58 protein-coding genes and 1 riboswitch (2 of these 59 running past the window's edge) are annotated in these 56,049 nt (G+C 59.5%); of the genes, 30 read left to right on the forward strand and 28 right to left on the reverse strand.

Annotation, left to right across the window (positions count from 1 at the left end):
- From clpA to G0Q00_RS15870, 3 genes are all read left to right on the forward strand, one after another.
- Positions 1-1,765: the 3' portion of an ATP-dependent Clp protease ATP-binding subunit ClpA gene (gene clpA / locus G0Q00_RS07195; protein WP_163037711.1), read on the forward strand. It extends 563 nt beyond the left edge of the window; only the last 1,765 of its 2,328 coding nucleotides appear in the window; its start codon lies off the left edge, out of view; its stop codon occupies positions 1,763-1,765.
- Between the two features lie 103 nt (positions 1,766-1,868).
- Positions 1,869-2,111, forward strand: coding sequence for a hypothetical protein (locus G0Q00_RS07200; RefSeq protein ID WP_163037713.1), 243 nt, complete (start codon positions 1,869-1,871; stop codon positions 2,109-2,111).
- Entirely contained in the window at positions 2,105-2,215 is a 111-nt protein-coding gene (locus G0Q00_RS15870; protein ID WP_163037715.1) for a M23 family metallopeptidase, read from the forward strand. Before G0Q00_RS07200 ends, G0Q00_RS15870 begins: the two co-directional genes overlap by 7 nt.
- A gap of 88 nt (positions 2,216-2,303) precedes the next feature.
- Here G0Q00_RS15870 and G0Q00_RS07210 read toward each other — a convergent pair whose 3' ends face one another.
- From G0Q00_RS07210 to G0Q00_RS07220, 3 genes are all read right to left on the reverse strand, one after another.
- The gene (locus tag G0Q00_RS07210; protein WP_163037717.1) at positions 2,304-4,040 is read right to left on the reverse strand and encodes a peptidoglycan -binding protein; all 1,737 of its coding nucleotides are present in this window, start codon (positions 4,038-4,040) and stop codon (positions 2,304-2,306) included.
- 3 nt (positions 4,041-4,043) lie between these two features.
- Positions 4,044-5,240 carry a biopolymer transporter ExbB gene (locus tag G0Q00_RS07215; protein WP_163037719.1) on the reverse strand — a complete coding sequence of 399 codons (1,197 nt, stop codon included), beginning with the start codon at positions 5,238-5,240 and terminating at the stop codon, positions 4,044-4,046.
- 83 nt (positions 5,241-5,323) lie between these two features.
- On the reverse strand, positions 5,324-5,863 hold the full coding sequence (locus G0Q00_RS07220; RefSeq protein ID WP_203564909.1) for a gamma-glutamylcyclotransferase: 540 nt from the start codon (positions 5,861-5,863) through the stop codon (positions 5,324-5,326).
- Between the two features lie 72 nt (positions 5,864-5,935).
- Between G0Q00_RS07220 and G0Q00_RS07225 the strand changes: the two genes are divergently transcribed.
- The gene (locus G0Q00_RS07225; RefSeq protein ID WP_163037721.1) at positions 5,936-6,937 is read left to right on the forward strand and encodes a DUF2125 domain-containing protein; all 1,002 of its coding nucleotides are present in this window, start codon (positions 5,936-5,938) and stop codon (positions 6,935-6,937) included.
- Between the two features lie 3 nt (positions 6,938-6,940).
- Here the strand turns inward: G0Q00_RS07225 and G0Q00_RS07230 are convergent, their stop codons facing one another.
- The 5 genes from G0Q00_RS07230 to G0Q00_RS07250 all read right to left on the reverse strand — a co-directional run bounded on the left by G0Q00_RS07230 (position 6,941) and on the right by G0Q00_RS07250 (position 11,761).
- Complete coding sequence (locus G0Q00_RS07230; protein WP_163037723.1) at positions 6,941-7,780, reverse strand: extensin family protein; 840 nt, start codon at positions 7,778-7,780, stop codon at positions 6,941-6,943.
- Positions 7,781-7,796: 16 nt separating this feature from the next.
- Positions 7,797-8,714, reverse strand: coding sequence for a prephenate/arogenate dehydrogenase family protein (locus G0Q00_RS07235; RefSeq protein ID WP_163037725.1), 918 nt, complete (start codon positions 8,712-8,714; stop codon positions 7,797-7,799).
- Positions 8,711-9,832: a histidinol-phosphate transaminase gene (gene hisC / locus G0Q00_RS07240; RefSeq protein ID WP_163037727.1), complete on the reverse strand. Its 1,122-nt coding sequence runs from the start codon at positions 9,830-9,832 to the stop codon at positions 8,711-8,713. Before hisC ends, G0Q00_RS07235 begins: the two co-directional genes overlap by 4 nt.
- A 177-nt stretch (positions 9,833-10,009) precedes the next feature.
- Positions 10,010-10,630: a 30S ribosomal protein S4 gene (gene rpsD, locus G0Q00_RS07245; protein WP_163037730.1), complete on the reverse strand. Its 621-nt coding sequence runs from the start codon at positions 10,628-10,630 to the stop codon at positions 10,010-10,012.
- 153 nt (positions 10,631-10,783) lie between these two features.
- A complete protein-coding gene (locus G0Q00_RS07250; RefSeq protein WP_163037732.1) occupies positions 10,784-11,761 on the reverse strand; it encodes a Hint domain-containing protein in 978 nt (325 codons plus the stop codon).
- Between the two features lie 278 nt (positions 11,762-12,039).
- On the opposite strand from G0Q00_RS07250, the gene G0Q00_RS07255 reads away from it, so the two are divergent.
- Positions 12,040-13,206: an alpha-hydroxy acid oxidase gene (locus tag G0Q00_RS07255; protein WP_163037734.1), complete on the forward strand. Its 1,167-nt coding sequence runs from the start codon at positions 12,040-12,042 to the stop codon at positions 13,204-13,206.
- 47 nt (positions 13,207-13,253) lie between these two features.
- On the opposite strand, the gene fliP is transcribed toward G0Q00_RS07255, so the two are convergent.
- Genes fliP through fliF form a run of 4 tightly spaced genes read right to left on the reverse strand, consistent with a single transcriptional unit; the run spans position 13,254 to position 16,549 of the window.
- On the reverse strand, positions 13,254-13,985 hold the full coding sequence (gene fliP, locus G0Q00_RS07260; protein WP_370458550.1) for a flagellar type III secretion system pore protein FliP: 732 nt from the start codon (positions 13,983-13,985) through the stop codon (positions 13,254-13,256).
- 17 nt (positions 13,986-14,002) lie between these two features.
- Entirely contained in the window at positions 14,003-14,293 is a 291-nt protein-coding gene (locus tag G0Q00_RS07265) for a FliM/FliN family flagellar motor C-terminal domain-containing protein (protein WP_163037738.1), read from the reverse strand.
- Complete coding sequence (locus G0Q00_RS07270; protein ID WP_163037740.1) at positions 14,286-14,912, reverse strand: flagellar biosynthesis protein; 627 nt, start codon at positions 14,910-14,912, stop codon at positions 14,286-14,288. Before G0Q00_RS07270 ends, G0Q00_RS07265 begins: the two co-directional genes overlap by 8 nt.
- On the reverse strand, positions 14,909-16,549 hold the full coding sequence (gene fliF / locus G0Q00_RS07275; RefSeq protein WP_163037742.1) for a flagellar basal-body MS-ring/collar protein FliF: 1,641 nt from the start codon (positions 16,547-16,549) through the stop codon (positions 14,909-14,911). The genes G0Q00_RS07270 and fliF overlap by 4 nt, the downstream gene beginning before the upstream one ends.
- A gap of 127 nt (positions 16,550-16,676) precedes the next feature.
- Between fliF and fliL the strand changes: the two genes are divergently transcribed.
- The 13 genes from fliL to G0Q00_RS07340 all read left to right on the forward strand — a co-directional run bounded on the left by fliL (position 16,677) and on the right by G0Q00_RS07340 (position 29,856).
- Positions 16,677-17,174 carry a flagellar basal body-associated protein FliL gene (gene fliL, locus G0Q00_RS07280; RefSeq protein ID WP_163037744.1) on the forward strand — a complete coding sequence of 166 codons (498 nt, stop codon included), beginning with the start codon at positions 16,677-16,679 and terminating at the stop codon, positions 17,172-17,174.
- Between the two features lie 11 nt (positions 17,175-17,185).
- The gene (locus G0Q00_RS07285; protein WP_203564910.1) at positions 17,186-17,611 is read left to right on the forward strand and encodes a hypothetical protein; all 426 of its coding nucleotides are present in this window, start codon (positions 17,186-17,188) and stop codon (positions 17,609-17,611) included.
- Positions 17,608-18,216, forward strand: a complete 609-nt coding sequence (locus G0Q00_RS07290) for a MotE family protein (RefSeq protein WP_163037746.1) — start codon at positions 17,608-17,610, stop codon at positions 18,214-18,216. Before G0Q00_RS07285 ends, G0Q00_RS07290 begins: the two co-directional genes overlap by 4 nt.
- Before the next feature lie 68 nt (positions 18,217-18,284).
- Positions 18,285-19,154 carry a flagellar motor stator protein MotA gene (gene motA / locus G0Q00_RS07295; RefSeq protein WP_163037748.1) on the forward strand — a complete coding sequence of 290 codons (870 nt, stop codon included), beginning with the start codon at positions 18,285-18,287 and terminating at the stop codon, positions 19,152-19,154.
- On the forward strand, positions 19,151-21,340 hold the full coding sequence (locus tag G0Q00_RS07300; protein WP_163037750.1) for a hypothetical protein: 2,190 nt from the start codon (positions 19,151-19,153) through the stop codon (positions 21,338-21,340). The genes motA and G0Q00_RS07300 overlap by 4 nt, the downstream gene beginning before the upstream one ends.
- 199 nt (positions 21,341-21,539) lie before the next feature.
- Positions 21,540-23,618: a flagellar biosynthesis protein FlhA gene (gene flhA, locus G0Q00_RS07305; RefSeq protein WP_163037752.1), complete on the forward strand. Its 2,079-nt coding sequence runs from the start codon at positions 21,540-21,542 to the stop codon at positions 23,616-23,618.
- Positions 23,615-24,388 carry a flagellar biosynthetic protein FliR gene (locus G0Q00_RS07310; protein WP_163037754.1) on the forward strand — a complete coding sequence of 258 codons (774 nt, stop codon included), beginning with the start codon at positions 23,615-23,617 and terminating at the stop codon, positions 24,386-24,388. Before flhA ends, G0Q00_RS07310 begins: the two co-directional genes overlap by 4 nt.
- Complete coding sequence (locus tag G0Q00_RS07315; protein ID WP_163037756.1) at positions 24,388-25,476, forward strand: flagellar biosynthesis protein FlhB; 1,089 nt, start codon at positions 24,388-24,390, stop codon at positions 25,474-25,476. Before G0Q00_RS07310 ends, G0Q00_RS07315 begins: the two co-directional genes overlap by 1 nt.
- A gap of 1 nt (position 25,477) precedes the next feature.
- Positions 25,478-25,867 (forward strand): hypothetical protein, encoded by a 390-nt coding sequence (locus G0Q00_RS07320; RefSeq protein WP_163037758.1) that lies wholly within the window; start codon positions 25,478-25,480, stop codon positions 25,865-25,867.
- A gap of 121 nt (positions 25,868-25,988) precedes the next feature.
- On the forward strand, positions 25,989-26,627 hold the full coding sequence (locus tag G0Q00_RS07325; RefSeq protein ID WP_163037760.1) for a 50S ribosomal protein L25/general stress protein Ctc: 639 nt from the start codon (positions 25,989-25,991) through the stop codon (positions 26,625-26,627).
- A gap of 310 nt (positions 26,628-26,937) precedes the next feature.
- Positions 26,938-27,651: an aminoacyl-tRNA hydrolase gene (gene pth / locus G0Q00_RS07330; RefSeq protein ID WP_163037762.1), complete on the forward strand. Its 714-nt coding sequence runs from the start codon at positions 26,938-26,940 to the stop codon at positions 27,649-27,651.
- On the forward strand, positions 27,648-28,670 hold the full coding sequence (locus tag G0Q00_RS07335) for a DUF2332 domain-containing protein (RefSeq protein ID WP_163037764.1): 1,023 nt from the start codon (positions 27,648-27,650) through the stop codon (positions 28,668-28,670). Before pth ends, G0Q00_RS07335 begins: the two co-directional genes overlap by 4 nt.
- Positions 28,671-28,692: 22 nt before the next feature.
- Positions 28,693-29,856 (forward strand): serine hydrolase, encoded by a 1,164-nt coding sequence (locus G0Q00_RS07340; protein WP_163037766.1) that lies wholly within the window; start codon positions 28,693-28,695, stop codon positions 29,854-29,856.
- Between the two features lie 61 nt (positions 29,857-29,917).
- Here the strand turns inward: G0Q00_RS07340 and trpB are convergent, their stop codons facing one another.
- The 5 genes from trpB to rpsA form a co-directional block, all read right to left on the reverse strand.
- Entirely contained in the window at positions 29,918-31,165 is a 1,248-nt protein-coding gene (trpB, locus tag G0Q00_RS07345) for a tryptophan synthase subunit beta (protein WP_163037768.1), read from the reverse strand.
- A 102-nt stretch (positions 31,166-31,267) separates the two neighbouring features.
- Positions 31,268-31,915 carry a phosphoribosylanthranilate isomerase gene (locus G0Q00_RS07350; RefSeq protein WP_163037770.1) on the reverse strand — a complete coding sequence of 216 codons (648 nt, stop codon included), beginning with the start codon at positions 31,913-31,915 and terminating at the stop codon, positions 31,268-31,270.
- Positions 31,916-31,920: 5 nt separating this feature from the next.
- A complete protein-coding gene (locus G0Q00_RS07355) occupies positions 31,921-32,271 on the reverse strand; it encodes a lipopolysaccharide assembly LapA domain-containing protein (protein WP_163037772.1) in 351 nt (116 codons plus the stop codon).
- A 9-nt stretch (positions 32,272-32,280) separates the two neighbouring features.
- Complete coding sequence (gene ihfB, locus G0Q00_RS07360; protein WP_142851987.1) at positions 32,281-32,562, reverse strand: integration host factor subunit beta; 282 nt, start codon at positions 32,560-32,562, stop codon at positions 32,281-32,283.
- Between the two features lie 275 nt (positions 32,563-32,837).
- Positions 32,838-34,523: a 30S ribosomal protein S1 gene (gene rpsA / locus G0Q00_RS07365; protein ID WP_255464735.1), complete on the reverse strand. Its 1,686-nt coding sequence runs from the start codon at positions 34,521-34,523 to the stop codon at positions 32,838-32,840.
- Between the two features lie 283 nt (positions 34,524-34,806).
- On the opposite strand from rpsA, the gene G0Q00_RS07370 reads away from it, so the two are divergent.
- Positions 34,807-35,280, forward strand: a complete 474-nt coding sequence (locus G0Q00_RS07370) for an isoprenylcysteine carboxylmethyltransferase family protein (RefSeq protein ID WP_163037776.1) — start codon at positions 34,807-34,809, stop codon at positions 35,278-35,280.
- Positions 35,281-35,305: 25 nt separating this feature from the next.
- Here G0Q00_RS07370 and cmk read toward each other — a convergent pair whose 3' ends face one another.
- From cmk to miaB, 10 genes are all read right to left on the reverse strand, one after another.
- Positions 35,306-35,917 (reverse strand): (d)CMP kinase, encoded by a 612-nt coding sequence (gene cmk, locus G0Q00_RS07375; RefSeq protein ID WP_163037778.1) that lies wholly within the window; start codon positions 35,915-35,917, stop codon positions 35,306-35,308.
- Positions 35,914-36,435, reverse strand: coding sequence for a hypothetical protein (locus tag G0Q00_RS07380; protein ID WP_163037780.1), 522 nt, complete (start codon positions 36,433-36,435; stop codon positions 35,914-35,916). Before G0Q00_RS07380 ends, cmk begins: the two co-directional genes overlap by 4 nt.
- Positions 36,432-37,784, reverse strand: a complete 1,353-nt coding sequence (aroA, locus tag G0Q00_RS07385; RefSeq protein WP_163037782.1) for a 3-phosphoshikimate 1-carboxyvinyltransferase — start codon at positions 37,782-37,784, stop codon at positions 36,432-36,434. The genes G0Q00_RS07380 and aroA overlap by 4 nt, the downstream gene beginning before the upstream one ends.
- A 127-nt stretch (positions 37,785-37,911) precedes the next feature.
- On the reverse strand, positions 37,912-38,640 hold the full coding sequence (locus tag G0Q00_RS07390; protein WP_163037784.1) for a tRNA (guanosine(46)-N(7))-methyltransferase TrmB: 729 nt from the start codon (positions 38,638-38,640) through the stop codon (positions 37,912-37,914).
- A gap of 72 nt (positions 38,641-38,712) precedes the next feature.
- Entirely contained in the window at positions 38,713-39,879 is a 1,167-nt protein-coding gene (gene metK, locus G0Q00_RS07395) for a methionine adenosyltransferase (protein WP_163037786.1), read from the reverse strand.
- A gap of 6 nt (positions 39,880-39,885) precedes the next feature.
- Positions 39,886-39,934: riboswitch (SAM-SAH riboswitch) on the reverse strand.
- Positions 39,935-39,967: 33 nt separating this feature from the next.
- Entirely contained in the window at positions 39,968-41,491 is a 1,524-nt protein-coding gene (gene lnt / locus G0Q00_RS07400; RefSeq protein ID WP_163037788.1) for an apolipoprotein N-acyltransferase, read from the reverse strand.
- Positions 41,484-42,440 (reverse strand): hemolysin family protein, encoded by a 957-nt coding sequence (locus G0Q00_RS07405; protein WP_163037790.1) that lies wholly within the window; start codon positions 42,438-42,440, stop codon positions 41,484-41,486. Before G0Q00_RS07405 ends, lnt begins: the two co-directional genes overlap by 8 nt.
- 34 nt (positions 42,441-42,474) lie before the next feature.
- Complete coding sequence (gene ybeY / locus G0Q00_RS07410) at positions 42,475-42,969, reverse strand: rRNA maturation RNase YbeY (protein ID WP_163037792.1); 495 nt, start codon at positions 42,967-42,969, stop codon at positions 42,475-42,477.
- Between the two features lies 1 nt (position 42,970).
- A complete protein-coding gene (locus G0Q00_RS07415; RefSeq protein ID WP_163037794.1) occupies positions 42,971-44,020 on the reverse strand; it encodes a PhoH family protein in 1,050 nt (349 codons plus the stop codon).
- A 110-nt stretch (positions 44,021-44,130) separates the two neighbouring features.
- Positions 44,131-45,456: a tRNA (N6-isopentenyl adenosine(37)-C2)-methylthiotransferase MiaB gene (miaB, locus tag G0Q00_RS07420; RefSeq protein ID WP_163037796.1), complete on the reverse strand. Its 1,326-nt coding sequence runs from the start codon at positions 45,454-45,456 to the stop codon at positions 44,131-44,133.
- 161 nt (positions 45,457-45,617) lie between these two features.
- On the opposite strand from miaB, the gene G0Q00_RS07425 reads away from it, so the two are divergent.
- Together G0Q00_RS07425 and G0Q00_RS07430 are read left to right on the forward strand one after the other, a co-directional pair.
- The gene (locus G0Q00_RS07425) at positions 45,618-46,478 is read left to right on the forward strand and encodes a hypothetical protein (RefSeq protein ID WP_163037798.1); all 861 of its coding nucleotides are present in this window, start codon (positions 45,618-45,620) and stop codon (positions 46,476-46,478) included.
- A gap of 113 nt (positions 46,479-46,591) precedes the next feature.
- Positions 46,592-47,020 carry a peptidylprolyl isomerase gene (locus G0Q00_RS07430; RefSeq protein WP_163037800.1) on the forward strand — a complete coding sequence of 143 codons (429 nt, stop codon included), beginning with the start codon at positions 46,592-46,594 and terminating at the stop codon, positions 47,018-47,020.
- Between the two features lie 115 nt (positions 47,021-47,135).
- Here G0Q00_RS07430 and irrA read toward each other — a convergent pair whose 3' ends face one another.
- On the reverse strand, positions 47,136-47,552 hold the full coding sequence (irrA, locus tag G0Q00_RS07435; protein WP_163037802.1) for an iron response transcriptional regulator IrrA: 417 nt from the start codon (positions 47,550-47,552) through the stop codon (positions 47,136-47,138).
- Positions 47,553-47,738: 186 nt separating this feature from the next.
- Between irrA and fabA the strand changes: the two genes are divergently transcribed.
- The 9 genes from fabA to G0Q00_RS07480 all read left to right on the forward strand — a co-directional run.
- Complete coding sequence (gene fabA / locus G0Q00_RS07440; protein ID WP_142851970.1) at positions 47,739-48,248, forward strand: bifunctional 3-hydroxydecanoyl-ACP dehydratase/trans-2-decenoyl-ACP isomerase; 510 nt, start codon at positions 47,739-47,741, stop codon at positions 48,246-48,248.
- 216 nt (positions 48,249-48,464) lie between these two features.
- Positions 48,465-49,694, forward strand: coding sequence for a beta-ketoacyl-ACP synthase I (gene fabB, locus G0Q00_RS07445; protein ID WP_163037804.1), 1,230 nt, complete (start codon positions 48,465-48,467; stop codon positions 49,692-49,694).
- Positions 49,695-49,703: 9 nt separating this feature from the next.
- Positions 49,704-50,492: an enoyl-ACP reductase gene (locus tag G0Q00_RS07450; protein ID WP_163037806.1), complete on the forward strand. Its 789-nt coding sequence runs from the start codon at positions 49,704-49,706 to the stop codon at positions 50,490-50,492.
- Positions 50,493-50,614: 122 nt separating this feature from the next.
- Positions 50,615-51,442: an alpha/beta fold hydrolase gene (locus G0Q00_RS07455; RefSeq protein WP_163037808.1), complete on the forward strand. Its 828-nt coding sequence runs from the start codon at positions 50,615-50,617 to the stop codon at positions 51,440-51,442.
- The gene (locus G0Q00_RS07460; protein WP_163037810.1) at positions 51,421-52,410 is read left to right on the forward strand and encodes a threonine/serine dehydratase; all 990 of its coding nucleotides are present in this window, start codon (positions 51,421-51,423) and stop codon (positions 52,408-52,410) included. The genes G0Q00_RS07455 and G0Q00_RS07460 overlap by 22 nt, the downstream gene beginning before the upstream one ends.
- A 12-nt stretch (positions 52,411-52,422) precedes the next feature.
- Positions 52,423-53,628 carry an endonuclease/exonuclease/phosphatase family protein gene (locus tag G0Q00_RS07465; RefSeq protein ID WP_163037812.1) on the forward strand — a complete coding sequence of 402 codons (1,206 nt, stop codon included), beginning with the start codon at positions 52,423-52,425 and terminating at the stop codon, positions 53,626-53,628.
- Positions 53,625-54,422 (forward strand): 3-oxoadipate enol-lactonase, encoded by a 798-nt coding sequence (pcaD, locus tag G0Q00_RS07470; RefSeq protein WP_163037814.1) that lies wholly within the window; start codon positions 53,625-53,627, stop codon positions 54,420-54,422. The genes G0Q00_RS07465 and pcaD overlap by 4 nt, the downstream gene beginning before the upstream one ends.
- 101 nt (positions 54,423-54,523) lie before the next feature.
- Positions 54,524-55,615, forward strand: a complete 1,092-nt coding sequence (locus G0Q00_RS07475; RefSeq protein ID WP_163037816.1) for a zinc-binding dehydrogenase — start codon at positions 54,524-54,526, stop codon at positions 55,613-55,615.
- Positions 55,616-55,619: 4 nt separating this feature from the next.
- Positions 55,620-56,049, forward strand: partial view of a mandelate racemase/muconate lactonizing enzyme family protein gene (locus G0Q00_RS07480; RefSeq protein ID WP_163037818.1) — the 5' end (the start) only. 815 nt of this gene lie beyond the right edge of the window; the window shows 430 of its 1,245 coding nt (coding positions 1-430); its start codon is at positions 55,620-55,622; its stop codon lies beyond the right edge, outside the window.

The following is a 56,049-nucleotide window of genomic DNA, read 5'->3' on the forward strand; positions in this document are numbered from 1 at the left end:
CGCCAAAGCCCGTGATGGCGACATCGATCCGCTGATCGGTCGCGCCCACGAGGTCGAGCGCTGCATTCAGGTGCTCTGCCGCCGCCGCAAGAACAACCCGCTTCTGGTGGGCGATCCCGGCGTGGGCAAGACCGCCATCGCAGAAGGTCTGGCCACCAAGATCATTGCTGGCGAAACGCCCGAGATCCTGTCGGAAACCACCATCTATTCGCTCGACATGGGCGCGTTGTTGGCCGGCACCCGTTATCGCGGTGATTTCGAAGAACGCCTGAAAGCCGTTATGAAAGAGCTTGAGGACCATCCAGATGCCGTTCTGTTCATCGACGAGATCCACACGGTGATCGGCGCGGGCGCCACCTCGGGCGGGGCAATGGATGCCTCGAACCTGCTGAAGCCTGCGCTTCAGGGCGGCAAGCTGCGCTGCATGGGCTCGACCACTTACAAGGAATTCCGCCAGCATTTCGAAAAAGACCGTGCACTGTCGCGTCGCTTCCAAAAGATCGACGTGAACGAGCCGACTGTCGATGATGCGGTGAAGATCCTTCAAGGGTTGAAGCCATATTTCGAGGAACATCACGGCGTGAAATACACCGCCGATGCGATCAAATCGGCCGTCGAACTGTCCGACCGCTATGTCAACGATCGCAAGCTGCCGGACAAGGCCATTGATGTGATCGACGAGGCCGGTGCCGCTCAGCATCTGCTGATCGCCTCGAAGCGTAAGAAAACCATCGGCACCAAGGAAATTGAGGCCGTGGTGGCCAAGATCGCCCGGATCCCGCCGAAGAGTGTTTCGAAAGATGACGCAGAAACCCTGCGCGATCTTGAGAAGTCTCTGAAGCGCGTCGTGTTCGGCCAAGATACTGCAATCGAGGCACTGTCCTCGGCCATCAAACTGGCGCGCGCCGGTCTGCGTGAGCCTGAAAAGCCCATCGGCAACTATCTGTTCGCCGGACCAACGGGTGTGGGCAAGACTGAGGTTGCCAAGCAACTTGCCGACAATCTGGGCGTCGAGCTTCTGCGCTTTGACATGTCCGAATATATGGAGAAACACGCCGTCAGCCGTCTGATCGGTGCACCTCCGGGCTATGTCGGGTTTGATCAGGGCGGTCTCTTGACTGACGGTGTCGACCAGCACCCGCATTGCGTGCTGCTGCTGGACGAGATCGAGAAAGCGCACCCGGATGTCTATAACATCCTGCTGCAGGTGATGGATAATGGCGAGCTGACCGACCATAACGGCCGCACCGTCAGCTTCCGCAACGTGGTCCTGATCATGACCTCGAACGCCGGTGCGTCCGAGCAAGCCAAGGCTGCCATCGGATTTGGCCGTGATCGTCGCGAGGGCGAAGATACCGCCGCCATCGAACGCACTTTCACGCCAGAATTCCGCAACCGTCTGGACGCCGTGATCAGCTTCGCACCGCTTGGTAAAGAGGTGATCCTGCAAGTGGTCGAGAAATTCGTGCTGCAGCTTGAGGCCCAGCTGATGGACCGTGGCGTGCATATCGAACTGACCCGTGCAGCTGCCGAATGGATTGCCGACAAGGGCTATGACGACCGCATGGGCGCCCGTCCCTTGGGGCGCGTGATCCAGGAACACATCAAGAAGCCGCTGGCCGAAGAACTGCTATTCGGCAAACTGGCGAAAGGTGGCTTGGTTCAGGTGGGCATCAAAGGCGGCAAATTGGAGCTTCGCTACGAAGAGCCCAAAGCCCCGCGCATCGGCCGCCGCAAGAAGCCCCCGCTTCTGCCCGCTGATTGATGCGCGCCCTCTGGGCTGCAACACTGATAACATGCGCTGCGGCCCCGGTTGCGGCGCGTGACCCCGTCCTCAGCTTCCCCGTTGCACGCACGCTGGGACAAGATTGTTCATCCAAAATTATGTAGATGCCGACCCCAGCGAGGGCGCGGCGGATTTCACCTGTGGGGCGCTGTCGTATGACGGGCACCAAGGAACGGATATCACGTTAACCTCGGGCTTGGCTGCGCTTGAAGGCGTAGTTGTCACTCCGGTTGCGCCCGGTGTGATGCGTCGGCTGCGCGACGGGGTCGAGGATCAGTTTTTCTCGACCACTCAAATGAGCAGGATTGCGGCAATGGAGTGCTGATTGACCACGGCGGTGGTTGGGAAAGCCAGTATTGCCACATGCGCGCGGGTAGCATCGCGGTCGAGGTCGGGCAGCGGGGCGACGGCTGCACGCAGAGAACATAATCCCAGGCACCTATCACGGCACAGCGACGTTGACGCAGGACGTGGATGTGATCGACCGCACCTCGACTGCAGCGACGCTGATGGCCCCTTAGCGTTCGGTCAGTTTCAGCTCAATCCGGCGATTTTCGGCGCGCGCCTCGGGTGTATCCGCAGGATTGACCGGGCGGTATTCCCCGAACCCCGTGGCAGCCAAACGGTCAGGCGGGAAGCCCAGCGCGTCGATCATATACTCGACCACAGACAGAGCCCGCGCCTGGCTAAGTTCCCAGTTATTGCGGAACGCCCCGCGCCCAGAGAGCGGCACGTTATCCGTATGACCGTCAACGCGGATCACCCAATCGACCTCGTCCGGGATTTCGCCCGCGACTTCGGACAGAAGCGAGGCCACGCGCGCAACTTGGGCGCGCCCTTCTGGCTGAAGCTCGGCGCGGGCGCTTTCAAACAGCACTTCAGACGAGAACACAAATCGGTCGCCCACGATCTGCACACCCTCACGGTTGCCCAGAACCTCGCGCAGCTTACCGAAGAATTCGGACCGATAAGCGGACAGCTCTTTGGCTTCGGCTTCAAGACGCTTGCGCTCGGCCTCTTCCAATTCTGCCCTGCGACGTTCTTCGGAGGCGACACGGGCTAGGGCCGCATTCAACTCGGACCCAAGTTTCTGGATCTGAACCTGTGCGGCCTGATCGCGGGCTGACCCATCGTCCAGAATGGCTTGCAAGCCGCCCAGTTGCGCCCGAAGGGCGGCGACCTGTTCGTTCAATAGCGCGATCTTGCGCTGGCTTTCCGCGCTTTCGGCTTCTTCCTCGGCCAGCGCCAAATTGGCGGCTGCCAACAGGCGCGCACGTTCTTCGGATTGGGTGAGCGTTTCGGTTGCAGCACGTTCGGCATTCAGACGCGCCGCCAGTTCCGCTTCAAGCCGATCGCGCAGTTCCGCAGAATCCGCCCCAGCAGTGGCCTGCTCTTCCAGCTGCAGCAAAGCCGACGCCAAGCGCTTGTCCAGATCCACGCCCGCCGCCTTGGCCGCGGCCAACAGGGTCAGCGTTTCCTCGGCCCGTTTGCGTTCTTCTTCAAGGGCCAAGGTCATCGCGGTCAACTCGGTATCCGCATTTTGCAGCCGTTCACGCAAGGCTTCGGCGGCAGCGGCCTCGGCCAATCGCCCAGCCTCTTCCTCGTCCAAGGCCGTCTGTCCCGCGGTCACCTTCACTTCCAGATCGGCGACCAAAGCTTCCAACGCCTCACGTTTGGCCGCGGCCAGACGCGCAGTTTCAGCACCAGCATCCACTTCGTCACGCGCTTTGGCCAAGGCCAGCTGCAATGCCTCTTGTTCGCTCAGTAATTGGGTGCGCACGGCCTCAAGATCTTCGACGGTCGCGCTTAGCGCTTCGCCCTCGGCCAACGCGCGGTCTCGTTCTGAGAGAAGCGTAGCCACCTGAGCTTCGAAACTGGTGATCGTCGCCGCCTGTGCCGCAAGCTCAGCGGCTTGATTCTCTGTCTGCGTGGTCAGTTGGGCAATCAATGCCGCCTGCGCATCGGATATCGAGCGCGCCTCGGTCAGGGTTGCGTTCAGCGTGCCGATCTCGCCCTGAAGGGACTCGGTCCGGTTGCGTTCCAGCCCCAGCGCATCCGCCAGCTCAGAAACTTGGGCTGACAATTCGTCAAGCTCGCTCGCCTGCCCCGATATCGTCTCGCGCAGGATGAATTGCACGATCATGAAGATCGTCAGGACGAACATCAGCACTAGCAAAAGTGCAGTCATGGCGTCCACGAAGCCGGGCCAGATGGACCCGCTGACGCGTTGGGTGGATCGGCGGGTCAGCGCCATGGCTTATTCCTGCTCCTGACCCGAGGCGACGCGGATCACATGGGTCAGAGTTGCCAGATCGCCGCGCAAGTCAGCCAGGCTTTCCTGCCGCCCCGCCTGCATTTCTTCCAAGATGCGCAGCATCTGCACATCGATCGAACGCAGACGCATGCGGCTTTCGGCGTCCACTTGCTCTTCTTCGGCCGTGGTATTGGCTTCGAGGATCTGACGCACGGCATCTTGGCTTTCGGCGATTTGCATCAACGCCTGTGTCTGCCCGTCGTCCTGTGCAAGCTGGTTGGTCAATGCTTCGACATTGTTCGCCAGCGCCCGCAGCCGTTCATCCATCATCGTGCGTTGTGCATCTGTTTGGACGAACATGGTCTGCATGGTTTCGATCTGTTCGGCCAGAATGCCCAGATAGGCCCCGGCCTCGGACGCGTCTTCACTGTCGCCCGACGCGTAGCTGAGCTTGGTAATGGTCGACAGCCACTCTTCGAGTTGGCGATAGAAACGGTTCTGACCGTGACCTGCAAACAGCTCCATCAAACCGACAACCAGCGACCCGGCAAGCCCCAATAGCGAGGATGAGAACGCCGTGCCCATGCCGCCCAGCTGCTCTTCCAGCCCGGTCATCAGGCGGTTGAACACCTCGACCCCGCCTTCACCCTCCCCCGGCGCAAGCGAGCGGATGGTTTCGACCACTGCAGGCACGGTCGTTGCAAGGCCAAAGAACGTGCCCAGAAGGCCAAGGAAAATCAGCAGGTTGACGATATAGCGCGTGATGTCGCGCGCTTCGTCGATACGGGTAGCGATACTGTCGAGGATCGAGCGCGAGGACGACGCCCCGATCTGCAATTGCGTCCCCCGGTTCGAGCGCATCAGGGCTGCCAGCGACGCCAGCAGGCGCGGAGCGCGATCCGGATCGTGACTGTCGCGATGTTCAACGAAACCTTCGATCCAACTGACCGACGCAAAGACTTGCCAGACCTGCCAAAAACAGGCCAGCAAACCGATGATGAAGACAAACAGGATGAACCCGTTCAGATACAGGTTCGCCATGAACACAGGCATAACATGCGGCAACGCCACGAACGTGCCGAAGCCGACAAGGCCCAAGGCCACCAGCATCAGAAAGATCTGACGCACGGGTTGAGTGAAAGACGGCTCGATGCCTTTTCTTCTGGGCGCAGTCAGCGTCCCGCGATCCGGGTGATCCATGCGGGGTAAGTCCTTGTCGCCATTATTAATGGCGTCAGGATAGGCAGGTTTTCATTTCCTGCCAAGCTTTCTATCCGCGGAATTCAACCACCCGTCAACGCGCGGACTTGGCGCGACAACCACGACAGATCATCGTCTTCGATCCCAAGCTCGGTCAGGTGGCTTGCGGTGTTATAAAGGTACTCGGTATTCGGCCCCCTGCCCCCAACCGCGGTCGAGATGATCTGGGCCTGCTCGTCCAGTTCAATTTGGCAATATTGCACGTGATCCGGGTCAATCACATAAGTCACAGCCTCGACCCGGCGCCCATCGCGCAGGTCGATCATCAGCCGTTTTTCCAGATATGCCGAGGAGACTAGCTCGCGCTCGCGCAGGTCAGCCATGGTCTGGTCATAGGTGCCGGGACGGGCGCGGAAGGCTAGACCTTGGCAATGCGCACCGGCCAGTTCATCAAGCGCCAGCACCAGACCTGGATGGTCTTCCGTCCCGCGGTGATGGATCGAACGCATGCAGAAGCTTCGGTGATAATCTGGCAATGTGGCCACCAACGCTTCGTCATGGTCGAAGCCGGGGTTCCACATCAAAGAACCATAGCCAAATACCCACAAATCGCCGTTACTCATTTCACTCGCCCTTCCGTCCTTCGCGCAGTACACACGCCTATAAGCATGTATGGTGCAAAAAGGGAATTAAAGATGCGTAAGCTGGTTGTGATTGCAGTGGTTCTGGCGGGGCTTTGGTCCGGATATTGGTTTATCGGCGCAAAGGGTGCCGAAAGCGCGTTTACCACCTGGATCGAGGATCGCCGCGCCGATGGCTGGGTATCGCAGGCGCAGGATATCTCGACCCGCGGATTTCCCAACCGGTTCGACACGGTCTTCACCGGGCTGGAACTGGCCGATCCGGACACAGGACTGGCATGGCGCGCGGACGAGTTTCAGATCCTTGCCCTGTCGTATCAACCCAATCACGTAATCGCGGTCTGGCCGGGGCAACAGGTCGTGTCCTCACCGCTGCAAAACATCACCTTTCAGGCCGATAGTTTCAAAGGATCTCTAGTCTTCGATCCCAGCCCCGACCTTCCGCTGGATCGCAGCTCGATCGTGATCGAGAACCTGACCATGCAATCCAACGCGGGCTGGACTGCCGGGCTTGAGGCCGGGCAGATCGCAACGCGCAAATCCTCGGCCGCGCCGAACCGGCACGACATCCATTTCGAGGCAACCGGCCTGATGCCCGCCTCGTCCTTCGTTCAGGGATTTGGCAATGGCGATCTGCTGCCTTCCTTATTTGAACGCGCGCTTCTGAAGGCCAGCGTCAATTTTACCGGACCTTGGGACCGGCATGCTGTCGAAACCGCACGTCCGCAGATCACCCGGATCGAAATCAGCGATTTGGACGCAACATGGGGCGAGTTGGGGCTGAAAGCTGTTGGCGCGGTGGACGTGGACGAGCGTGGCATTCCCACGGGCGAGGTTGCAATCAAGGCCAAGAACTGGCGCAAAATGATCGAGATCGCAGAAGCCTCGGGCACCATCGCGCCTGAACTGGTTAGCACGGTCACTGGCGCACTCCAGTTCGTGGCGGGGCTGTCGGGCAATTCGGAAACCTTGGATGTGACCCTGAGACTGTCTGGCGGGGCAGTGTTCCTTGGCCCGATCCCCATCGGCACGGCCCCGATCATCAAGATCAGGTAAGGCCTAGCGGCAGTACGCGCCGCTGCGATAGCGGGCGGTATCAAAATGGAAATGGTCCTGATGGTACTTGTCCGCATTAGGGCCAAGCACCGTCCCGAACGGACCGCAGGCAGCTTTGTGCATCTTCTTCAGTACTTTGCCATGAACAGGGTCACGCCAGCCCCGCAGCACTGACAGCTCAGCCCCGTTTTTCAAACGGATACCGGCAATGTCCACCGCGCGGCCCTTGCCGTGTTCGCTGATCCTCGCGCCACGTTTGTTGTTGCGGGTGCGGCAGGCGTAATGCGCGACGACGCGCAGTGATGACGGACCGCCACCCAGACGACCGACGGCCGGGAAAACGCCATTGCGCACCCAGCTGTTCAAGGCTTTGGCTGTGGTACAGTCCATCACTGCCGCTTGGCTCAGTTTTACACCTGACACCTCGGTCACGCGCACGGGGGATGAAATACCGCAGCCGTTGATCTTGCCCGGAATGGCCGAAATCGCCTGCCCCTTGATCTCGTTCACACCGCAGATCCGCCCGCGACGGTTTGAGGTTGCAGGCTTTGGTGTCGAGGATGCAATTCTACGCACAAAGCCCTTTGGGCGGCTGATGGGGCGGAGTGACGTTGTTACGGCAAGCATCGTCGCCTCGGTGCGGCGCACGGGAACAACAATTGGCGTCAACATCGGGCGCGCCATCGGGCGAATTGACGTCGACAGCAGCTGCAGTTCAGTCACAATCGGTCGCGGTTTTGGACGAAGCGTTTCGGCCTGTGCTGTTACAGCTCCGACGAAGGCCGCAAGAGCAAGCATCCCGACCTGCCCGATCACCTTTCCGCGAATGAAACGCGTTGCCATAGCTTCGTGTACCAGCCTACTCGTGTTTGACCGAACGTCCGAAATCAGGTGCGTCCGTATCCTGTCCTGCTTCGATAATGCCACGGCGGATGGCACGGGTGCGAGTGAAATAGTCAAACAGGTGGTCGCCATCGCCCGTGCGGATGGCACGCTGCAGGGCAAACAGTTCTTCGGTGAAGCGACCAAGGATTTCTAAGGTCGCGTCTTTGTTGGACAAAAACACGTCGCGCCACATGGTCGGATCGGACGCGGCAATGCGCGTAAAGTCGCGGAAACCTGCCGCCGAGTAGTTGATCACCTCGGTATCGGTCACGCGGCTTAGGTCATCGGCCACGCCCACCATCGTGTAGGCGATCAGGTGCGGCGCGTGGCTGGTGACGGCCAGAACCAGATCGTGGTGATCGGCATCCATCATATCGACATTCGCGCCCATGCCTTCCCAGAGGTCGCAAAGACGCTGGGTCGCAGCCTCATCCGCGCCGTTCGGCACAAGGATGCACCAGCGGTTGTCGTAAAGCTCGGCAAAGCCCGAGCGCGGGCCGCTGTGTTCGGTCCCTGCAAGCGGGTGACCGGGGATGAAGTGGACGCTGTCCGGCAGATGCGGCGACACGGCTTCGATGACCGCACCCTTGACCGAGCCCACATCCGTGACAGTTGCGCCGGCTTTCAGAATTGGTCCGATCTCTTGCGCCACGGGGCCCATCGCGCCCACGGGCACGGCCAGAACCACAAGATCCGCACCTTCCGCAGCCTCGGCAGCGGTGTCCACGACACGATCACAAAACCCGACTGCGCGCGCGACATCACGTGTTTCGGCGGAACGGGCGGTGCCAACGATTTCGCCGGCCAAACCACCGCGCCGCATCGCATGTGCCATCGACGACGCGATCAGGCCAAGGCCGATCAGGGCCACGCGTTGGTAAATCACACTCATGATTTTTTCCCCTCGGACTTGCTGTCATCCGACGCAGGTACGACACCTTTGAACCGCCCGACCATATGTGCGACACGGCGACAGGATGCCTCGTCCCCGATGGTGATACGCAGATAGTTTGGCAGGCCGTAGCCTGCGACGCGGCGCACGATAATGCCTTCGCTTTGCAGGAAGTCGTCACAGGCGTTCGCCTCGTTCGCATCTGCAAAACGCGCAAGGATAAAGTTGGCGCAAGAGGTGTCGGACGGCACGCCCAACTCGGCAAGTGCTTCGGCCAGCCATGCACGCAGACGTGTATTTTCACGCAGGCAGCGTTCCACATGCTCGCTATCGCCCAGCGCGGCTTCGGCGGCATCCAGCTGCGGCATCGACAGGTTGAATGGCCCACGTACGCGGTTCAACACGCCGATTACCTCGGCCGAGGCATAGCCCCATCCGATGCGCAGCCCGCCCAGACCATACATCTTCGAGAACGTGCGCGTCATAACCACATTCGGGAACTTCTCGACCAACGAGGCACCGCCATCGAAACCTTCGACATATTCGGCATAGGCGCCATCAATGACCATCAACACATCGTCAGGAAGCTCGCGTGCCAGACGCGACAGATCGGCCCGGCTGACCATTGTGCCCGTCGGGTTACCCGGATTGGTCACGAACACCAGTGATGTTTTGGGCGTTACCGCCTTCAGGATCTCGTCTACGTCCACCATGCGCTCGCGTTCCGGCACCATCACCGGCGTCGCGCCCGCCGCAAGGGCCGAAATCTTGTACATCGAGAACCCGTGCTCGGTATAAATCACTTCGGTCTCGGGGCCGCTATAGCATTGGCACAGAAAGGTAATGACCTCGTCCGAGCCGACACCGCAGATGATCCGCTCGGGATCCAGACCGTGCAGTTTGCCAATCGCCGCCCGCAGGCTGGCGTGGTCGGTGTTTGGATAGCGATGCAGCGCATGACCTGCCTTTTGAAACGCTTCAACAGCAAGCGGGCTTGGCCCAAACGGGTTTTCGTTCGAGCTGAGCTTGATCACATTCGACATTCCGTCGATGCCCGAGGCACCGCCGACATAGGGCTTGATCTGCATGATCCCCGGCTGGGGCACAGGTTTCGTCATGACTTGGCCTTTCGTTCGTACGCGGGTTTTAGACTTTGTCCAAATTCAAGACCAGCGATGTTTGGGGCGGGTCGTATTTTTCAAATAGGATGGCAAATTGGCCGCATATTGTGACCGCAAACAAAAAAAGGGCCGCGACTGGCGCGGCCCTTTGGAATTCTTCTGGTACGGCGAAGATTAGTTCTTCGCGTAGAATTCGACCACGAGGTTCGGTTCCATCACCACCGGATAAGGCACGTCCGACAGGCCGGGGGTGCGGGTGAAGGTGGCGGTCATTTTCGAATGGTCAGCTTCCAGGTAGTCGGGAACGTCGCGTTCAGCCAGACCAACAGCTTCCAGAACCAGAGCCATCTGCTTGGACTTGTCACGAACTTCGATGACGTCGCCTTCTTTAACGCGGTACGAAGGAATGTTTACCTTCTTGCCGTTCACGGTCACGTGGCCGTGGTTCACGAACTGACGTGCAGCGAAAACGGTCGGAACGAACTTGGCGCGGTACACAACAGCGTCCAGGCGGCGCTCCAGCAGACCGATCAGGTTTTCACCGGTATCGCCTTTTACACGCTCGGCTTCACCATAGATACGACGGAACTGTTTCTCGGTCAGGTCGCCGTAGTAGCCTTTCAGCTTCTGCTTGGCGCGCAGCTGCAGACCGAAGTCCGACATTTTGCCCTTGCGGCGCTGGCCGTGCTGGCCGGGGCCGTATTCACGACGGTTTACCGGCGACTTCGGACGTCCCCAGATGTTTTCGCCCATACGGCGGTCAATTTTGTACTTGGCAGCAGTTCTTTTGGTCATCTGCTGATCTCCTTCATTAAGTTTCGAAGGGCGTTGTCCTCTGGCTTGCGCCTGACAGGGATCCCCTTGCGGGGGCCACCAACACCAATGAAAACCGGCCCCTCGCGGGACCGGATTGGGGGCTTATAGCGCTGTGGGCGGTGGAGTCAATGACTAGGCCACGCCAAATTCGACTGAATCTTCGTGGATTACGTGCCGCGCCGAAGCGGCATAATCAGCCATTTCGTCCAGCTGCGGGAACAGGGCCTTCAGCCGCAGGCGATGCTCGGTCATCGTTGCGTCCAGATCCGCAAATGCGGGGTGCAGACTTTCTAATGGGACACCATTGGCCCAGATCACCTCGTGGCGCCCAAGAAGCACCTGATAGAATGAAACCTCGGACGCATTACGGTCAGACGAGATCAGGCTTCCATCCACAAGATCCTCGGCACTTGCAAAGACTTCATCCTGTCCAAGCAACTGCTTCGCCCGCATGCCGGATACAAGGATCTGCTGATGCGGCGCCACCAGAAGGTCCGCATCCGGTTGACCGGGACGGATCGCACCGGCCCGAAGGCGGATCGGTTTCGCTTCCGGCTCAACCATCATACGCGCCTCAGAGAGCTGGCGCCGTCCCACCCAAAGAACAGGCTGACCGCCATGTTCACGGGTCAAAACCACGCTGCCTTCACGCAATTCCTCGACGGCACATTCGCCGGACGGGGTTCGCACGCGGGTGCCTTGCGAAAGAATGGCAACACCCGAGGGCAGTTCGGTCAGCTGGTCGCCCTGCGTCGCGACCATATTGGCGCGCACAACACGCAATGTCGTTTCCGGGCGCGGCATGGATCCCGCGAAAACCAAAAGCGGACTGCCCCCGTTTGGCGACACCACAACAGACACACGATAGCTGTCATACCCGTCCGTGAGTTCAAATCCCACATTCAGCCTTGGATCATCCTCTGCCAACATTTCCAGTCCGGCGGCACCGACGGTGGCCGCTCCGACAAGCTGGTGTGCAAAGATGGCGGCGCGGCGCCGTTTGTCGACCTGATCCCCGACGTTCTGCAGCAGCGCAAGCTCGCGTGTTCTGTCAAGGCGTACTGCCTCGCCGCCCCATTCCCAGTCTGATCCTGTGGTGAGTGATTGCAAAGGCGCATTGGGGGTCAAGTTGACCCTTGTTTGCGCCCATGAAATTACGAAAGTGCCTTCGTAGCCCGTATTCATGGTTATACCTGCCATTATATTTGTTTTTTGGAAGGGTATCACGGGCGAATCACCCTGATAAGTCTTTTGTCATCGCCCTGCTGCTGCTGTCGCAGTTGAGTCACAAAACCCACAGTTTGGTCACGTGCGGGCCAGCCGAAACGCCCCCCTTGCGCCACACATCCACGATTGGTAACAATTTTTTACCAGCGCAGGAGCACACCATGCCCATCATCACGGAAATCGAAGATCTGCGACGTATCTACAAACGGCGCGTGCCTAAAATGTTCTATGACTACGCCGAAAGTGGCAGTTGGACCGAGCAAACCTTCCGCGAAAACACCTCGGATTTTGACAAGATCTATTTCCGCCAGCGTGTCGCGGTGGATATGGACAACCGCTCGACACGCTCCACCATGCTGGGGCAAAATGTGTCGATGCCTGTGGCCTTGGCACCCGTCGGCCTGACAGGCATGCAATGCGCCGATGGTGAAATCAAAGCCGCCAAAGCTGCCGAAGATTTCGGAGTGCCGTTCACCTTGTCCACCATGTCAATCTGCTCGATCGAGGATGTAGCCGAGAACACCAGCGCGCCCTTCTGGTTTCAGGTCTATACGCTGAAAGACGACGATTTCATGCGTCGCCTATTCGATCGCGCGCGCGCCGCGAACTGCCCCGCCATCGTGGTGACGGTCGATTTGCAGGTGCTGGGTCAGCGTCACAAGGATCTGAAGAATGGCCTGTCTGCCCCGCCCAAGCTGACGGTGAAATCTGTGGCCGACATGATGACCAAGGTGCAGTGGGGGCTGGGGATGCTCGGCACCAAGCGACGCTTCTTCGGCAACATTGTCGGACATGCGGAGGGGGTCGAGGACCCGTCATCCCTGCACACTTGGACCGCGCAGGCCTTTGACCCGTCATTGGACTGGGACCGCATCAAGCAGTTCAAAAAGATGTGGGACGGTCCGATGATCGTCAAAGGCATCATGGAGCCGGAAGATGCCATCGCCGCAGTGAACGCCGGGGCAGATGCCATCATCGTTTCGAACCACGGCGGGCGCCAGCTGGATGGCACGCTCAGCTCGATCCGTGCACTGCCTGCCATTCTGGACGCGGTGGGTGACAAGGTCGAAGTGCATCTGGACAGTGGCATTCGTTCCGGTCAGGACGTGTTGAAGGCCATCGCGATGGGTGCCAAGGGCACCTATATCGGGCGGGCTTTTACCTATGGCCTGGGTGCCATGGGGCAAGAAGGTGTAACGCGCGCGCTCGAGGTGCTGCACAAGGAAATGGATATCTCGATGGCCTTCTGTGGCCACACGGACATCAACACGGTTGACCGGAATATCCTGCGCATTCCCAAGGGTTTCTCGGGCGATTGGGAAGACTGAACCACCCTCCTTACAAGTTCAGGCTGGCTGACTTTGCGTTGGCCAGCCTAGAAATAACTACGCACCAACGCTCCAGAAATCAGCGTCCACCCATCGGCCACCACGAAGAAGGCCAGTTTAAAGGGCAGTGATACGATGGCGGGCGGCACCATCATCATCCCCATCGACATCAGAATGGCCGCCACGACGAGGTCAATAATCAGGAACGGCAGGAACACCAGAAAACCAATCTGAAAGGCACGTTCGACCTCGGACAGCAGGAAGGACGGCACCAGCAGCGATAGGGGCGACGTGCCCGTCAAATCCACATTCGCGGTTTCTTCGCGCAAGGTCGCGAGGTGAGTAAAGGTTTCGGGATCAATGCGATTGGCCATGAAAATACGGAACGGCTCGAGGGCCGCGGTGAAGGCGGGTTCAAGCTCCATCCGCCCTTCGGAAAAGGGTTGCGCGCCCTTGACCCACGCCTCCATGAACACGGGTTCCATGATGAAATAGGTCAAGAACAGCGCAAGGCTGATGATCAGCATATTCGGCGGCGACTGCTGCAAGCCGATCGCCTGTCTGAGGATCGACAGCACCGTGACCAAAAACGGGAAGCAAGTGATCATGATCGCCAGCCCCGGCACGATGCTGAGTAACGTGACCAGAACGAAAATCTGGATCGTGCGCGTAGCCAGCGATCCGTCGTCGCCCAGCGAGATCGAGATATCCTGCGCCAGCCCCGCATCCCCGGACGCGATCCACATCACACCGGCCAGCAGCCAGCACAGCCCTGTCATCCACCCGCGCATCTGCGTTAGAGCCCCGTTTTCAGATCGACCAGCTTCGTCAAACGCACCGCAATCTGCCCGTTGGCATCGCCTTCGACCTCTTGCAATTCGCCTTGCGCGATCAGTCTGTCGCCCACGTAAAGGTCCACCGGATCCTCTATACGTTTGTCCAACGCAAGCACGTCGTCCTGCTTCAGCTGCAACAGTTCTTTCACTGTCGGGCGCGCCACCCCGACCGAAATCGTGACCTCGATCGGGACGCGCGCAAAGGGGCTTGCTTCGGTTTCAAGTTCAGGTTGGGGGGTGGGGTCAGCCATGGTCAAATGCCTTCTCGTTTACGTGATACAACGCGCCAACAGCATCCGAGATGCGCGCCACGACGCCCGTCAGGTCCACGCTGCATTCGCTTTCGCCAGAGCGCAGATAGATCTGCCCATCCGGAAGCGTATCTTTCTCGATAATCTCAAAGGGGACCGCACCCGCCTCCTTCAGAAACGCCTCGAGCGTCGGGCGGCTTCCCGACGACACCAGCACATCAATCGGCGTGTCGGCCATGTCCGCTGCCATCGGCATCATGACCTCGGCTACGATGGGACCGATTGCCTGCTCAAGCGCCTTCGGAAGCACCACTTCAAGCATCTGGGTCAAGAGCGGCTCGAGCGTCGTCAGGACATGGCTGCGCGCTTCTTGATAGGTAAAACCCAGATCTTCGAGGTTGCGGGCAAATTCGGACTGAAGACGCTCGTTTTTCTCGGTCATGGATTTTGTCGCGTCGTCCCAACCGGATTGATAGCCCGTCTCGTACCCTTCAAGCCTGCGCGCTTCCAGCTGGATCTCAAGATCCGCGCGGGTCAGGGTGATCTGCGCGCTAGCATCCTGATGCGTAGGCGCATTCAGCACGTCCCCGAAATCTTCTAGCGCATATCGCATGCTCATCCGGTTGCCTCCTCATCTTCTTCCATCCATCCGCGCAGAATCTCGACAGTTTCCGATTGGCGTTCGGAGATGAGATCGCGCAATCGCTGGACCGGATCGATGTCGGGCTCTGCACTTGTAGCTACTACGGGCAACCCGTTCTGAGGCGCGCTATCTGCCGCGAGTGCCGGAGACAAAGCCGGTGCGCTGGGGGCCTCGGCGACACTTCCCGCAGCATCAGTCAGCGCAAAGCTTTCCTCCGAGGTGCCTAGAGACGGCAAGCTGCCAGCGGGCGACACCGCCGGCAGCGCGGCCTGTGCGCTTAGCATCGGGCGCAAAACAAACAGGCCGAGACCCAGCGTGACGATTGCAAGAATGGCAAGTTTGATCACCGACATGACGTCAATACTCGCGGTATTAAACAAGCCCGATGCCGGGTCACTTCCCGCGGCGGGAACGGGCTCAAATTCCATGGTTTTCAGCGTGATGACATCCCCACGCGCCTCATTGAACCCGACCGCACCGGCAACCAGTTCACGCAGACTTTGCAGCTCTTCCTCGGGCCGCGGTGCCCATTCGACGGTCCCGTCCGCGGCGGTTGTGCGGATCCCGTCGACCAGCACGGCAACGGTCAAACGCTTCACCGCCCCCGGTGCCTTCAAAATCTCGCGCGTCGTCTCGGACACTTCATAGTTCACAAGCTCGCGCGTTTCAGACGTGTTCGAAGACGACGAACCGCCGCCACTCGCGCCATCGCCATCAGGCAGGTTCGACGCAACACTGACCCCGCCCGCCTCGCTATCGTTGGCGGCGTTCGAGCTTTCCGAGGTGTCCGTCGACACCGCCACGCGACCATCCGGATCAAATCTGCGCTCGCGAATTTGCTCTTGCTCGGTCGCTGTTTCCAAGTTCAGCTCAACCACCGCATTGCCAAACCCGACCCGGGCCTCGAGCAGGCGCTCGACATTCTGTTTCAAACGTTCGGCTTGGTCGAGCGCGGCAGCCGTTCCGCCGGTCGCGAGGTCCTGCTCGCCCATCAACCCAGCGCGGCTGTCGATCACCGATACGCTCTCAGGTGACAGGCCTGGTACGGCCGAAGCCACCAAAAACTTGAACGCCTTGATTTGTTGTGTGGGCAGTGTTCCACTGGCCGTTGTCAGCGTCACCGACGCCGTGGGCTCGGTGCGCTGACGAAACTGCCGTGATGACGCATTTGCAATATGAACGCGCGCGTTGCGCACCATTGGGCTGGCCACGATCGTGCGCGCCAGCTCGCCCTCTTTTGCCCGCCAGTAAGCAGCATCAAACATCTGCGATGTGGTACCAAACCCGCTGAGCCCATCCAGCAGCTCATAGCCTTTGCCCGAGTTCGCAGGCAGCCCTTCGCTGGCCAAGGTCATCCGCAATGCATCGCGATGTGCGGCATCAACAAAGATCGAATCGCCACGAACTTCGTAAGCCACACTGCGCCCTTCCAGGGCCTGCACGATCTCGCCCGCAGCGCCGCTTTCCAGCCCCGCATAAAGCAGGGTCAATTGCGTGCGCGTTGCCATACGTGACAGGCCCACAATCGCTAAGAACATGGCCAAGGTCGCGGCGATCACAATGGCCCTTTTCCTTAGGTCCATCGCCCCCCAAACCGAGATCAACTGCTGCAAGACGTAACTCCTTATCCGAGCGGGCTTCTACCCCCGTCATGTCAATCCGTTTTCCCTGATCGGCCTTAATAATTGGTTAGTGCCCGTCGGTTTAAATCGCCGTAGTGAAATTGGATTCGAGGATCATATGGCAAACGCCGACATCACTGCGAACGTCGAAGAAGAGGCCCCGGCCAAGAAATCCAAGAAGGGTTTGCTGATCGGACTTGTGGGCGCGCTTTTGTTGGGCGGCGGCGGTTTCTATGCAACTTATGCCGGACTGATCGGCGGAAATCCTGCACCCGAAGCAGAAGAAGACCCCATTGTAGATGTTCAGGATTTACCCGCGGTTAGCTTTGTCGAGCTGGACCCACTTGTCATCTCGCTTGGCTCGAACGCGCGCAATCGCCACCTGCGCTTCCGCGCGTCGCTCGAGGTCGAACCGGCCTATGAAGACGACGTGATCAAGCTGAAACCCCGCGTGATTGACGTGCTGAATGCCTATCTACGTGCGGTGGACACAGCGATGCTGGAAGACCCACATTCTCTGGTCAAACTACGCGCCCAAATGCTGCGACGCATTCAACTGGTCACAGGCGAGGGGCGTGTGCGCAACCTTCTGATCCTCGAATTCGTATTAAATTAGGGAACAACGACATGGACCTGATCGCAGACATCATCCTTGGGCTTGGAGCTTTCGGCGCCGCTGTGTATTGCCTGATCCTGGCACGCAGGCTGAAACGTTTTAACAACCTTCGGGATGGCATGGGTGGGGCGGTGGCCGTGCTGAGCGCACAGGTCGATGACATGACAAAAACGCTTGATCATGCGCAGTCTGCTGCGGGTCAAAGCGCAGCTGTTCTGACCGAATTGACAGAACGGGCCGAGGCCTCGGCCCGCAAGTTGGAACTGATGATGGCCAGTCTTCATGATTTGCCAGAGCCAGGCGCCCAACCTTCTGTCGAACCACCTTCCAATCCGCCAGAACAGGGTAGTTTCGCATCGAAACGGCCCTCAGATCTAGGAACCAACCCTGACATCCCGGTCTTCCTACGCCATGGCTTTATGGAGGCCGCAGAATGAGCGCGGCATCATCCAAGAAGCCCAAACCGCGCGCGCGACTGCGCACGCGGGGCATTCTCGTCCTATTTGCCGTCGCGCTGGCAACGTCCGGCATATTGCGCCTTGCTCCGGCAACGGCGGCTTTCGCCGAGGACCTTTCCGACCTGCTATCTGGCACGTCAGCAGATCGCAGGTCGGAAACTGTGGCTCCGAAGCCGCAAGATATTGCCATCGTGCTTGCAGCCCTTCAGGAGCGTGAAGCCATGTTGGAGGAGCGTGAGAACAAGCTGACCCAACGACTTGCCGCGCTCAGCCTGGCTGAGGATCGGGTAACCGCGAAATTACAGGAGCTGACCCAAGCCGAGGAAACACTTGCCGCAACCATGGCCATCGCCAAAACCGCAGCAGCGGATGATCTGTCGCACTTGACGACGCTCTATGAGAACATGAAACCAAAGCAAGCGATCCCACTGTTTGAGGCAATGGATCCCGAATTCGCTGCAGGCTTTATCGCCCAAATGAAACCGGCGTCCGCAGCGCAGATCATGGCGGGCTTAGACCCCCAGATCTCTTACGCCATCAGCGTAGTATTGGCCGGACGGAACGCCTCTGCGCCAACCCAATGAGCAAATAATCAGAAATTAACCTGCCCGTGCGATGACAGGGGTGTCCGGCTTTAAAGCAAAGGTGTGTCATGATTGGTTTTGTTGGTATCGCCCTGATTTTCGTCATGGTTTTCGGTGGCTATCTTGCCGCGGGTGGCAAGATGGGGATCATTCTGAAATCGCTTCCGTTCGAATTTACCATGATCGGCGGTGCCGCCGCAGGCGCGTTTGTCATCTCGAATGATATGGCGTCCATCAAACACACGATCAAAGATGTAAAGAAGGTCTTCAAGGGTCCGAAATGGAAACCGGAAGATTACCGCGATTTGCTGTGTTTGTTGTTCGAACTGATCCGTCAGGCGCGCCAGAATGCGGTCGCCTTGGAAGAACATATCGAAGCCCCAGACGACAGCCCGATCTTCCAGCGCTATCCCAATATCCTTGCCGATAGGGAAGCGATCGAACTGATCTGTGACACGTTGCGATCGGCCTCCATGAACTATGACGACCCCCATCAGGTGGAAGAGGTTCTGGAAAAGCGGATGGAGGCCAATCTGCATCACGCCCTGCACTCCAGCCACGCCCTACAGTCCATGGCCGACGGTCTACCCGCGCTAGGTATTGTTGCCGCTGTTCTCGGCGTGATCAAAACCATGGGCTCTATCGACCAACCGCCTGAAATCTTGGGGAAAATGATCGGCGGAGCGTTGGTCGGAACGTTTCTGGGAGTATTTCTGGCCTACGGGCTCGTCGGGCCCTTCTCGGCCAAGGTGAAATCCGTGACCGAGGAAGAGGCACATTTCTATCAGCTGATTCGCGAAGTTCTGGTCGCCAACCTTTACAACCATTCGGTTAATATCTGCATCGAAGTCGGGCGCCAGAACACGCCCGGTACACATCGCCCTAGCTTCACAGATCTTGAGGAGGCCCTGAAAGAAATCAAGAAGGCAGCAGCATGACGAGCTGGACCTCACTTATGGTGGCGATGTGTTTCACAGCCCTACCTGCCCAGGCCCGCGACATCGCCGTCCGCTCCGGAGAGCATGACGGATTCACGCGTCTGGTGTTCTATACGCAGTCCAATGACACGGTCGACATCTCCCACGCGAACGATGGGTATCTGCTGACCCTGACCTCCGGCGGCATTGATTTCGACATCTTGCGTGCATTTGATCTGATCGACCGCTCGCGCGTGGGCGATCTTGTTTTTGCCGGCGATGGCAAGCTTGTCATAAGGCAGGCGTGCGACTGCCATCTAAAGAATGTTCGATTGCCATCCGGTGAACTTGTGATCGATATCATCGATGGTCCCGACCCAACCAGACACTCTGACGCATCCCCCAAACCGCCCCCCACACAGCCAATCGTTGATGTCGCTCAACGTCGGGCAAGCTTGCCTCTGTTCAACCCACCGGCAGAACCAACCGAGTCGGTCGAAGAGCAAGAAGAAGTCGTGGACAAATCGGCCGTCGAAACAGCTGATTTGATCGACGAAACGCCAAAGGTGGACCGGCAGGCGCTCCTTGCGCAGCTTTCGCGTGCCGCGTCTCAGGGCCTAATTGACGCAAACATAGATCCACCAGACATTTCGCCGAAAGTGGTACCAGCGGAAGCGGAAGCAAAGACACCTGAACCTCCACCGATCACACACGTACCCGAAGAACATGTTCGGATGCAAACCGCCGTCGAGCAAGCGCGCACAGATGGGGCACGCTCAGACGGCCGCACAAGTGCAAGCCATGCCTGCCTGCCAGACGAGCAGTTCGATATCGCACGCTGGGGGGACTACGCGTCAGGAAATAATGCTCCGGTAGTTGAAACGTCCAGCTATCTGGGCGAGTTTGATCGCCCGGACAAAGACCGCCTAGTGGCGCATATTCGACAGAATATCTATATGACATTCGGGCTCGAGGCATTGCAGCTACTTGACAGCTACGACGCTAATCTTGGGGATGGTGCCGTCCTTCGCATGATGGCCGAAGTTGTTGAATACGGAGAGGCCAAGTCTCATGCGGTCTGGGCGCCACAATTGGTCTGCAACACGCGCGGCGCACTGTGGGCAACGCTGGCACAACCAGCATTGCAAGGGCGCGTTGACACGAATGCCGTTCTTCGAAGCTTCTCTGAGCTCCCGCCACATCTCCGTACGCACCTTGGCCCCGCTCTTGCCAGGAAGTTTCTGAACTCTGGGCGCATCGAAACAGCCATTGAGATCCGCAACATCGCCGCGCGATCTGGTCGCCCGCCAACAGGCGACGAGGCAATCTTAGACGCCAAAATCAACTTTGCGGTTGGTCAAAAAGAACAAGCCGAGCAAGAACTTACCGACACAATCCAATCCACCCTCACGCAAACCCAACCAGCGATCTCTGCGCTCATCGAAAGCAAACTGCACAGTGGCACTGGCATCTCGGATAACGAGTTGTCTTTGCTTACCTCCGTTGCATTCGAACACCAGAGAAGCAAGGAAGGCGACGCGTTGCACCGGCTTCAGATACGCGCACTGTTGCACATGGGGCGTTTCGCGCCAGCATTCGAGTTGATCGACGGGTTGGCCGACCCGGGCAGTCTTCTCGAGGACGCTGGCCGCTATCTGGTGGCGCTTGGCTCAGATGCGGAATTCTTGACCTACAGTCTAACGCGGAGCGACTGGGGGCGTGTTTCGGCAGCCGTAAGGCTCGAAATGGCCAAGCGCCAGAGCGCGCTCGGGTTTCACGAACACGCGCGCAGACATGTTCTGTCTGGAGATGATACACCCACCAGATCCGAGCGTGAATTCCTTGCAGAGCTGGCTCTTTTGCAGAGCAAACCCAAGGTCGCACTTGGATATCTTGCGGGCCTTAGCAGTAGCGACGCCAATCTCTTGCGTGAAAAAGCCAATGAGATGAGCACCATCCCGATTGCCGAGGCGAGCCCCGGGCAAGCCACTGGCAGTTCATCGGATATCTTGCGCAAGTTGGACACAGCAGAGCATCCAATCCCCGAACCTGTTCAGATGGTTCTCGCGTCAGCAACACCCGCATCGGCTGTCAGCATCGAAACCGATTTGACTACCTATCAGGGGATCCTGGACGGAAGCAGCGAAACGCGTGCAGCGTTGAGCGAACTGCTGAATATTATTCCAACCATCAATGACAGCAAGTAACTGATCGTTAAGCGTAGCCTTCTAGGCTGATCTGGAAAATCAGCAGCAAGAATTGCGCAACGATGAACATACTTGGCACCTCTCAATACAGACGCGATCTGGCTTCGTCCGCTTGTGCATTGAAAAAATGGCTATGTCTTTTTCTGAACCGCGGGTTTGCTGATCAGACTCCGCCCATCATCTCTGGGTGTTGACGAAAATGAAAAGTGTTCAAGGCGTCTTTCGCCCAACTATTCTGCTTGCCCTGGCCTTGATGGCCATCATCGTGATGATGATCCTGCCCATGCCCGCCTGGGTGCTGGATCTGGGCCTTGCCGCATCCTTTGCCTTGGCCATTCTGATGTTCACAGTCACCCTGTTCATCGAGCGTCCATTGGATTTTTCGGCCTTTCCGACTGTGCTGCTTGCATCGTTGATGCTCAGACTTTCACTAAACGTCTCGTCAACCAAACTCATCATTGGAAATGGGCACACCGGCACCTCGGCCGCGGGCAGCGTCATCGAGGGATTCGCCAGTTTCGTCATGGGCGGCAGCATCCTGCTGGGATTGGTCGTCTTCTGCGTGCTCCTGATCGTCAACTTTATCGTCATCACCAAGGGCGCCACTCGCATGGCCGAAGTTGGTGCCCGTTTTGCGCTGGACGGCATGCCCGGCAAGCAGCTCGCCATCGACAGTGACATGTCGGCGGGGGCGATCGACCATGCCGAAGCAAAAGCGCGGCGCGAGCGGGAGCAGGCGGAAACAACATTCTTCGGGTCCCTCGATGGTGCATCGAAATTTGTGAAAGGGGACGCCGTCGCGGGGCTGCTGATCACCTTCCTGAACCTCGTCATGGGGCTGATCATCGGGGTTGTGATCCACGGGATGGACCTGTCAGCGGCCTTCCAGACCTACGCCATTCTCACAGTCGGAGACGGGTTGGTCACACAAATCCCGGCCGTGATCATCTCGATCGCATCGGCATTGCTGCTGGCGCGCGGGGGGACTTCGGGGTCTACCGATCTAGCCTTGTTCTCGCAATTTGGTAAACACCCATCGGCCCTTGCGACTGTGGCGTTCCTGATGGGGCTTTTCGGATTGGTTCCCGGTCTACCATTTGTCCCCTTCATCTTGGGGGCTATCGCCTTGGGGACCGCGTCTTGGTGGGCCGCGAAACAACAAGATGCCGCCAAAGCGGCAGACGCACAGGAACCACAGGACAGCCCCCCTGAAACGCCTGAGGAAAGCATCGGAGACATCCTTGATCTGGACGATATTCATGTCGAGTTCGCGCCCGATCTTGTTGCGATGGTTCTGGATCCCGCCACGGGTCTGGACACCCGCATTTCCAGTATTCGCAACCACACCGCCGGCGCGTTTGGCCTGATCCTGCCAGAGATTCGCCTGACCGATAACGGGTCGCTTCCTGCCGGAACCTACACGATTAAAATTCAGGGGGTCGAACAAGCACGCAATCGACTGTTGCCGGACAAGGCGTTAATCATTCTCAGCGGAGATGACACCCTATTGCCCGAGGGTGAAGATGTGTTGGAACCCGTCTATCAGGCCCCCGCGCGCTGGATTGCGGATGGCGATCAGGAACAGGCCGCGCTGGCCGGGTGCGCCGTCGTCTCGCCCACCGAGGTATTGGCCACGCACCTTCTGGAAGTGATGAAGCAGAACTTCCCGCGCCTGCTGGGCCTCAAGGCGCTGCGCCGGTTGCTGGACGAGTTCGTAAACCTCTCGGACCCTGCGCGAGCCGAGGCCAATCGCCGCCTGTTGGACGAGTTGGTTCCCGATAAGGTGCCCCTCGATCTGCTGCATTCGGTTCTACGACTGCTGCTGGAGGAACGAGTCTCGATCCGCAACCTGCCCGTCATCTTGGAAAGCGTGGCCGAAGCGCGCCCTGTTTTCGGCACGCCCGAGGCCATCTGCGACCACGTCCGACAGCGGCTCAATTTCCAGCTTCTGGCCGAGCTAAAACGTGAAGATGGCACCATCCCGCTGGTGCAGCTGGCCCCGGAATGGGAGGCCTGCTTTCAGTCCCATCAGCTTGACCCGGACCGGGGCGAGGTCGCCCTGCCCCCGGAAGAGTTCAACCGCTTGGCCAACGCGGTCGCCGACAAAATCGCGCGGGCGGGCGAGACCGGGATCTATCCCGCCGTCGTCACCTCATCCCGAAGACGCCGTTTCTTGCGTACGGTCCTATCCGCCAAGGGGATCGCCAACCCCGTCCTGTCCTTCGAAGAAATCGGAACCGAGGCCCGCCCGTCGCTGGTTGGATTGGTGCCCGCATGAACGAGCAGCTTGCCCAGATCATGGCCCAGTCTCAGGCGTTTTCCATGCTGGGCTTTGTCGTATTTCTGCGCGTGGGCGCGGCGATGGCGCTGTTACCCGCCTTCGGCGAAACCATGGTCCCCGTCCGGGTGCGGCTTTTTCTGGGGCTTGCCTTTACCGTGATCCTCACCCCCGCTATGGCGTCCGCCATAGACGCCTCGATCGAGGGGCTAAGCTCGCCGATCTACTTGATGAGCGAACCGATTGTCGGGCTTGGCTTCGGGATCGTCCTGCGCCTGGCCATCATGGCCTTGCAAATCGCGGGCAGCATCGCGGCACAGTCCACTTCACTTGCGCAATTGATGGGCGGCAACAACTCGGATCCGCAACCTGCCATCGGGCATGTCCTAACGATCTCGGGTCTGGCATTGGCGGCCATGCTGGGACTGCACGTACGGATCGTTGAGGGGTTTATCCTGTCTTATCAGGTTTTTCCTGTTGGGGTTCTGCCCGATCCTCTGGTTTTTTCAGACTGGGGCATCACGCATGTCGCACGCGGCTTCGGCTTTGCGTTTGCGCTGGCGGCGCCCTTCGTCATCGTCTCGCTGCTCTATAACGTGGCACTTGGCGTCATCAACCGCGCCATGCCGCAACTGATGGTCGCCTTTGTCGGCGCCCCTGCCATCACCGCGGGCGGCTTGATCCTGTTGGCCCTGACAACACCCGTGTTGCTGCCCATCTGGCAGCGCGCGTTTAAGGCGTTGTTGCTTAACCCGTTCGGAGGCTGGTGATGGCTAGCGAAGACGACGACAGCAAGCAACACGAGCCAACCCAGAAGAAGCTGGACGACGCCCGAAAGCGGGGTGAAGTCGCAAGGTCCTCGGACCTGAACACCGCGATGTCTTATCTGGTTCTTTTACTGCTGACCTCTGCGGTCGGGGCATCCACAATGACCGGGATTGGGGGCGTGTTTGCGACGATGCTGGAGCGCTCTGATCAGCTTGCGCAAAACGCCTTTCAGGGCAGCGGAGGCCCCGTGCTTGCAAACGCCGTCACGTCGATTGCATGGCAGCTGACCCCATGGTTGCTCCTCCCGATGGTCGCCGTGCTGGGATTGACGGTGGTAACCCGAAGCTTCGTGGTCTCGCCCGAAAAGCTGATGCCGAAACTGAACCGGATTTCACCTCTGTCCAACGCCAAGAACAAATTCGGGCGATCCGGCCTGTTCGAGTTCTTCAAAAGCTTCGTGAAACTGTCGATCTACAGCGTCATTCTGGGCATTTTCATCTGGATCAACCTGCCCGACATGCTAGCGGCCCTTGCCCTGAATCCCGGCATGGTGTCCGTGCTATTACTGGAGCTTTCAGTCGAGTTTTTCGCTATCGTCCTACTGGTCGCTTTAGTTATCGGCGGCATTGATTTCATGTGGCAGAAACAGGAACACCTGCGCAAAAACCGCATGTCTCACAAAGAGCTGATGGACGAGATCAAGCAAAACGAAGGCGACCCGCACATGAAAGGGCAGCGGCGCCAGAAAGCCTATGACATTGCGACGAACCAGATGCTGCAGGATGTGCCGGATGCTGACGTGATCGTCGTGAACCCGACCCACTACGCCGTGGCGCTAAAGTGGTCGCGCCTACCGGGCGAGGCCCCAGTCTGTGTCGCGAAGGGCGTGGACGAAATTGCTGCCCGCATCCGCGAGGTCGCCTCGGAAAACGGCGTCCCAATCCATCGCGATCCCCCAACAGCACGCGCCCTGCATGCCACGGTCGAAGTCGGCAGCGAAGTACCTCCGGATCAGTATCAGGCCGTGGCTGCGGCCATCCGTTTTGCCGAGAACATGCGCCAGCGCGCAAAGAAATCACTAAGGACCTAAGATGGCAGATCCGCTTTCCCAACTTGCCGACGTGACAGCACTTCAAATGGACCGTGCGATGGTCGAACTGTCCGGCACAGCTTCGAAAGTTGCTACGCTTGAGAACCAAATAGCGGAATTAAGAACTCGACTAAGCCTACTTCCGGGTTTGGACGCCGAAACGGGCCAGAATCCCGCGCTCTCAAGCGGGCATTTCGACCAGTGGCAAAAGCAGGCGCGAACCCGATTAGGGCAGCTAAATGTACTGCTAGCCCAAGCCCGAGCCGACCATGAAGAGCGGATAGCAGAAACCCGGCTTGCCTTTGGGCGTGACGCCGCCCTAAATGCCATTCGCGCGAAAAAGACGGCAGATCAACGCGACGTGCTGCGCAGGCGCGTGGAACACCAATAAAACCACGCCAAAACCGCATAATTCCCTTTTCAACTGCCCCGATCCGGTCTATAGGCACGGCTTCACTGCGGGGCTTACACCCTTGGAGGATTCCCGCACTTATTAGATATGGAGAAAACCAATGGCACGTGAGATTCCGAATCTTGAAGCCACGGTACGTACGGGGACAGGCAAGGGGGCCGCTCGTCAAGCTCGCCGCGAAGGCCAGGTACCGGGTATCGTATATGGTGGTGGCGCAGACCCGCTGGCCATCAACATCCCCTTCAACGAGCTGTTCAAAAAGCTGAAGGCCGGTCGTTTCTTGTCGACCCTGTGGAACCTGAAAATCGACGGTCAGGAAGATGTCCGCGTGATCTGCCGCAACGTACAGCGTGACGTTGTTAAAGATCTGCCGACCCACCTGGACCTGATGCGCCTGCGTCGCACCAGCCGGATCAGCCTGTTCATTCACGTTGAGTTCGTGAACGAAGAAGAAGCCCCCGGCCTGAAGCGCGGTGGTGTTCTGACCATCGTACGTCCGGAAGTCGAACTGAACGTTCTGGCTGGCGAAATCCCCGAGCAGATCGTTGTTGATCTGGCCGGCAAAGACGTCGGCGACGTCATCCACATCTCGGATGTGACCCTGCCGTCGGGCGCCAAGCCGACCGTTGACCGTGACTTCGTCATCGCCAACATCTCGGCTCCCAGCTCGCTGCGTTCTTCGGACGACGGTGACGCCGGTGAAGAAGCTGCTGAAGAAGAAGCCGCTGCTGAAGAATAAGCACCGCCTGAAAAGGTATTGCGAAACGGGATCCTTCTGGGTCCCGTTTTTTTGTGTCAGCTAGGCATAGGATCCGACCTGACACAGGTAAAACCGAAACGCAGCGCAAGATATCGACGTTGTAGAAGGCCATCCGTCATACAGTCGTCCGGGATATCCAGCGTCAAACCTTCCAGTTTGAATCGTGGCGTGCTGCTCTCCTTGGATGGCCGGGATGTGTTGGTGTTTGCCACGCAAGATCAGGCCAAGTAGATTACCGAAAATGATAATTTCGGGTTCCGATCCCGATGTCCAGAAGGAATGATGGCACATGAAATTGTTTGTCGGGCTGGGTAATCCGGGGGCAAAATATGCGGGAAACCGGCACAATATCGGCTTCATGGCGGTCGAGCGTATTGCCGAGGATCACGGCTTTGCCCCGTGGCGCGGTAAATTTCAGGGCAGCGTGAGCGAGGGAAAGCTTGGGTCCGAGAAGGTCATCCTGCTGCGCCCCGAAACTTTCATGAACCTGTCCGGCCAATCTGTGGGCGAGGCGATGCGCTTCTACAAACTGACACCGGACGACGTGGTCGTGTTCCATGACGAACTGGATCTGGTCCCCGGGAAATGCCGCGTCAAAACCGGCGGAGGCCACGCGGGCCATAATGGGCTGCGCTCGATCCACGCGCATATCGGAGCGGACTATCACCGGGTTCGCATGGGTATCGGCCACCCCGGCAACAAAGCGGCCGTGGCCGGCTTTGTCCTGCGTGATTTCGCGAAAGCGGACCAGGATTGGCTGGATGATGTGTTGCGTGGCTGTGCAGACGGGGCAGCGGATCTGGCGGCTGGCGACAATGGCAAGTTCATGAACGCGATTGGGCGGCGCGTGAACCCGCCCCGGTCCTCGGGTGGATCCGCACCAGACGCCGCGCCGAAATCCAAGAAGAAGGAACCGCCACAGCCCCGTTTGAAACCTGTACAAGAGGCCGCGCAGGACGACGCGCGGAGCCCGCTGCAAAAGCTGATGGACAAGTTCTCGTGACATTACGCGCGGCGTTCGAGGTTCAAGCGGACAACAACGCGCGGCTCGACAGCCCGTTCACGGCGCGCGTGTTGCGCATCGCGGGCGCAACGCTGAAACCGGGCACGCCGCTGGCTGATCGTATGTTCGATTGGGAGGGCAATGTCGGCGCCTTCGGCCAGTCCCTTCCCCTGCGCTTTCTGGCAGGACTCCATGCGCTGGTTTTGACAGGTGATTGCCCCGATCTTGTGGCCGTCTATCCGCCGAGCCCCGCCCCCAGCGATGACCAGATTTCCAAGGCGCTGGGAGTCGCTCTCGCGGATCACGCGGACACGCTGGATCGTTGGCTCGACTTGCCGCCCCAAACCAACGAGGTCCGCCGCGCCGCCGTGATGATCGCCGCCGGGCATTGGCTGGCCGCGCAGTACGAGTTGCCGATGCATGTCTACGAATTAGGAGCGAGCGCCGGGCTGAACCTGATGTGGGACCAGTTCGCGCTTCAGGCGGGTGGAACGCGACTAGGTCCAGCGGATGCCCCGTTTCTTCTGTCCCCGGATTGGCGCGGGGACCAGCCCACGGGCACCCTGCCCCGTGTTCTGTCACGGCGCGGCGTCGATCTGATGCCGATGGACATAACGGACCCGGACGACTTGCTCCGCATGTCATCCTATCTATGGGCGGACCAGCCCGAGAGGTTGGAGCGAAGCCGGGCGGCGGCTTCGATCTTCACAGCAAAGGTGGATCAGGGCGACGCAGCCGAATGGTTGGAAACGCAGTTGGGCAACGTCGCGCGGGATCATCTAACCCTGATCTATCACACGATTGCTTGGCAGTACTTCCCCGCCGAGACCCAAACCCGCTGCTTGGCGGCCATCGAGGCCGCCGCACAGCGCGGGCCCATCGCGCATCTGTCGATGGAGGCGGATGACCGCCAAGGTAAAGGCGCGGCCATCACGCTGACCCTTTGGCCCGAGGGGCGGAAGTTGACGCTTGGTCGTGTAGATTTTCATGGACGTTGGTTGGATTGGTCGGCACCTTGACCTCCGAACACTCGGAGATCCCATGCGTACCGTACTGAAATACCTTACCCGCGCCCTTCTTGTCCTGATCGTGCTTCTGATCCTTGTAGGGGTTTGGAAGCGCGAGCAAATTACACGACTTCTGGCCGTGAACTCGTTGTTCTCGGAGGAGAAGATCGTGGGCAATTTTTCCAACATGGACAATGCCTTCCTGACGCGCAGCTTGTCGCGGGGGGATGGGCCGGTGACCCCACTACCCGTTGGGGAACGCTGGGCGCCCGATGCGGCTGTAAACACTTGGGTCAAGGACCGCGCGGTCACTGGGATGGTGGTCTTGAAAGATGGCCAGTTGCGCCACGAAAGCTATTATCTTGGTACAGGACCAGAAGATCGCCGGATCAGCTGGTCTATGGCGAAAAGCTATCTCTCTGCGCTGATCGGGATCGTGCTGGATCAGGGCGCCATCACATCGCTGGACGATCCGGTGGTGCAATATGCGCCGGAACTGAAGGGCAGCGCCTATGATGGGGCAAGCATTCGCAACGTGCTGAACATGGCCTCGGGCGTGGTATTTGACGAGGACTATCTGGATTTCAACTCGGACATCAACCGCATGGGCCGCGTGTTGGCGCTGGGGCAGTCGATGGATCAGTTTGCCTCGGGGCTTCAGGACAGTTTCGCGCCTGCGGGCGAGACATGGCAGTATGTCTCGATCGACACGCATGTGATTGGCATGGTCGTGCGTGGTGCCACTGGGCGCCCCATTCCCGACTTGCTTCAGGAACATGTCATCGCCGCAATGGGACTTGAGGCGGACCCGTACTACCTGACCGACGGCTACGACGTGGCGTTCGTACTGGGCGGGTTGAACCTGACCACCCGCGACTATGCCCGCTTTGGCGAGATGTTCCGACAGGACGGCCTTTGGAACGGTCAGCAGATCGTGCCAGCGGGCTGGGTTGAAGCCTCGACCCGCCCCTCAGCGCCGACCGCCCCCGGCAAGGAGCAATATGGCTATCAGTGGTGGATGGCGCCGGACGCGATCGAAGGCGAGTACTACGCCCGCGGTATCTATGGTCAGTACATCTATATCGACAAGGCGCGCGGTGTGGTAATCGCGTTGAACAGCGCGGATCGCGGATTCCGGGGTGACGGCGTCAACGCAACAAACGTCGACATGTTCCGGCGAATCGCCGCAGACCTATAGGCTAAACGCAAACGGGCCGCCCACTCTGGACGGCCCGGCATTCATGTGAAAGGGACACGGGTCAGTCCGCGTCGCGGCCTTCCGTATCGGACATATCGAAGCCCAGATACTTGGCGACGGTGAAGATGTCTTTGTCGCCACGTCCGCACATGTTCATGCAGATGATGTGATCCTTGGGCAGCTTTGGCGCGATTTTCGCGACATGGGCCAGCGCGTGGCAGGGTTCCAGCGCGGGGATGATGCCCTCGGTCGAGCAGCACAGCTGGAACGCATCCAGAGCTTCCTTGTCGGTGATCGCTACATACTCGGCGCGACCAATTTCGTGCAGCCAGCTATGCTCCGGACCGATGCCCGGATAGTCCAGACCAGCCGAGATCGAATAACCATCCAAAATCTGCCCATCATCGTCCTGCAGTAGGAAGGTGCGGTTGCCATGCAACACGCCGGGGCGACCGCCAGTCAGAGAGGCGCAATGCTCCATGTCGTCGTTTACGCCTTTACCGCCAGCTTCAACGCCGATGATGTTCACGCTGTCATCATCAAGGAACGGATAGAACAGACCGATCGCGTTCGAACCACCGCCAATGGCCGCGATGATCGTGTCAGGCAGACGGCCCTCGGCCTTCTGCATCTGCTCTTTGGCTTCCTTGCCGATGATCGATTGGAAGTCACGGACCATCGCCGGATAGGGGTGCGGGCCAGCCGCGGTTCCGATGCAATAGAACGTGTCGGCCACGTTCGTCACCCAGTCACGCAGCGCGTCGTTCATCGCGTCTTTCAACGTGCCGCGACCGCTTTCGACGGCGATCACCTCGGCCCCAAGAAGACGCATACGGAACACGTTCGGAGCCTGACGCTGCACGTCATGGGCACCCATATAGACGATGCATTTCAGGCCGAACTTGGCGCAGACGGTGGCGGTGGCCACGCCGTGCTGCCCAGCACCGGTCTCGGCGATGATGCGGGTCTTGCCCATACGGCGGGCCAGCAGGATCTGACCCAGCACGTTGTTGATCTTGTGCGCACCGGTGTGGTTCAGCTCGTCGCGCTTCATATAGACCTTGGCCCCACCCAGATGCTCGGTCAGGCCTTCAGCAAAGTAAAGCGGGCTAGGGCGTCCGACATAGTGGGTCCACAGATCGTTCATCTCGGCCCAGAAACTGTCGTCGGTTTTGGCCTTCTCGTACTCGGCCTCGAGGTCAAGGATCAGCGGCATCAGTGTCTCGGACACGAAGCGTCCGCCAAAGTCGCCAAACCGGCCCTTTTCGTCGGGACCGTTCATGAAGCTGTTAAAAAGATCGTTGGCCATGGTGCCCCCCGCTCTGCGCATTTCACACCTGCATAGATGGGGGGGGCGTGGTTTTCCAGCGGTTTTTAGACCCTGCGCGCGTCCTTTACGTCGCGCGCGGGGTTAGTCCTTGGCCGCATGCGCGTTGGACACGAAGGCGCGCATCAAGGCGGGATCTTTCACGCCCGGCGCACTTTCCACGCCCGAGGACACGTCCACCTGCTTTGCCCCTGTCAGACGGATCGCCTCGGCCACGTTGTCAGCGGTCAAGCCACCGGCCAGCATCCACGGGCACGGCCAGTATTTGCGCTGCACCAGACGCCAGTCGAAGGGGATGCCGTTGCCGCCGGGCAAATCTGCGCCTTTGGGGGCCTTGGCGTCGATCAGAAGCTGATCCGCGACCCCGGCATATTGCTCGATCTGCGCGACGTCTTCCGGCCCCGCAATGCCGATCGCCTTAATCACCGGCAGGCCAAAGCGTGCCTTGACCTCGGCCACGCGTTCCGGACTTTCCGAGCCATGAAGCTGGATCATGTCAGTGGTCGTACCGTTCACAATCTCCTCAATCCCGGCATCGTCCATGTTCACCACCAGCGCAACCTTGGCCACGCCCATGGGGACGTCCAACATCAGCGCGGCGGCTTGCTCGACCGTGACCGAGCGCGGGCTTTTAGGGAAAAAGTTGAACCCGATATAGCGCGCGCCTGCGTCAACCGCAGCCGCGAGCTGTTCGGGATCTTTCAACCCACAGATCTTTACTGAAATGCTCATCTTGTTCAGCTGGTCTTGTCCAGCAATGCCAGTACATCGTCGCCGGTGCGGGCCTTGGGCTCGCGCAGGGTTTTCACCTCGCGCGCCAGTTGGTCGCGCTCGCGGCGGTTGCGAGCCCCTTCGGCGCGCAGCTTGTGTTCACGTAGCCATTCCCAAACAAAGCCGATCAGGATGCCCGCCACGACGCTGCCGAAAATGATCACGAAAAGCGGAAGTGAGATGGACCAGCTCCACCCCAAGAAACCCGACAGCTCGCCGGGTAGAATATTCAATGTCACGCTGCCGCGATTGGCCAGCGCCACCGTGATTAACACAACACCAAGTGCCGCCAGAAAGGCGTAACGGATATACCGCATTTGGACCTCTTATTTGCCGTTCAGTCGATCCCGCAACAGCTTGCCGGTCTTGAAAAACGGAACATGCTTTTCTTCGACTTCGACCGACTCGCCCGTGCGCGGGTTACGTCCGATACGAGCATCTCTTTTCTTCACTGAAAATGCGCCAAAGCCGCGCAGTTCGACCCGATCGCCACGGGCCATGGCTTCAATGATCTCTTCGAAAATTGTGTTCACAATGCGCTCAACGTCACGCTGATAGAGGTGCGGGTTTTCATCCGCGATCTTCTGGATCAGTTCAGACCGGATCATTCTGGTCCCCCCAAATTGGCCTATCTAATGGATTTTGCATCCTTATTCTGTCGAAGTATAGGAGCAAACCCGCGCCGTGCATACAAGTCTTAGGTTATAACTTGGGGGAAATTAAACGGATTTCAGCCGTTTTCGGCGCGAAAATCCCATGCTGCAAATGCACATCGTTTCCGGCTCTGGAGGCACTCGCATTGCGGCGGCGTGATTCGCTCCCTCCAAAACAGAACGGCCCCACGCATCGCGCAGGGCCGTTCCAGAATTTAAGACGCGAGGACTTAGTCCTGCTTCAGAGCGGCGCCCAGGATATCACCCAGCGATGCACCCGAATCCGACGAACCATACTGTTCTACGGCTTCTTTCTCTTCTGCGATTTCGCGAGCTTTGATCGACAGACCCAGACGACGCGATTTCGAATCGACGTTGGTCACGCGAACGTCCAGCTTGTCAGCAACCTGGAAACGCTCGGGGCGCTGTTCAGAGCGGTCACGCGACAGGTCCGAACGACGGATGAAGGACTTCATGCCTTCATACTCGACTTCGATACCGCCATCTTCGATTGCGGTCACTTCAACAGTGATGATCGAGCCACGCTTCACGCCACCAACGGCTTCCGCGAAGGGATCACCGTCCAGAGCTTTGATCGACAGCGAGATACGCTCTTTGTCGGTGTCAACTTCCGAAACAACGGCTTTGACGATGTCGCCCTTCTTGAAGTCCTGAATGGCTTCTTCGCCACGCTGGTCCCACGAGATGTCCGACAGGTGAACCATGCCGTCGATTTCGCCGTCGAGACCAATGAACAGACCGAATTCGGTGATGTTCTTGACTTCGCCTTCGACCTCGGTGCCCTCGGGGTGTGTTTCTGCAAACACTTCCCACGGGTTGCGCATGGTCTGCTTCAGGCCCAGCGATACGCGACGCTTGGCGCCGTCGATTTCCAGAACCATGACTTCGACTTCTTGCGAGGTCGAAACGATCTTGCCGGGGTGTACGTTCTTCTTGGTCCACGACATCTCTGACACGTGTACCAGACCTTCGACACCCGGCTCCAGCTCGACGAATGCACCGTAGTCGGTGATGTTGGTCACGCGGCCAGTGTGCACCGATTCCAGCGGGTACTTGGCAGCAACCAGATCCCACGGATCGTCTTGCAGCTGCTTCATGCCCAGGCTGATGCGGTGGGTTTCTTTGTTGATCTTGATGACCTGAACCTTGATGGTTTCGCCGATCGTCAGGATCTCGGACGGGTGGTTCACACGGCGCCATGCCATGTCGGTGACGTGCAGCAGGCCGTCAACACCGCCCAGGTCAACGAACGCACCGTATTCGGTGATGTTCTTGACGACGCCGTCAACTGCTTGGCCTTCCGACAGGTTGCCGATGACTTCGGCACGCTGTTCGGCACGCGATTCTTCCAGGATAGCGCGACGCGACACAACGATGTTGCCACGGCGACGGTCCATTTTCAGGATCTGGAACGGCTGCTTCAGACCCATCAGCGGGCCAGCGTCACGTACGGGGCGTACGTCAACCTGCGAGCCGGGCAGGAACGCAACAGCGCCGCCCAGATCGACGGTGAAGCCGCCTTTGACGCGACCGAAGATCGCGCCTTCGACGCGTGCATCGTCTGCGTATGCTTTTTCCAGGCGGTCCCATGCTTCTTCACGGCGGGCCATCTCGCGCGAGATGACAGCTTCGCCGCGGGCGTTTTCAGCCGCGCGCAGGTAGACTTCCACTTCGTCGCCAACGGCGATTTCAGGGGCTTCACCCGGGTTTGCGAATTCTTTCAGATCAACGCGGCCTTCCATTTTGTAGCCGACGTCGATGATGGCTTGGCCAGCTTCAATAGCGATGACTTTACCTTTGACAACCGAACCCTCGTCCGGGGTGTCCATTTCGAAGCTTTCGTTAAGGAGGGCTTCGAATTCCTCCATGGTTGCGTTAGCCATGTGGCGTTTCATTCCTTTACAGTCATTTTCACGGGCCGAGCGGTTGTCTCCGCCGGTCTTGGATTTCCCAATTTGGTCAACAGGTTAGACGCAAAACAAAGAGGGCCGAAGCCTCGACCCTGCTCGTTTTTCCCTGTGTCGCGGCAATTGCACCTTGTCGACAGGGCGGGATTTACGGGGATTCTGCCTGTAAATCAAGGGGGATGCTTCATCACACACAGGGCGCAGCGCGATGGTCTGGGTTGAAACAAACGACAGGACAATCAAATATACCGCAGTCTGAAAAGGAAATCGAATGACCGACCCCGTTGCCCACAAACAGGCATGGAAGATCAGCGATGTGGTGATGTTTCCGGCCCTTGCGATCGCGATCCTGATCGAGTTCCTATCGCCCACCCACATCCCGGGATTGCCCCTTTGGATTCTTCTGCCGGCGGGGATCGTGCTTGTGGTTGCGGGGTTTCGACTGATTTCCGCATCGAAAGCGACGCTGGACAAACATGAGCAACCCTCTCTGCCCGGCACCCCGACCACGTGCCTAGTTACGGATGGGCCGTTCAAATATTCACGCAACCCCAACTACCTTGGTGCGATCTCAATCGCGGTTGGGTTGGGGCTTGCGGTGAACAGCTTGTGGTTTCTGGCAATCGCTGTGATGTGCATGTTGCTGCTGGATATCTGGATGATCCGACCGGAAGAACGCTATCTTCGTCAGCAATTTGGTGAGGAATACGAAGTGTACACTCGAAACACGCGCCGTTGGCTATAGTCACTACGACGGGAAGCGCGCCTGATCAGGATGAGCTTTTCGCCTGACGAACAGCCTTCACGGCTTCGCTTACAGCTTCGTCGATACTCATGCTGCTGGTATCGATGATCCCCGCGTCCTCGGCCGGTTTCAAAGGTGCCTCTTCCCGTTCACTGTCACGTTTGTCGCGGGCGATCACGTCTGCCAGCACTTGCGCGCGCGTGACGTCGTGGTCTTTGGCGGACAGCTCCAAGAAACGGCGCTCGGCGCGGACTTCGGCACTGGCGGTGACAAACAGTTTCACGTCCGCATCCGGGCAGATCACCGTTCCAATGTCACGCCCATCCAGTACCGCCCCCCCATCGCGGGTCGCGAAGTTGCGCTGGAAATCGACAAGCGCGGCGCGCACCTCGGCAATCACGGCGACTTTCGAAGCCGCCTGCGCCACCTCGGGTGTCCGCAGATCACCTTGCATGTCAGCGGGCGTTAGCGATTGCGCTGCCTCGACCGGATCCGCACCGGTCAGCGTCTTTGCCCCTACGGCGCGATAAAGCAGCCCCGTGTCCAGATGCGCAAAGCCGAAATGCGCCGCAACGGCCTTCGAGATCGTGCCCTTTCCCGCAGCAGCAGGGCCGTCGATGGCGACCGTGAACTTCATGATGCGCGTCCTTTCCAGCGGTTCCAGCCAAGTTTCACCAGCCCCAGAAGCAGGATGGTAACCGCGACCGTGACTGTCGCAGATTTCAGCTGCGTCAAACCCGAGGCGAGCGAAATCGCCTCATCGTCAACACTTGCAGCTCCGGCCCGAAGCATATCCGCCACAGCGTGATTTTCGCGCCAATCAAAAACGGCGGCCAATACGGCGAGGGCAGAAAACGCGGCTGCCCATTTCTTGGGGAACAGCAAAAAATAGGCCAGAGCTAACGAAAGGGCCATCAAACCCGGATAAAAACTATCCAGAAAATGTTGCCAGCCCAAATATTGTGCTCGACCGGCTTCGCTTAATGCCGACAGGAATTGCCGCGCGTCCTTGGCGCTATAGCCCTGTGGCCGCAGATCGAACGGCAATAGACCATCCGCATCAGCAGAAATGATCGGCAACGACCACAGCACCATCGCCAGATAGACAAGCAACGTTAGGGAAAAAACCGCCCAGAATGCGCGCTTTAGGGTCATGAATTGTTGCGCACGATCTGCGCGCCAAGACCGGACATCAGAGGCTCGAACACTGGGAAGCTGGTGGCGATCGGGCCACCATCGTCCAGATTGACGGGCTTCTGCGAGGCGAAGCCCAAGCAAGCAAAGCTCATCGCGATGCGGTGGTCCAAAACGGTGGCGACAGTGCAGCCGCCGGGAACCCCATCGGGGCCCAGACCCTCGACCGACCACCAATCTTCGCCTTCGTCCACGGTGACACCCGCGGCGCGCAAGCCCTTGGCCATCGCGTCGATCCGGTCGCTTTCCTTCACGCGCAGCTCGTGTACGCCGGGCATGTCAGTCTTGCCTGTGGCAAAGGACGCCACAACCGACAGAATGGGATATTCGTCGATCATCGAGGCGGCGCGTTCAGCCGGAACCACGATGCCCTTCATGTTGGGCGAATATTTCGCGCGCAAATCAGCCACGGGCTCGCCGCCTTCGGTGCGTTCGTTCTCAAAAGTCAGGTCCGCGCCCATGTCCTGCAAGGTGTAGAACAGCCCCGCACGGGTCGGGTTCAAGCCGATATTCGGCACCAGCACGTCCGAGCCGGGCACGATCAGCGCCGCACAAACTGGGAAGGCCGCCGAGCTTGGGTCGCGTGGTACGGTGATGGTCTGGGGTTTCAACTCGGGCTGACCAGTCAGGGTGATCTTGTGCCCCTCATCGGTCTCCTCAACCGTGATTTCAGCCCCGAAGCCCGCCAGCATCCGTTCAGTGTGGTCGCGGGTGGCTTCTTTTTCGATCACCACGGTTTTGCCCGGCACGTTCAAGCCCGCCAGCAGCACGGCCGATTTCACCTGCGCCGAGGCCATCGGCGTGGTGTAGGTCACGTTCACAGGTTCGCGCGCGCCAACGATGGTCATCGGGATGCGCCCACCCTCGCGGCCATAGCTTTGCGCGCCGAAAAGCGCGATCGGATCGGTCACACGACCCATCGGGCGCGAACGAAGCGACGCATCCCCGGTGAAGGTTGCGGTGATCGGAGAGGTCGCCATCGCCCCCATGATCAGGCGCACACCGGTACCCGCGTTGCCGCAGTCGATCACGTCCTCGGGTTCAGCAAATCCACCAACGCCAACGCCATTCACGCGCCATTCACCGTCGCCCAGACGATCAACATCCGCACCGAAAGCCCGCATCGCGTCTGCGGTGCCCAGCACGTCGTCGCCTTCCAGAAGGCCGGTGATGTGGGTCTCGCCCACGGCCATCGCACCCAGGATCAGCGACCGGTGGCTGATCGACTTATCCCCCGGCACATTGGCCGTGCCCTTTAGCGGGCCGGATTTGCGGGCGGTCATGGGGATGGCGGGGCCGTGTCCGGACATGCGTATTCTCCTTCAGTCTTGCGAAGACTGATAGCGCAGACATATTGGGGAGGCCAGCGGAAAGGGGCGTTGCCCCTCGCCCTGATGGGCTCACCCCAGGATATTTGCAACAAGAAAAAGCGGAGGATCAGATCCGGCGGAAGGTCAGATAGTGGGGCGTACGGCCTTCGCGGAGCGCTTTCTGTTCGTAGCGCGTCGAAATCCAGTCACTCCACGGGGTGCGCCAATCGTCTGCACACTCGCCTAGCCATTCAAAGCCCGCGCGCGGGACTTCTTCCAGCGTTTGGCGGACATAGTCGGGGATATCGGTCGCGACGCGGAACTCGGCACCGGGTTTCAGGACCTTGTGGAAGGGTTCCAAATATTCGGGCGTCACGAAGCGGCGGCGGTGGTGGCGCTTCTTGGGCCACGGATCGGGATAAAGCAGGAAGGCCTTGTCGATGCTTTCCGGCGGCAGCACGTCGAACAGGTCGCGCACGTCGCCCGGATGCACCGCGACGTTTTCGCAGCCCGCATCGCGGATTTTGCCCAAAAGCATGGCAACGCCGTTGATATAAGGCTCGCAGCCGATGATGCCGATATCCGGGTAGGTCGCGGCCTGATGGACCATATGTTCGCCGCCGCCAAAGCCGGTTTCCAGCCAGACAGGTTTGTCTCCGAACAGAGCCTTCAGGTCCAAGGGCGCGCGGTCGGGGTTTTCTTCCCAGCCGACGGCGCCGGGACTGAGCGCGGCCAGATCCTCGTCCAGATAGGTTTGCTGGCTGTCGCGCAGCCCTTTGCCTTTCAGACGGCCATAGAAATTGCGCCACGGCGCGCCCGAGCGGTGTTTGTTTTGCGATGCATCATCTTGGGTCATGGCCGCGCCTATGCAATGCAAAGGGCGGGCGCGTCAAGTGACGGCCCGCCCTTTGGAAGTATTGATTTTGGATCAGACAGCTTTTTTCAGCTTCTCAACCAGATCGACTTTTTCCCAGCTAAAGCCTCCGTCGGCCTCGGGGGCGCGACCGAAATGGCCATAAGCAGCGGTGCGTTCGAAGATCGGTTTGTTCAGGCCCAGATGCTCGCGAATGCCACGCGGGGTCAGGTCCATTTCCTGTGCAACAGCGCGTTCGATCTCGGCCTCGGGAACAACACCGGTGCCGTGGGTGTCGACATAGATCGACAGGGGCTTGGCCACGCCGATGGCATAGGACAACTGCAGGGTGCAGCGTTCGGCCATGCCCGCCGCGACGATGTTCTTCGCCAGATAGCGCGCAGCATAAGCGGCCGAACGGTCCACTTTCGTCGGATCTTTGCCCGAAAACGCGCCGCCGCCATGCGGGGCTGCGCCACCATAGGTGTCCACGATGATCTTGCGGCCGGTCAGGCCAGCGTCGCCATCGGGTCCGCCGATCACGAACTTGCCGGTTGGGTTCACGTGCCATTCTGTGCCGCCGTTGATCCATTCGGCAGGAACGACTTCACGAATGTAAGGCTCGACCACGGCGCGCACATCGTCGCTGGACATGGATTCGTCGAGGTGTTGGGTGGACAGCACGATCGAGGTGACCTCGACCGGTTTGCCGCCTTCATAGCGCAGCGAAAGCTGTGACTTTGCATCCGGGCCAAGCGTTGGCTCGGTTCCGTTTTTACGCACCTCAGCCAAACGCTTCAGAATGGCGTGCGAGTACTGGATCGGGGCGGGCATCAGCTCGGGCGTTTCGTTCACCGCGTAACCGAACATGATCCCTTGGTCGCCTGCACCGTCGCGGTCCACACCTTGGGCGATGTGGGCCGATTGTTCGTGCAGGAAGTTCATCACACGGCAGGTGTTCCAGTGGAACTGCTCTTGCTCGTAACCAATGTCGCGAATGCAATCGCGAGCGATCTGGGCGATCGAGCCCATCATCACCTTCAGACGCTCGGGATCGGACAATCCGACCTCGCCGCCGATGACAACCATGCCGCTGGTGGCGAAGGTCTCGCATGCCACGCGCGCGTTCGGTTCTTCGGTCAGGAAGGCATCAAGCACTGCATCCGAAATACGGTCGCACACCTTGTCTGGGTGCCCCTCGGATACACTTTCCGAAGTGAATGTATAGTTCTGTCGTGACATGAAACATGCTCCATTTAAATCTGCCCGCCACGCCAGGAAGCCGTTGTGACGGTGGTCTGGATTGATATCCGCACTTTAGCCCAAAAGGTCAATGTGAAAAGCGTCTACGCGACAAAACAGCCATGAACGCGGCGCTGGCTAGCAACAGGGAAAGCGGCCAATCGCCTACGCGCGCGTAAAGAGTTTCGCCCCCCACCGCGGGCAGTCGTGCATCTAGAAAGCCCGCCTGCCCCAAGGGCAGATAGGACCGAACCTGTCCACGAACGTCAATCGCTGCACTGATCCCAGTGTTGGCAACGCGAATGACTGGAAGGCCGAATTCGATCGCGCGGAAACGTGCTTGGACGAGGTGCTGTTGCGGTCCCGAGAAGTCGCCGAACCACGCATCATTCGTCGCCTGCAAGATCCAGTCTGGGCGTTCGGGCGCATTGCGGATGTCGCGAGGGAAGACAGCCTCGTAGCAGATCAAGGGCAGCACTTTGCCCAAGACGCCCATGTCCAGCACAACTGGCCCCGGCCCGGCCGAATAGCCTTGCCCATATTGCGCGGCGAAGGCACGGATCCCGATGCGGGTCATTGCATCGCCAAGCGGGACGTATTCGCCGAAGGGGACAAGGTGATGCTTGTCATAGACCGGGTGCGCGATGCCATCTGTGTTCACCTGCACAAGGCTGTTGAAATAGCGCAACTCCTCGGCCCTTTGGATGCCCATCAGAACGGGCGGGCCGTCTGCAGCCTCGGCAATCAAAGGGAACAGGCGTGTCGCATGCCGCATCAGATACGGCACCGAGGTTTCGGGCCAGATGATCAGATTTGGGCGCGCACTTTCGGGCGGGGCCGCCGTCAGTTCCAACTGGCGGTGAACGAAGCTTTCCGCAAAGTCGGGATCCCATTTCTGATGCTGGGGCGCGTTGGGTTGGATCAGGCGGAGCGTGTGGGGGGTGTCTTCTGGCAGAGATGAAGGCGACAGAACGGTGCCCAGCCCCAGTGCCAGCGACAGAGCCATCACTCCCGCCGCGCCTTTTAGGTTTCGACCAATCAACACCGCCGCCAACAAGGCCACCCAAATCGCGGTCAGGAAGCTCAGCCCCGAGACGCCCACCCAGCTTGCGATCTGCGCCATAGGCGTATCGATCCACACTAGCCCCGGCCCACCCCACGGAAAGCCCGTGAAAAGCATGCCGCGTAACAGCTCGCCCCCCGCGAGTCCTGCAGGCCAGAACAGCCACCCGAAGCGGATATCACCAGCAAGCCAACGTGCCACGCCCCAGCCCAGCGCCCAGAGCAGCGCCAGCCCGCCTGCCATACCCAGCAGCGCGAAAGGTGCCATCCATCCATGGCGCTCGGGCTCGACGAAGAACGGGTTGACCAGCCAGCTCATCGTGAGGGTGAAGTAGCCCAGCCCGAACAGCCAGCCCTGTAGCGCCGCGGCGCGCGGGGTGGGGCTGTGTCGCCAGAACAGAAACGCGGTCAGCAGCCCCACCAGCGTCGCCGCCCAGATCAGAAACGGCGCCTGCCCCAACGCAGCAATGGCACCCGCCAACAGCAACAGAATAACCCGCACCCGAGGGCGCGCGGCCAGTCGCGCCACATGGGCGTCAATGTCAGGCATTCTTTGCTGACGCGTCATCCGCGCTGGCTTCGGCAGCTGCGTGCGCGGCAGGCATCGGACCCGGAACACGCAACCGCAGACGCTTGATGCGACGAGGGTCTGCGTCGACGACTTCGATCTCGGCGCCGCCGGGATGGGCGATCACCTCGCCACGCGCAGGCACCTGGCCGCAGAGGACGAACACCAAGCCGCCCAAGGTCTCGATCTCGTCGTCATCGGCCTCGTCATGCTGAAGGCGCACGCCAGTTTCAGCCTCGAATTCGTCCAAAGGCGTTTTGGCCTCGACCAGATAGCAACCTGGCTTTTCTTCGATCCACAACTTACCTTCTTCAAGGTCGTGCTCATCTTCGATCTCGCCAATGACCTGTTCGATCAGGTCTTCGATGGTCACAAGCCCGTCGACCCCGCCATATTCGTCAATGACCAGCGCCATGTGAATGCGCTCGGTCTGCATCTTTTGCAAAAGCACGCCAATAGGCATCGAGGGCGGAACGAACAGAAGCGGGCGGATCAGCTTGCGCAAGACAAAGCGGACCGACTTCTTGCCGGGGTTACCGTTAAATCCGTGGTTTAGAGCAAGGTCTTTCAGGTGGACCATCCCAATCGGACTGTCCAAAGTCCCATCGAACACGGGCAGGCGCGACAGGCCGCTTTCGCGAAACACGTCCACAAGCTCGTCTTTCAGGATATCGACGGGGGCCGACACGATCTCGGATTTTGGGATCATTACGTCTTCGACGCGCATCCGTCGAAGGTTAACCATGCCAGGGGCCGCCATAGGTAGTGTCCCATTGCCAGCGTGCTTGGTACCAGCAGGCACGACCTTATCTGGTTTGCTGGGGCTGCGCGCACCGAAGATGCGGCTGAAGAATCCCGGCCTGTGATGTTGTATTTCATCCTGCAGCGCGCTTTGCGCTGCCTTAGAAGATCCGTCTGCGGTGTCGCCCATTGGTCCTTTTCCAGTTTCGCGCGAAAATGCGCCCTTACTCTTCATATGGGTTGGAAATGTTCATCTTGCCAAGGATTTCAACCTCCAAACCCTCCATAAGTGCCGCATCTTTGTCGTCAATGTGATCATAACCCAACAGATGGAGCACCCCATGCACCAAAAGATGGCTTACATGGATGGAGAATTCCTTACCCTGCTCATCCGCCTCGCGGGCGCAGGTTTCATAGGCGATGGCGATGTCGCCCAGTTCGGGGTCTTCTGGCGGCAGGGGATCACCGCCCGCGTCCTCGGCCGCGCGTTCATCAGAGGGCCAGGACAGCACGTTGGTCGGCGTGGGCTTGTCGCGAAAGTCGCGGTTCAGGTCTGCGATGCGTGCATCGTCACAGGCCAGAAGGCTGATTTCGAATCCGTCCCCGAAAGGCGGTGACAGCTGAAGATGGTCGATCACCGCCTGCGCCGCCGCGTCTGCCAGAACTGACAGGCCCGCAGCCTCCCAGCGGGGGTCTTCGAAAACAACGTCTACCAGCATTTTACTTGTCACGCGCTCGCTTGACGGCGTTCGCCATCGCCTTTTGCGAGGCCTCGTCATACGCCTCAATGATCTTGGCCACCAGCGGGTGGCGCACCACGTCTTTCGAGGTGAAATAGTTAAAGCTGATCTGGTCGATCCCCTTCAACAGCCCCTCGGCATCGCGCAGACCGCTGTCCACGCCGCGTGGTAGATCAACCTGAGACCGGTCGCCCGTGATCACCATGCGCGAGCCTTCACCCAGACGGGTCAGGAACATTTTCATCTGCATGGTGGTGGCGTTCTGCGCCTCGTCCAACACGACAAAGGCATTCGCCAGCGTGCGCCCACGCATGAAGGCCAACGGAGCGATCTCGATCTTTTTCTCTTCGATCAGCTTGGTGACCTGCTTCGAGGGCAGAAAATCATTCAGCGCATCGTAAAGCGGCTGCATATACGGGTCGACCTTGTCCTTCATGTCACCCGGCAGATAGCCCAGTTTTTCGCCTGCCTCGACAGCCGGACGCGACAGGATCATGCGATCCACATGCCCGCCAAGAAACATGTTCACGCCGACTGCAACCGCCAGATAGGTCTTACCCGTACCTGCCGGGCCAATCCCGAAGGCCAATTCGTTGTTGAACAGGCTTTGGACATAGGCCTTTTGCGCCTCGGTGCGTGGTTCAATGGTCTTCTTGCGGGTCTTGATCTCGACGTCGCTGCCCTTGAACATCTCCATCTGATCGCCGTCGCGGGTGCCGGTGCCGTCCTGCGTTCCGCCCATGCGGATCTCGGCGTCAATGTCACCGGGCTCGACCGCTTTGCCGCTTTCAAGCCGCGTATAGAGCGCACTCAGGACTTCGCCCGCCTTTTCGCGCGCGTCCATCTCGCCCATCACGACAAGCTGATTGCCGCGTCGGACAATCTGAACGCCCAGATGGCTTTCGATGTGGGTCAGGTTGCGATCAAACTCGCCGCACAGATCAATAAGCAGGCGGTTGTCTGGAAATTCCAGCAGCACTTCGGGGGTTACTGGGGTCTCGGGTGCTGCGGTCAGGTCTGCTATTCCCAAATGGGGTCTCCTGTCAGGTCTATACCCTGATCGTGCCAAGAGCGGACGAGACAAGCAAGCCCCATCCGCAAAACTTCATGCGATTGTCATGTGATCGCCGGGTTGCCGGATCAGTCCACCAGCTTTCCGGCAAGCGAATTTGGGCCGCTGTCGGTGATGCGCACGCGCTTCAGATCGCCCACGGCCGCGTCACACTGAACGTGTACCGCGTGCAGGTGATCGGATTTGCCGACCATCTGGCCTTCAAGACGGCCTTTCTTTTCAAACAGTACGCCGACCTCTTGGCCGACCATGCTGTTCTGAATGGCACGTTGCTGTTCGGTGATCAGCGCTTGCAGACGATACAGGCGTTCGGATGCCACCGCGTCATCTACCAGCGCACGCTCGGCCGCCGGGGTGCCGGGGCGGGTCGAGTATTTGAAGCTGAAGGCTTGACCGTAATTCACTTCACGGATCAGGTTCATCGTGTCTTCGAAATCCTGATCATCCTCTTCCGGGAAGCCCACGATGAAGTCGCCCGAGATCAGGATGTCCGGACGCGCCTCGCGAATCCGTTCGATCAGACGTAGATAGCTTTCGGCCGTGTGGCTGCGGTTCATCCGCTTCAGGATCTTGTCCGAACCCGACTGAACCGGCAGGTGCAGATAGGGCATCAGTTTTTTGCAGGTGCCATGCGCCTCGATCAGATCGTCACTCATGTCGTTGGGGTGCGAGGTTGTGAAGCGGATACGCTCCAACCCGTCGATCTCGTCCAGCGCCCAGATCAGTTTCGCTAGCGACCAATCGCCATCCGGTCCAGCGCCGTGATAGGCGTTCACATTCTGACCCAAGAGGGTGATTTCACGCACGCCACGTTCGACCAGCTCGCGCGCTTCGCGCAAGATGCGTTCGACCGGGCGGCTGACTTCGGCCCCGCGGGTATATGGCACCACGCAGAAGGCGCAGAACTTATCGCAGCCTTCCTGAACCGTCAGGAATGCGGCAGGCGCGCGCTTGGCCTTGGTGCCGCGCAGCTTGGGCAGGTGTTCAAACTTGTCTTCTTCAGGGAAATCCGTATCCAGCGCCTTTTCGCCCTTGGCGACCTGCTCCATCATCGTGGGCAGGCGGTGATATGTCTGCGGGCCAACCACAAGGTCGACCATCGGCTGACGGCGCATGATCTCTTCGCCCTCGGCCTGCGCGACGCAGCCCGCGACGCCGATCTTCAGATCGGGTTTCTCGGCCTTCAGGCCTTTGAAACGACCCAGTTCGGAATAGACCTTCTCGGCGGCCTTTTCGCGAATGTGGCAGGTGTTCAGCAGGATCATATCCGCGTCATCCGGCGTCTCGGTCTGCTCATACCCGTCCGCGCCCAGCGCTTCGGCCATGCGTTCACTGTCATAGACGTTCATCTGGCAGCCATAGGTGCGGATGAAGAGTTTTTTCTTGTCGGACATGGCGCGTTTCCCAAGGTTTTTAGCAGCACAAGCTCAAGTTCCCGCCTGTTACAGCAAAGGGATCAGGCCCGCAACGCTTGCAAAACAGGTTGATTTCATGAAATTTCTGTCGGCAATCGGCAAGAACCTGCAATTCAGCGGGACACCAACTGGGGCACATCATGCGGTATAGCAACCTTCATAAGTTCCTTCAGTCCTCAAGGTCTGTCTTGGCCAAAGGCCCCGTTGCGATGATCTTTGTCGAGGATCTGGTCGAGGTTGAAAGCACCATCCGCCACCATCATAACGCCGGGTTTCGGGCGGTTATGGTCTTTACCCCGGATGCGTTGACCCTGCCCGAAGAACTGGAAAAATCCATTCACCGCATCAGTTTCGACACAACTGCGACTGCCGTCGTAGACGCCGTCAATCAGGTGATCGAGGCCGCCCCCGGCACGTGGCTTTATTACTGTTTCAACGCCGAATACCTGTTTCACCCGTTTTGCGAATCCCGCACCGTGGGCGAGCTGTTGGCCTTCCAAACCGAAGAACGTCGCGATGCGGTGCTGAGCTATGTGGTGGATCTGTATGCTGACGATCTGGGCCAGTTCCCGAACGCGGTATCTCTGGACCACGCCTGTTTGGACAAATCGGGATACTACGCGCATGGGCGCAAAGGTCCGGATGGCGACGCGCTGGACCGCCAACTGGATTTCTTCGGCGGCTTGCGCTGGCGATTCGAGGAACACGTCCCGGCAAACGGCCACAAGATCGACCGCGTATCTCTGTTCAAAGCCAAGCCCGGCCTAAAACTGCGCCCAAACCACACGTTCAATGACGAAGAATACAACACCTATTCCTGCCCGTGGCACCACAATATCTCCGTTGCCGTCGCCAGCTTCCGCACCGCCAAAGCGCTGAAAACGAACGCCGGGTCCAAACACGACGTCCACAGCTTCAACTGGCACAACACCACGAAATTTCAGTGGCATTCGCAGCAGCTTCTGGATTTGGGGCTGATGGAACCGGGGCAGTGGTTCTAGGCAGCGTTTCCATTCGGCCTGAGTTTCGTTAAATACCCCTATCCGACACACGAGCACCCGCTGCGTTACCGCCTCGGCCTCGTCCATTCATTCCCAGACATCACGAGGTTCCTATGACCGAAGTCACGCAAGGCGCGAAGGTGCGCATTCACTATACTGGCACGCTGGAAGACGGCAGCGTTTTCGACAGCTCTGAAGGCCGCGATCCGTTGGAGTTCGAAGTGGGCTCGGGCATGATTATTCCCGGTCTGGACAAGGCGCTTCCCGGCATGAAGGTTGGCGACAAGAAGAAGGTCACCATCGCCCCGGAAGAGGCCTATGGCCCCAGCCATGACGAAGCCATTCTGGAAGTTCCCCGCGCCGACATTCCTACCGAGATCCCGCTGGAAGTTGGTATTCAGCTGCAGATGTCCGGCCCGCAGGGTCAGCCCGTTCCGGTCACCGTCACCAACCTGACCGACGACACCGTCACGCTGGATGCCAACCACGCGCTGGCTGGCAAAACCCTGATCTTTGATTTCGAGGTTGTCGGCATCGGCTGACGCTGTCGAAAAACAACAAGGCCGCGCGCAAACGCGCGGCCTTCAGGGGCGTTGCCCCTCGCGCCAAAGGCGCTCACCCCAGGATACTTGTGACAAGAAAAAGAGCGGATGTGGGTTAGCTGCGGCGCAGGCGGATCACCACGTCGACTTTCGCGATCTCGGCCCCTGCGGGCGCTTCCGGCAATTGCGCGATCTTCAGATCTTCGTCCGGCGCATCCATCAGCTCTTCGGTGTCTTCCCAGAAGAAATGCGGATGGTTGGTGACGTTCGTGTCGAAGTAGCTGCGCGCGCCGTTCACTGTGATTTCGCGTAGAAGCCCGGCATCCGAGAAAACTCGCAGCGTGTTATAGACCGTCGCAAGCGACACCTTGTCCGCACCATCGCGCGTCGCCTCATAGAGACTTTCGGCGGTGACGTGGCGGTGTTGGCCATCCCCAATCAGCAGATGTGCCAAGGCCAGACGCTGCCGCGTTGGACGCAGCCCAGCGCTGGACAACCATTCGGCTTCGGTCTGTCGTTTTTCCTGCATCATGATCTGGCTCTTCTAACATCAAACAGATGGTTCCAAGCGAATATAAGGGTTCTGGGCGACAAGCGCCAATAAAAACTGGTCTTTCCCGTCCAGATCGCCGCTGCGCGCCCTCACCTGCCCTTGCGTCGGGCTTTGCGCGGGTGCTAGAGGGTGTGAGACTGAAAACACACAAGATATGGGGCGAAGATGGCGGACTATCCCACAAGCTTTGGCAAGGAAGACCTTTTGAAATGCGCAGCGGGCGAGCTGTTTGGCCCCGGCAATGCGCAGCTTCCGGCCCCGCCGATGCTGATGATGGACCGCATCACCGAGATCTCGGGCGATGGTGGCGCGCACGGAAAAGGCCACGTTCTGGCCGAGTTCGACATTACCCCCGACCTATGGTTCTTCGACTGCCACTTCCCCGGCAACCCGATCATGCCCGGCTGTCTTGGCCTTGATGGCCTGTGGCAGCTGACCGGTTTTAACCTTGGCTGGCGCGGCTGGCTGGGTCGCGGCTATGCGCTGGGTGTGGGCGAAGTGAAGCTGACCGGCATGGTCCGTCCCGATCGCAAGATGCTGACCTATAAAATCGACTTCACCAAGGCGATCCAAACCCGCCGCCTGACGATGGGCGTTGCCGACGGCATCGTCGAGGCCGACGGTGAGGTGATCTATCAGGTGAAAGACATGAAGGTCGCGCTGAGCGAGAGCTGAGAACCTGAGGGGTTCGGTTACGACACCCGCTCGACAACCGACAGGCACATCCTACTACGGCGGCACCTCTTGTGCCGCCGTTTTGCGTTCAGGGAAAGAGCACTCCTCCACCTGATCAAATCGGCAAGGCTGTTAGATCAGGCACCACCCTTCCCGCCTTGCACCGCCCCCACCAATCCCCTACTAAGAATTGAACGTTTTAAAGGGAGGCCACGCATGCGTCGTGTCGTCGTTACCGGTCTGGGCATTGTCTCGGCCATCGGGAACAACAAGGACGAGGTTCTGGCCTCGCTCAAGGCTGGCAAATCCGGCATCACCGCCAATGCCGACATGGTCGAGCATGGCTTCCGCAGCCAGATTGCGGGCATGCCGAATATCGACATCAAGGAACATGTGGACAAGCGCGCGCTGCGCTTCATGGGGCCGGGTGCGGCCTATGCCCATATCGCGATGGGTCAGGCGATCGAAGACGCAGGTCTTGGCGAAGACGACGTGGTGAACCCGCGCACGGGTCTTGTGGCTGGCTCGGGCGGTCCGTCGACCAGCGCGATGTTTGCTGCCCACCAGACCGCGTTGAAATCCGGCGCGACCAAGCGCATTGGGCCGTTCGCGGTTCCGAAATGCATGGGCTCGACGATTTCCGCCAACCTTGCGACCGCCTACAAGATCAAGGGCATCAACTATTCGATCACCTCGGCCTGTTCGACCAGCCTGCACTGCATCGGTAACGCAGCCGAGCAGATCATGATGGGCAAGCAGGACGTGATGTTCGCGGGCGGCGGCGAGGAACTGGACTGGACTCTGTCCTGCCTCTTTGACGCGATGGGTGCGATGTCGTCGAAGTATAACGACACGCCCGGGAAAGCCTCGCGCGCGTTTGACGCCGACCGCGACGGGTTTGTAATTGGCGGCGGCGGTGCCATTCTGGTTCTGGAAGATCTGGAGCACGCGAAAGCGCGCGGCGCGAAGATCTACGCCGAAGTCACCGGCTATGGCGCCACTTCGGACGGACATGACATGGTAGCGCCGTCCGGTGAAGGTGGTGAACGCGCTATGCGTCTGGCGATGGACATGCTGCCGGAAGGCCGCAAAGTGGGCTACATCAACGCCCACGGTACCTCGACCCCGGTTGGCGATGTGGGCGAAGTGGAAGCCGTGCGCCGCGTCTTTGGCGAAGGCTCGACACCTCCGATCAGTTCGACCAAGTCGATGACCGGCCACAGCCAAGGCGCCACCGGCGCGCAAGAAGCTGTGTACTGCCTGCTGATGCTGGATAACGACTTCATCGCACCGTCGATCAACGTCGAAAATCTGGACCCCGCCATCAATGAAGGCGAGATCGCGACGTCGCTGGTGGAAAACGCAGGTTTGGACAGCGTGATGACCAACAGCTTCGGCTTTGGCGGCACCAACGGGTCGATGATCCTAAGCAAGTATCAAGGGTGAGGAACTGACATGGCAGGGCTTATGCAAGGCAAACGCGGTCTCATCATGGGGGTCGCAAACCAACGTTCCATCGCTTGGGGCATTGCGCAGGCAATGGCCAATGAGGGCGCAGAACTGGCGTTCTCTTATCAGGGTGACGCGTTTGGCGGGCGGGTTGCCCCGCTGGCAGAATCGGTAGGCTCGGACATTCTGGTCGACATGGATGTCACGGACGACGACGCTCTGGATAAAGGGTTCGATGACCTGTGGTCCAAATGGGACTCGATCGACTTTCTGGTCCACGCGATCGCGTATTCCGACAAGAACGAACTGACCGGCCGTTTCGTCGATACATCACGTGCGAACTTCAAGCACTCGATGGATATCAGCTGTTACTCGCTGATCGAGGTCGCCCGCCGCGTAGCCCCCAAGATGACCAATGGCGGTACGATCCTGACGCTGACCTATGGCGGCTCGAACCGCGTAACACCGTTCTACAACGTGATGGGCGTGGCCAAGGCGGCACTGGAATCTTCCGTGCGCTATCTGGCCAACGACCTTGGCCCCGACGGCATCCGCGTGAACGCGATCTCGCCCGGCCCGATGAAAACACTGGCTGGCGCGGCCATCGGTGGTGCGCGTAAAACCTTCCGCCACACGGAACAAAACGCACCGCTTCGCCAGAACGCCACGCTGGAAGCCGTAGGCGGCACCGCTGTCTATTTGGCGTCCGACTATGGCAACTGCACAACGGGCGAGATCATCACCGTCGATAGCGGTTTCCACGTTTTGGGCATGCCGCAATCGGACAACCTCTGATCTGAAATCTCCGCGTTTTGAAAGGGCCCCAGTGATGGGGCCTTTTTTTTATGTGAGGTCCCTCTAGACCCCATTCCGGTTCTCAGGCTTACTGCACACAGAATTGCCAAGGGAACATAATCATGCAGACATTTACGGCCAATGACGGGTTGGAAATTGCCTATCGGGACGAAGGCGAAGGCCTGCCTGTTCTGGCCCTGTCGGGTCTGACGCGCAACTCGGATGATTTCAACTTCGTTGCGCCGCACCTGAAAGGCGTCCGTCTGATCCGCATGGACTATCGCGGGCGTGGGCAGTCGGATTGGGGTGATCACAAAACCTATACGGTGCCGCAGGAAGGGCTGGATGCGCTCTTTCTGATGAACCATCTGGGGATCGAGAAAGCCGCCATCCTTGGCACCTCGCGCGGGGGACTGATCGCAATGGGCCTTGCCGCCACGGTGAAGGACAAGCTCTTGGGCGTCTGCATGAACGATATCGGCCCCGAGCTTGCGCCAAACGGGCTAGACAACATCATGGGCTATCTGGGGCGCAAGCCTTCGGCCAAGACCATCGAAGAGGCCGCCGAGGCGCGCGCGAAACTCATGGCTGATTTCGGCTTCCAGAATGTCCCGATGCAGCGCTGGATCGAGGAATGTCACAACCTGTTTGAACAGGACAACAAAGGGCTAACCAACCGCTATGACCCCGCCCTGCGTGACGCGGTTCAGGACGCGGGCGCACAACCCGCCCCGGATCTCTGGCCCTTCTTTGACGCGATGGATGGGTTGCCGCTCGCGCTGATCCACGGCGAAAACTCGGACCTTCTAAGCGCCGAGACGGTTGCCGAAATGCAGAAGCGCCGCCCCGATATGGGCTATGCGAAAATTCCGGATCGCGGCCACGTGCCGTTTCTGGACGAACCTGAAAGCCTTGCCACCATCACCGAATGGTTGGAGAAAATGCGTTGAACATCAACGAGATCCGCAATGCCGCCCGCCGCAATGCGGGCCATGTCCGGCGCACGCCGCTTCTGACCTCGCCCTTTCTGGACGAGATCGCCGGACGGCGGGTCTTTGTAAAGCCCGAATGTCTGCAGCACACGGGCAGTTTCAAATATCGCGGGGCGCATAACGCGATTTCCCAATTGACGGCGGATCAGCGCGAAATGGGCGTGATCGCGTTTTCATCCGGCAACCACGCGCAGGGCATTGCGCTGGCGGCACGTCAGAACCAGACGCCGTCTACGATTGTGATGCCCTCGGACGCGCCGCAGCAGAAGATCGACAACACACGGGCGTTGGGCGCACGGGTCGTTCTGTATGACCGCGCAACTGAAAACCGGGACGAAATCGGCGCGCAGTTGGCAGAAGAGAACGAGCTGACCTTGATCAAACCTTTCGACAACGAGGCGGTCATCGCAGGCCAAGGCACGGTCGGACTTGAGATCGCCAACCAAGCCCGCGACGAAGGCATCCACGACGCACAGGTTCTGGTGCCCTGTGGCGGTGGTGGCCTGACGGCTGGCATCGCTTTGGCGCTGGACCACGAAGCCCCCGACCTGCAGGTGCGCCCTGTGGAACCAAAAGGCTTTGACGATGTCGTGCGGTCACTTGAAGCAGGAAAGATCTGCCGAAATGCTCAGCTAACCGGTTCCATCTGCGACGCAATCATTACCCCCACACCGGGGGAACTGACCTTCCCGATCATGCAGCGCCTGTGTGGTTCCGGGATCGCCGTCCCAGACGAAGATTGCCTGCGCGCCATGGCCCATGCCTTCACCCGTTTGAAACTGGTGATCGAGCCCGGCGCTGCCGTCGCGCTGGCTGCGGCCCTCTTCCAACCGCGCGAGATCAAGGGGGACGCAGTCATCGTCGTTGTGACTGGCGGAAATGTAGACGCCCCCGTTTTCATCGACGCCCTGAACCGCTTCGCCTGACCGGAGACCCTTATGACTGATTTCACGATTGCCTCGTTCAACGTCAAAAACCTGATTGGCGCGGACCAGGAGTTTTACAAGTTCCTCAGCTACACCCCGGAAGAATACGCGTGGAAGCGCGATTGGATGGCGGACCAGATGTTGGCACTGGACGCCGACATCATCGGCTTTCAAGAGATCTTCGAGGAAGACGCCCTTCTGGACGTGATTGGCGAGGCGAACACCCGCGCACACGAACTGAACGCGGCGACCATTCCGGATGAAACCAAGCGCTATCATCGCAAGGCGATCTTTCGCAAACTGGCGGTGAAACCGTGGCCCAAAGACGGGCTGGTCTTCGCCCCGAACTCGGCCGATGGCGGCCCCGGCGAACGGCGCCCGGGCGTGGCGATCCTGTCGCGTTTTGGTTTTGTGGGCGAGCCCGAGATCATTCAGGACCTCTCTGACCCCGTGACCATCCCCTTTCCCGCCCTGCGCGGGGACGAGGGCGACGCGGGATCCTACACCCTGACCCGCCTGTCGCGCCCGATCCTGAAAGTCCGCGTGCCGGTCGGGGGGCAGGTCATTACGCTGTTTAACTGCCACCTGAAATCCAAACTGGGCGAGTTCATCCAGCCCAAAGGCGCCCCTTATGCGCCCGAAGCTGACCTGACCCGCTATGACCCGGTTGGTCGCGCCCTTGGGGCAGCGCGTTCAGCCATGCGCCGGATGGCCGAGGCATGGGTGCTGCGCAAGCTGGTGGTCGCCGAGATCAGAGCCGGCCACCCCGTCGCCGTGATGGGGGATTTTAATGATGGCGAACACGCCGTCAGCTCGGAAATCATCGCGGGCGAGGTGCCGTTCAAGAACTATTCATGGATGCTGCGCCACGACGCAAAAACCGATCGCGACCGGTACAGCCGCGAGGAAAACAAGCAGATCACCGCAGCGGTCGAGGCGTTTCGCCTGCATTCCGCCGAAAAACTCTTTGTGCGCAAATCGCTGCGCGACATGGTCTATACCTCGGCTTTCGCGGGCGTGTTTGAAAGCATCGACCAGATCTTCCTCAGCCGTCATTTCCATCCGGACAATGCGAAGCGGATCGCCGACATGACCTATTTCAGCGTGCTGAATGACCACATCACCGACGGCTCCCACCCCGAGGCACCGTATAACAAGCTGGCCTCGGATCACGGGCAGATCATGGCGCATTTGACCCTGTTGGGGGACGAGGAATGATCGTCATCCCCAACGACACCGGCGTAACGCTGCACGTGGCGGAATGCGGTCCGAAAGACGGGCCCGCCGTGGTGTTCGCCCATGCGCTGGGGTCGGACCTGACCATGTGGGATGCCGTGGTCGACGCCCTACCCGACCGCCTCCGCCTGATCCGTATGGACATGCGGGGGCATGGTCAAAGCCCCTGCCCCGACGGCCCCTACCCGATGGGAGACCTCGTGGCCGACGCGGGCCGCGCGTTGGACCAGTTGGGTGTAAAGGAATGCGTCTTTGTCGGGCTCTCCATCGGTGGCATCATCGCGCAAGGTCTGGCGGCGGAACGGCTGGATCTGGTCCGCGGGCTGGTGATCTCGAACACCGCTGCGAAGATTGGCACGCCGTGGATTTGGGATGCACGGATCAAGAAGGTGCGTAAAAGCGGGATCGACGCCGTGGTTGATGCCAATATAGACCGCTGGTTTTCCCGCGCCACCAAGCGCGATCACCCGGAGCGTATGGACGACGCCCGCGCCCGCATGCGCGCCACCCCGCTTGAGGGCTATCTGGGCTGCATGGAAGCCATCGCCGACACCGATCTTTACGAAAGCACGGCGCGGCTGCGCCTGCCCACGCTGGCAATTGCGGGGACTGAGGATGGTTCAACCCCCGCCGATATGGTGCGCGAGACCGCCGGCCTGATCCCCGGGTCGCGGTTTGAACTGATCCGCGGCACCGGACACATGTCCCCGGTCGAGAAGCCCGCGGAATACGCCGCGCTTCTGACGGACTTCCTGCGCTCTATCGGGCATTTCTAGGAAACGCCGCGTCGTTTTCCGCCCTTCCTGTCGCAGTTTTGTTGGCAAGCCCGTGTTTTCCGCGCAAGCTTTCCGAAAACAAAACACCAACAGGAGCCGCCATGGACCGGATCAAAGCCGCCGTCTGCCACGAATTCGGGAAACCGCTGGTCATCGAAGAGATCGCCATCCGCCCGCCAGTAGGCAGCGAGGTCGAGGTGACGCTGGATGCCGTCGCCATCTGCCACAGTGACATTTCCTATGCGGATGGGGCGTGGGGCGGATCCTTGCCCGCCGTCTATGGCCACGAGGCTGCCGGACGGATCACCAATGTGGGCGACCACGTGAAGGGTCTGTCCGTGGGCGATCCGGTCGTCGTGACCCTAATCCGCGCCTGCCAGACCTGCCCCAGCTGCGCCTCAGGTACGCCGACCTCCTGCGCGACGCCCTATGACGGAGATCACGGGCCGATCACCGATGTGGACGGCGGCAAGATGCATCAAGCCATGGCCACCGGCGCTTTTGCCGAACGGGTCGTGGTCGAGCAAAGCCAAGTGGTGAAACTGCCCGAGGATATGGCGATGGACGTCGCCTCCTTGTTGGCTTGCGGTGTGATCACGGGGGTTGGTGCTGTGGTGAATGCAGGCAACGTCCGCGCGGGCGACGTGGTCGTGGTGATCGGCGCGGGCGGCGTGGGTTTGAACGCTATCCAAGGCGCGCGCATTGCAGGCGCCTCGCGTGTCATCGCCGTAGACATGACCGAAGACAAACTGGCGACCGCAATGGAGTTCGGGGCGACCGACGGGGTGCTGGCATCCGACCCGAAACCGTGGAAAACCGCAATGCAGGCGGCGGGGCGCGGCGCGGACGCCGTGCTGGTCACCGTGGGCGCGATCCCGGCCTATGACAGCGCCCCGCGTTACCTTGCGCCGGGTGGCAAGGTGGTGATGGTCGGCATGCCTCATTCCGGTGATATGTCCAGCTATGAACCCGTGGTTCTGGCCGCCCTTGGACAGGGCATGGTCGGGTCAAAGATGGGCGATGTGGTCATCCAGCGCGACATTCCGTGGATGATCGACCTCTATCAACAGGGCCGGTTAAAGCTGGACGAGCTGATCTCGGGCCGCTGGTCGTTTGACCAGATCAACGAAGCGATTGCCGATACCAAGACAGGCGCGGCGCGGCGCAACGTTATTCTGTTCGACAAGGTCTGATCCCATGCGTTTGAAGGATCTAGACATCATCGTCACCGCGCCCCCGGCCCCGGGCTGGGGCGGGCGGTACTGGATCTTCGTGAAAGTGACGACCGATGACGGGATCACCGGCTGGGGCGAGGTCTATGCCTCCGCCGTCGGCCCCGACGCCATGCGCGCAGTGATCGAAGATGTGTTTGCCCGCCATATGCAGGGCGAGAACCCCGAAAACATCGAGCTGATGTTCCGCCGCGCCTATTCCGCAGGCTTCACCCAGCGCTCCGATCCAACGGTCATGGGCGCGTTTTCGGGGCTGGAGATCGCCTGTTGGGACATTCTGGGAAAAGCCCGCAACAGACCCGTCTGGGCGCTTCTGGGCGGTAAGGTGAACGAACGGCTGCGCTCTTACACCTACCTTTATCCCAATCCCGGCCACGCGTTGCCGGAGTTTTGGA

This window comes from Aliiroseovarius sp. PrR006 (assembly GCF_010500215.1).
Classification (GTDB): Bacteria; Pseudomonadota; Alphaproteobacteria; order Rhodobacterales; family Rhodobacteraceae; genus Aliiroseovarius.

Bases quoted from the DNA above. Each gene is read 5' to 3' on its own strand.
- G0Q00_RS07210 (WP_163037717.1), bottom strand. From the start codon at position 4,040: ATGGCGCTGACCCGCCGATCCACCCAACGCGTCAGCGGGTCCATCTGG.
- G0Q00_RS07215 (WP_163037719.1), bottom strand. From the start codon at position 5,240: ATGGATCACCCGGATCGCGGGACGCTGACTGCGCCCAGAAGAAAAGGC.
- G0Q00_RS07220 (WP_203564909.1), bottom strand. From the start codon at position 5,863: ATGAGTAACGGCGATTTGTGGGTATTTGGCTATGGTTCTTTGATGTGG.
- G0Q00_RS07225 (WP_163037721.1), top strand. From the start codon at position 5,936: ATGCGTAAGCTGGTTGTGATTGCAGTGGTTCTGGCGGGGCTTTGGTCC.
- G0Q00_RS07230 (WP_163037723.1), bottom strand. From the start codon at position 7,780: ATGGCAACGCGTTTCATTCGCGGAAAGGTGATCGGGCAGGTCGGGATG.
- G0Q00_RS07235 (WP_163037725.1), bottom strand. From the start codon at position 8,714: ATGAGTGTGATTTACCAACGCGTGGCCCTGATCGGCCTTGGCCTGATC.
- hisC (WP_163037727.1), bottom strand. From the start codon at position 9,832: ATGACGAAACCTGTGCCCCAGCCGGGGATCATGCAGATCAAGCCCTAT.
- rpsD (WP_163037730.1), bottom strand. From the start codon at position 10,630: ATGACCAAAAGAACTGCTGCCAAGTACAAAATTGACCGCCGTATGGGC.
- G0Q00_RS07255 (WP_163037734.1), top strand. From the start codon at position 12,040: ATGCCCATCATCACGGAAATCGAAGATCTGCGACGTATCTACAAACGG.
- fliP (WP_370458550.1), bottom strand. From the start codon at position 13,985: ATGACAGGGCTGTGCTGGCTGCTGGCCGGTGTGATGTGGATCGCGTCC.
- G0Q00_RS07265 (WP_163037738.1), bottom strand. From the start codon at position 14,293: ATGGCTGACCCCACCCCCCAACCTGAACTTGAAACCGAAGCAAGCCCC.
- G0Q00_RS07270 (WP_163037740.1), bottom strand. From the start codon at position 14,912: ATGAGCATGCGATATGCGCTAGAAGATTTCGGGGACGTGCTGAATGCG.
- fliL (WP_163037744.1), top strand. From the start codon at position 16,677: ATGGCAAACGCCGACATCACTGCGAACGTCGAAGAAGAGGCCCCGGCC.
- G0Q00_RS07285 (WP_203564910.1), top strand. From the start codon at position 17,186: ATGGACCTGATCGCAGACATCATCCTTGGGCTTGGAGCTTTCGGCGCC.
- G0Q00_RS07290 (WP_163037746.1), top strand. From the start codon at position 17,608: ATGAGCGCGGCATCATCCAAGAAGCCCAAACCGCGCGCGCGACTGCGC.
- motA (WP_163037748.1), top strand. From the start codon at position 18,285: ATGATTGGTTTTGTTGGTATCGCCCTGATTTTCGTCATGGTTTTCGGT.
- G0Q00_RS07300 (WP_163037750.1), top strand. From the start codon at position 19,151: ATGACGAGCTGGACCTCACTTATGGTGGCGATGTGTTTCACAGCCCTA.
- flhA (WP_163037752.1), top strand. From the start codon at position 21,540: ATGAAAAGTGTTCAAGGCGTCTTTCGCCCAACTATTCTGCTTGCCCTG.
- G0Q00_RS07310 (WP_163037754.1), top strand. From the start codon at position 23,615: ATGAACGAGCAGCTTGCCCAGATCATGGCCCAGTCTCAGGCGTTTTCC.
- G0Q00_RS07315 (WP_163037756.1), top strand. From the start codon at position 24,388: ATGGCTAGCGAAGACGACGACAGCAAGCAACACGAGCCAACCCAGAAG.
- G0Q00_RS07320 (WP_163037758.1), top strand. From the start codon at position 25,478: ATGGCAGATCCGCTTTCCCAACTTGCCGACGTGACAGCACTTCAAATG.
- G0Q00_RS07325 (WP_163037760.1), top strand. From the start codon at position 25,989: ATGGCACGTGAGATTCCGAATCTTGAAGCCACGGTACGTACGGGGACA.
- pth (WP_163037762.1), top strand. From the start codon at position 26,938: ATGAAATTGTTTGTCGGGCTGGGTAATCCGGGGGCAAAATATGCGGGA.
- G0Q00_RS07340 (WP_163037766.1), top strand. From the start codon at position 28,693: ATGCGTACCGTACTGAAATACCTTACCCGCGCCCTTCTTGTCCTGATC.
- trpB (WP_163037768.1), bottom strand. From the start codon at position 31,165: ATGGCCAACGATCTTTTTAACAGCTTCATGAACGGTCCCGACGAAAAG.
- G0Q00_RS07350 (WP_163037770.1), bottom strand. From the start codon at position 31,915: ATGAGCATTTCAGTAAAGATCTGTGGGTTGAAAGATCCCGAACAGCTC.
- G0Q00_RS07355 (WP_163037772.1), bottom strand. From the start codon at position 32,271: ATGCGGTATATCCGTTACGCCTTTCTGGCGGCACTTGGTGTTGTGTTA.
- ihfB (WP_142851987.1), bottom strand. From the start codon at position 32,562: ATGATCCGGTCTGAACTGATCCAGAAGATCGCGGATGAAAACCCGCAC.
- rpsA (WP_255464735.1), bottom strand. From the start codon at position 34,523: ATGAAACGCCACATGGCTAACGCAACCATGGAGGAATTCGAAGCCCTC.
- G0Q00_RS07370 (WP_163037776.1), top strand. From the start codon at position 34,807: ATGACCGACCCCGTTGCCCACAAACAGGCATGGAAGATCAGCGATGTG.
- cmk (WP_163037778.1), bottom strand. From the start codon at position 35,917: ATGAAGTTCACGGTCGCCATCGACGGCCCTGCTGCTGCGGGAAAGGGC.
- G0Q00_RS07380 (WP_163037780.1), bottom strand. From the start codon at position 36,435: ATGACCCTAAAGCGCGCATTCTGGGCGGTTTTTTCCCTAACGTTGCTT.
- aroA (WP_163037782.1), bottom strand. From the start codon at position 37,784: ATGTCCGGACACGGCCCCGCCATCCCCATGACCGCCCGCAAATCCGGC.
- G0Q00_RS07390 (WP_163037784.1), bottom strand. From the start codon at position 38,640: ATGACCCAAGATGATGCATCGCAAAACAAACACCGCTCGGGCGCGCCG.
- metK (WP_163037786.1), bottom strand. From the start codon at position 39,879: ATGTCACGACAGAACTATACATTCACTTCGGAAAGTGTATCCGAGGGG.
- lnt (WP_163037788.1), bottom strand. From the start codon at position 41,491: ATGCCTGACATTGACGCCCATGTGGCGCGACTGGCCGCGCGCCCTCGG.
- G0Q00_RS07405 (WP_163037790.1), bottom strand. From the start codon at position 42,440: ATGGGCGACACCGCAGACGGATCTTCTAAGGCAGCGCAAAGCGCGCTG.
- ybeY (WP_163037792.1), bottom strand. From the start codon at position 42,969: ATGCTGGTAGACGTTGTTTTCGAAGACCCCCGCTGGGAGGCTGCGGGC.
- miaB (WP_163037796.1), bottom strand. From the start codon at position 45,456: ATGTCCGACAAGAAAAAACTCTTCATCCGCACCTATGGCTGCCAGATG.
- G0Q00_RS07425 (WP_163037798.1), top strand. From the start codon at position 45,618: ATGCGGTATAGCAACCTTCATAAGTTCCTTCAGTCCTCAAGGTCTGTC.
- G0Q00_RS07430 (WP_163037800.1), top strand. From the start codon at position 46,592: ATGACCGAAGTCACGCAAGGCGCGAAGGTGCGCATTCACTATACTGGC.
- irrA (WP_163037802.1), bottom strand. From the start codon at position 47,552: ATGATGCAGGAAAAACGACAGACCGAAGCCGAATGGTTGTCCAGCGCT.
- fabA (WP_142851970.1), top strand. From the start codon at position 47,739: ATGGCGGACTATCCCACAAGCTTTGGCAAGGAAGACCTTTTGAAATGC.
- fabB (WP_163037804.1), top strand. From the start codon at position 48,465: ATGCGTCGTGTCGTCGTTACCGGTCTGGGCATTGTCTCGGCCATCGGG.
- G0Q00_RS07450 (WP_163037806.1), top strand. From the start codon at position 49,704: ATGGCAGGGCTTATGCAAGGCAAACGCGGTCTCATCATGGGGGTCGCA.
- G0Q00_RS07455 (WP_163037808.1), top strand. From the start codon at position 50,615: ATGCAGACATTTACGGCCAATGACGGGTTGGAAATTGCCTATCGGGAC.
- G0Q00_RS07460 (WP_163037810.1), top strand. From the start codon at position 51,421: ATGGTTGGAGAAAATGCGTTGAACATCAACGAGATCCGCAATGCCGCC.
- G0Q00_RS07465 (WP_163037812.1), top strand. From the start codon at position 52,423: ATGACTGATTTCACGATTGCCTCGTTCAACGTCAAAAACCTGATTGGC.
- pcaD (WP_163037814.1), top strand. From the start codon at position 53,625: ATGATCGTCATCCCCAACGACACCGGCGTAACGCTGCACGTGGCGGAA.
- G0Q00_RS07475 (WP_163037816.1), top strand. From the start codon at position 54,524: ATGGACCGGATCAAAGCCGCCGTCTGCCACGAATTCGGGAAACCGCTG.